This window comes from Pantoea sp. 1.19, from assembly GCF_001922585.1.
Lineage (GTDB): Bacteria > Pseudomonadota > Gammaproteobacteria > Enterobacterales > Enterobacteriaceae > 1-19.
In genome coordinates, this window is sequence record NZ_MRBS01000004.1 from 1 (window position 1) to 57671 (window position 57671).

Below are 57671 nucleotides of genomic sequence, written 5' to 3' on the forward strand. Positions count from 1 at the left end.
TGAATTACGTGTTCACTCTTGAGACTTGATATTTTTGAGCCCGGAGGCTTTTGATATCTGTCCTGTGAGTGCCCACACAGATTGTCTGATAAATTGTTAAAGAGCAGTGAGTTAGGCGCTTTCGCTTGCTAACTCGAGGTGGCGTATATTACGCTTTCCTCCTTCAGAGTCAACCTCTTTTTCAGAAGTTTTTCTCCGGCGGCGCCGGTGAATCCCGGGCCTCTGCACCGCACCCGCCGCGAGGCCGTTGTGCCGTGTCAGTGGAGGCGCATTATAGGGATCCGATTTCAGAGCGCAAGGGCTAATTCGCACTTTTTATTTGAGTGCGGAAAAATCACGCAATACGGTGATGTTTAGCCCTGTTTTAACCGCGCGGGCAGATCGGCGAGGCTGTTTAGTACCCAGTCGGCGGCGCTTTCCGCCTCGGCGGTGACCGGTTTACCGCTGCGTACCAGCACCTTATGGCCGACGCCGGCCGCCGCCGCTGCCTGCATATCCTCAATTTTGTCACCGACCATCCAGGAGGCAGCCAGATCGATATTCAGCTGCTGCGCCGCCTCAAGTAGCATCCCCGGCTGCGGCTTACGGCAATCGCAGGACTGGCGCAGGGCCGCGACGCTGCCTTGCGGATGGTGCGGACAGAAATAGATGCCGTCGAGATCGACATCGCGATCGGCCAGCGACCAGTCCATCCACTCGGTGAGGGTCATGAACTGCTCTTCAGTAAAAAGCCCGCGAGCGATCCCGGACTGATTGGTGACCAGCACCAGCGCATAGCCCATGGCTTTCAGCTCACGCATCGCATCGATGACGCCATCGATAAACTGAAAGTCATCAATTTGATGAACATACCCGTGATCGACATTGAGGGTGCCATCACGATCGAGAAAAATTGCCGGTACACGCTGTGCCACTGAGAAACTCCTGCTACTGAATAAGCTGCACAGTATCGCATGATTGCTGACTCTGAGAGAATGGCAGATTGAATCACTGTCATTGATTTAGACGTCTGGATGCCTTAACATCCATTTTCAGTCACCCCCTGATGGGTGAGATGTGTTTTTCACGGATAACTCCCATCACTTAAACGACGCTATAAATGATAAAACTGTCGAATATTAACAAAGTGTTCCAGCAGGGCTCACGCCACATTACCGCATTGTCGGATGTGTCGCTGCACGTGCCTGCCGGCCAGATTTACGGCGTCATCGGTGCGTCCGGTGCAGGGAAGAGTACCCTGATCCGCTGCGTTAACCTGCTTGAGCGCCCCACCAGCGGCACCGTCCTCGTCGACGGTCAGGATTTAACGGCGATGTCCGAGGGCCAGCTGACTCAGGCCCGCCGTCAGATCGGTATGATTTTTCAGCACTTTAACCTGATGAACTCGCGGACCGTGTTCGGCAACGTGGCCCTGCCACTCGAGCTGAGCACGCTGTCGAAAGCCGAGATCGAGCGGCGCGTGAGCGAACTGCTGGATCTGGTTGGGCTGGCGGAGAAGCGCGATGCCTGGCCGGCCAACCTGTCCGGCGGGCAGAAGCAGCGCGTGGCCATCGCCCGCGCGCTGGCCAGTAATCCCAAAGTGCTGCTGTGCGACGAGGCCACCAGCGCGCTGGATCCGGCTACTACCCGCGCCATTCTGGAGCTGTTGAAAGATATCAATCGCCGGCTGGGCCTGACAATTTTGCTCATCACCCACGAAATGGATGTTGTGAAGCGTATCTGTGACCAGGTCGCGGTGATCAGTAACGGCCAGCTGATTGAGCAGGACACGGTCAGCGAGGTATTTTCCCATCCGAAGACCCCGCTGGCGCAGCAGTTTATTCAGTCGACGCTGCACCTCGACATTCCGGATGATTACGCCACGCGCCTGCGGACACAGCCTGACGCTGACAGCGTCCCGCTGCTGCGCATGGAGTTTACCGGTCAGTCGGTTGATGCCCCGCTGTTGTCGGAGGCGGCTCGCCGTTTTAACGTCAATAACAATATTATCAGTGCGCAAATGGATTATGCCGGCGGCGTGAAGTTCGGCATTATGCTGGCCGAGATGCACGGTAGCGATACGGATGCGACGGCGGCTATTGCGTTTTTACAAGAACACCATGTGAAAGTTGAGGTACTGGGTTATGTCTGAAGCCATGATGTGGTTGTTGGCGCGCGGCGTGTGGGAGACGCTGGTCATGACCTTTGTTTCCGGGCTGCTGGGGTTTGTGATCGGTCTGCCATTTGGCGTGCTGCTCTACGTCACCCGCCCGGGGCAGATACTGGAGAGCGCCAACCTGTACCGGTTTGCCTCCGCGCTGGTGAACATCTTCCGATCGATTCCGTTTATCATTCTGCTGGTCTGGATGATTCCCTTTACCCGCATTCTGGTGGGCACGTCCATTGGCCTGCAGGCCGCGATTGTCCCGCTGACCATTGGCGCCGCGCCGTTTATCGCGAGGATGGTGGAGAACACGCTGCTGGAGCTGCCGTCGGGACTGATCGAGGCTTCCCGCGCGCTGGGCGCCACGCCGATGCAGATTATCCGTAAGGTGCTGCTGCCGGAGGCGCTGCCAGGGCTGATTAATGCGGCCACCATCACGCTGATCACCCTGGTCGGCTACTCCGCGATGGGCGGCGCGGTTGGCGCCGGCGGTCTGGGGCAGATCGGCATCCAGTATGGCTACGTGGGCTATAATGCGCTGGTGATGAACACCGTGCTGGTCCTGCTAGTGATTCTGGTTTACCTGATTCAGTTCTGCGGCGATCGCATCGTGCGTGCGGTCACGCATAAATAAGCAAGTAACTTCACATCAGCTCTGCGCTGCACGCCACGGGGTGGCGCATAATTTAAGGAAGGGATATGACATTTACACTGAAAAAAATGGCCGCCGTTGGGGCGCTGATCGGTTCCCTGGCGCTGGCAGGCTGCGGACAGGAAGAAAAAGATCCTAACCACATTAAAGTGGGCGTGATCGTCGGTGCCGAACAGCAGGTCGCGGAAGTGGCGCAGAAAGTGGCCAAAGATAAATACGGCCTCGACGTGGAGCTGGTGACCTTTAACGATTACGTGTTGCCAAATGAAGCGCTGAGCAAAGGCGACATTGATGCAAACGCCTTTCAGCACAAACCCTATCTGGATCAGCAGATCAAAGATCGCGGCTATAAGCTGACGCCGGTCGGCAACACGTTCGTCTTCCCGATTGCCGGTTACTCGAAAAAAATCACCTCGCTGGACGAGCTGCAGAACGGCGCCCAAATCGCCATTCCTAACGATCCCACCAACCTGGGCCGCACCCTGCTGCTGCTGCAGAAAGTGGGCTTGATTAAGCTGAAAGATGACGTTGGTCTGCTGCCGACCGTGCTGGACGTGACCGAGAACCCGAAAAACCTGAAGCTGGTTGAGCTGGAAGCCCCACAGCTGCCGCGCTCGCTGGACGATCAGCAAATCGCCCTGGCAGTGATTAACACCACCTATGCCAGCCAGATTGGCCTGACCCCGACCAAAGACGGCATCTTTGTGGAAGATAAAGAGTCACCGTACGTGAACCTGATTGTCGCCCGCGAAGACAATAAAGACGCTGAAAACGTGAAGAAATTCGTTGAGGCCTACCACTCTGACGAAGTCAGCCAGGCCGCCGAGAAGATTTTCAACGGCGGTGCCATCAAAGGCTGGTAAGCCTGGATCCGGCATACCTGAGATAATTAAGCGGGCTACGGCCCGCTTTGTTATTTTTATCACGCCTTGTCATTTTCCACAGAGCTTGCTTCAATAACGCCACTTTTTTTAAACGAGGATTGATCATGCGTGTTTTATCGCTGTGTGCACTGGCTCTGCTGCTGTCCGGATGCTCGGCGTTTCACGATACCCCGTCATCAGACGCGGGCCGCGTCGCCCGGCCACAGCCGAAGCCGACCGCGCCGCAAAAAACCGCGCCGCGCCCGGCACCGGTCAAAATTTATACCGACGCAGCCGAGCTGGTAAGCAAACCGTTTCGCGACTTAGGCGAAGTGGCCGGCGAAGATTGCCAAACCAACACCCAGGACTCCCCGCCGAATCTGGCCACCGCGCGCAAGCGCCTGCAAATTCGCGCCTCCGGCATGAAAGCGAACGCCGTCCTGCTGCACAAATGCGAAATTATCACCAGCGCACCAGGCTGCTACCGTCAGGCGGTCTGCCAGGGCTCAGCGCTGAAAGTCTCCGGCCAGTGAGCACGTTTACCTTTTCCTCTATTGGCGTGATTCGATCGCCGTGGAAAGAGAAGTTTGCCGTCCCCCGCCAGCCGGGACTGATTGAAGACGGGGGGGGTGAACTCCATCTGCTCCCGCCCTACAATCAGCCGGATGCGGTGCGCGGCCTGACCGACTTCAGCCACGTCTGGCTGCTGTTCGTTTTTCATCAGACTCAGGACGGCGGCTGGCGCCCGACCGTACGCCCGCCGCGGCTCGGCGGTAACGTGCGCACCGGCGTGTTTGCTACCCGCTCGACGTTCCGCCCAAACCCTATCGGCATGTCGCTGGTTGAACTGCTCAGCGTAGAGACCCGCGGAGGTCAGGTAGTGCTGAAGCTCGGCAGCCTGGATTTGGTAGACGGCACGCCTATCGTGGACATCAAACCCTATCTGCCGTTTGCCGAAGCGCTTCCCGAGGCGCGCGCCGGCTTTGCCCAGCAGGCGCCAGCGGCGGCGATGCCGGTCAGCTTCTCCGCGCACGCCCGTCGTCAGCTGGAACAGCAGACGGCGCGCTATCCGTATATCGCCCGCTTTGTGCAACAGCTGCTGGCGCAGGATCCGCGTCCCGCCTACCGCAAAGGCGAGGAGCCCGACCGCGAGTATGCCGCCTGGGTGCTGGATTTTAATCTGCGCTGGCGGGTGACGGAACAGGGCACCGAAGTGATTGCACTCGACGAACGTTAATTTGCTTTTCCGCCGCCTTGGGCCGCTGGTAGACTAGTCCGCCTGAACGCCTTTACTGATAATAAGCGCTCCGCTTAACTGGAATCATAATTACATGCGTACTTCTCACTATCTTCTCTCCACGCTGAAGGAGACCCCTGCCGACGCCGAAGTGATCAGCCACCAGCTGATGCTGCGCGCCGGGATGATCCGTAAACTCGCTTCTGGCCTCTATACCTGGCTGCCGACCGGTTTACGCGTGCTGAAAAAAGTCGAAAATATCGTGCGTGAAGAGATGGATAACGCCGGTGCGATCGAAATCTCTATGCCGGTCGTCCAGCCTGCGGATCTGTGGCAGGAGAGCGGCCGCTGGGAGCAGTATGGTCCGGAGCTGCTGCGTCTGGTCGATCGCGGCGAACGTCCGTTCGTACTGGGGCCAACGCATGAAGAGGTGATAACCGATCTGATTCGCAACGAACTGAGCTCCTATAAGCAGCTGCCGCTGAACCTGTATCAGATTCAGACCAAATTCCGTGATGAAGTCCGCCCGCGTTTTGGCGTGATGCGCTCGCGCGAATTTATCATGAAAGATGCCTACTCGTTCCACGTTAGTCAGGCCTCGCTGCAGGAGACTTACGACGCGATGTACCGCGCTTACAGCAACAGCTTCAGCCGCATGGGCCTCGACTTCCGCGCGGTGCAGGCGGATACCGGCTCCATTGGCGGCAGCGCGTCACATGAATTCCAGGTGCTGGCGAAGAGCGGCGAAGATGACATTGTCTTCTCCACGGCGTCAGATTTCGCCGCCAACATTGAGCTGGCCGAAGCGGTCGCCCTCGGCGAGCGCGGCGCGCCGACCGAGGAACTGCGTCAAATCGACACCCCGCAGGCCAAAACCATCGCTGAACTGGTCGCGCAGTTTGATCTGCCGGTGGAGAAAACCGTCAAGACGCTGATTGTTAAAGGCTCGGAAGAGAGCGGCCACCCGCTGGTCGCGCTGCTGGTACGCGGCGATCACGAGCTGAACGAGATCAAAGCGGAAAAAGTCGCCATCGTGGCGACGCCGCTGACCTTTGCCAGCGAAGCCGAGATTCGCGCGGTGGTCAACGCCGGCCCCGGCTCGCTGGGTCCGGTCGGCCTGCCGATGCCTGTCGTTGCCGACCGCAGCGTGGCGACCCTGAGCGATTTCAGCGCCGGCGCCAACATTGACGGTAAGCACTTCGTCGGTATCAACTGGCTGCGCGATCTGCCGGAAGCCCCGGTGGCCGACCTGCGTAACGTGGTCGAGGGCGATCCGAGCCCGGACGGTAACGGCACGCTGCAAATTAAGCGCGGTATCGAAGTGGGCCACATCTTCCAGCTCGGCACCAAATACTCCGAGGCGATGAAAGCCGCCGTGCAGGGTGAAGATGGCCGTAACCAGACGCTGACCATGGGCTGCTACGGCATCGGCATCACCCGCATCGTCGCTGCCGCCATTGAGCAGAACCATGACGACCGCGGTATCATCTGGCCCGCCGCGCTGGCGCCGTTCCAGGTGGCCATTCTGCCGATGAACATGCAGAAATCTTTCCGCGTCAAAGAGCTGGCCGAGAGCCTGTACGACACGCTGCGAGCCAAAGGCATTGAGGTGCTGCTGGACGATCGCAAAGAGCGCCCCGGCGTGATGTTTGCCGATATGGAACTGATAGGTATCCCGCACACCATTGTGATTGGCGACCGCAACCTCGACAGCGAAGAGATCGAGTACAAATCTCGCCGCGACGGAGAAAAGCGGATGATCAAGACCGGCGATATCGTCGATTTCCTGCTGGCTGAACTGGGCAAATAAGCCCCGGAGTCCTGCCCGAAGCCACCCTTGCGGTGGCTTTTTTTTTATCCCGATAGCGCCAGACTTACTCGCTGCGTACTTTTCCGCGCAGCGATTTGGTGGCCGCCTGCCGCGACTTACGCTCGAGGCGACGTTTTTTCGAGGCCAGCGTTGGCCGGGTCGGCCGGCGTTGCTTCGGTTCGACGCTGAATTCCCGCAGCAGGTTTTCCAGCCGCGCCAGGGCGCTGGCGCGATTCATCTCCTGGCTGCGGTGCTCCTGCGCCTTGATGATTACCACGCCATCGGCGGTAATCAGGTGATGGCTGGCGCTGAGCAGCCGGGCTTTGATCGCCTCCGGCAGGCCGGAGGCGACAATATCAAAGCGCAAGTGCACCGCCGTCGCGCTTTTGTTGACGTGCTGCCCACCGGCCCCCTGCGCACGGATGGCGGTCAGCTCAATGTCGCTCTCGGGGATGATCACGCGGCGGGAGAGCACAATCATTGCGCATCACCGGCGATCAGCCAGTGCTCAAAGCGCACTTCCAGATGCCTATCCGGCGCCGACAGCCACACCAGCCCGTCCTGTAGCGTCGCCTGCAGCGCCAGATTGCGCCCGGCCATATCGGCTAATGCTGCCAGCTGCGGATCATCAAGAAACACGATGGTCAGATTCTTCAGCTGGCGCAGTTTTTCCTGATTTTGCTGCCACCAAATCTGCCCGGCCCGGCCATTGTAGGCATACAGAAAGACCTGGCCGGCGCGATGGCTGGCTTTGCGCAGCCGCTTCTCATCGGGCAGTCCCAGCTCAATCCACAGCTCGATACCCTGATGATCGTTACGCCGCCAAATCTCCGGCTCATCATCGGCGCACAGGCCGCGGGTAAACTGCAGGCGCGTATCCGCGTGGCAGATCCAGGCCAGCAGCCGCAGCATCAACCGCGATGTGGTTTCCGATGGGTGCTGGGCCAGAGTGAGCGTCTCCTCAAGAAAGACCTGCCGGTCCAAATCCGCCACGTTGACGCTGGCTTTACAGATGGTTGCTTTTAATGCCATTCGTTACCTCATTGGTTAATCATCCCATTGTACCCTGGTGAGGCCCGCATCACGCTGCCGCTGGCTGATTTCCGCTGAAAGGCTGTGCTATAGTCGCAGAGATGCCAGAAAATAGGCGGCAAGGAGGGAGAGATGCAACAGGGTAGTAAAGTGAATCGTCCGGCGCGGATCATCGGGGCAATAACGCAGGCGGAGTGCGGTAATGCCCGTACGGGCGCCTCCCCCGCTTCGTCCGGCGTGACCGGGTTGTCGGTGCCGGCCATCTCCTTCAGGCAACAGGCAGCCGCGGCTGCCGCAACTAACGGGTGAGCGATTATGTCGATCAATGAACTGTATGAACCCATCAATTGTGATGCTTACGACAATCTCGAACTCGCCTGCCAGAAACAGTGGACCCTCGTTCTGGTATTAAAAAGTGGCGAGCGGCTGGACGCGAAAGCCAGCGACATCCTTTCGCGGAAAAACGTCGAGTATCTGGAAATTACCGCCGCGGGAGAGACGCGTCTGCTGCGTCTCGACCATATCGCGCAGTTTACCCACCCAGAACTCGGCACGGTTGACGTGACCGAAGAGTAATCCTGCCGCGGCGGGCAGTCAGTTGCCCGCCTACGCCCCGCCGCACCAGCTTATGCCAATGGCTTCATCGCCTCCGTTCACCAGCGCATCGCGGGTGATGAACAGCCCCGGTACCAGCATTGCCACCTCGTTGTAGAACAGCACCGGCATGCGCGGACGCCGCCACGGGGGAACGCCGTACTCCTGCCACAGTTTCTTTAACGCGCGTCCACCGCAGCGTCCAACCACGTGCAGATGGCCGCTTACGCCAAAGCGCACCTGCACCCGCTCGCCGACGCGCGGCGCGCGCAGCCGCTGACCTGCCGGATCCAGCATCAGCTGCCCGATCCCGGCCGGCAGGCGCAGCGGGTGTTGCAGATCCGGCCAGTCAAGCTGCTGCACGTGCAATGGCGGCCGCGTTGGCTGCCAGTAGAGCGCCCCCTGATAGCGGCGTACATCGCCTCCAGCCAGGGTCAGCCGCGGTGATGCGTCTTCGCGGCTGCAGGCCACTTCCTGCCACAGCCTGATCAGCGCATCGCGCGACGGCATCGGCAATCCCTGCCCGGCCAGCCAGCGCCGCAGCAGAGCGTGACGCTTTTCCACGCTGGCGCCAGTCAGCGGGGCGATCAGCAGGCTGCCGTCAGGCCGCTGCGCCGCCGCCAGCGCCGGAGCCAACAGTTCGTCCAGCAGCGCTTCCTGCTCGGCACAGAGCGCTGCGGTGCGGGCGCACGCCGCTGCAAAATGGGGCCAGCGCGCGGTCAGCGGCGGCAGCGCCCGGTGACGCAAAAAGTTGCGGTCAAAGCGCGTGTCGGCATTGCTTTCGTCTTCAATCCAGCGCAGTCCCAGCTGCCGCGCGCGAGCCTCAATGTCCGTCCGCGATACCGCCAGCAGCGGCCGCCAGTGCTGCCCTTCCCCCAGCGCCTTCAGCTCCGGCATCGCCGCCAGCCCGGCCGGTCCGCTGCCGCGCCGCAGCGCCAGCAGCAGGGTTTCGCACTGATCGTCCAGATGCTGGGCGGTAACCAACCGCTCGCCCGGTTGCAGATGCGCAGCAAAGGCGGCATAGCGCGCGGCGCGGGCGGCACCTTCAATACCCTGCTCGCGGCCGTCAACGGTCACCGCTACCACCTTCAGCGCGACGCCCAGCGTTTCACACTGCTGCTGGCAGTGGGTCACCCACGCCGCCGCGTGCGGGCTGAGTCCGTGATGGATATGGATCGCCCGCAGGCGCAGGCGGGGAGCCCGGGCGCGCGCGGCGGCCAGCTCATGCAGCAGCAAAGCCGAGTCCAGTCCGCCGCTATAGGCCACCAGCAGCGACGCCGCCCCCTCATGCAACCAGCGCTGCTGCGCCGGCGTCAGCAGGCTACTGCCGCGCTCTGCCTTAGTTTTCATACAGCTCCAGCGGCAGGCCATCGGGATCGCTGAAGAAAGTGAAACGCTTGCCGGTCAGCGCATCGACGCGCACCGGCTCACAGTGGACGCCGGCGTCCTGCAGGGCGCTGACCGCGGCCGCCACGTCATCGACGCTGAATGCCAGATGCCGCAGACCACAGGCCTCCGGCTGGCTCACCCGCGCCGGCGGCGTCGGGAAGGAGAACAGCTCAATACAATACTGCCCGCGAAGGGCCAAATCCCCTTTCCACGACTGTCGCGCCTCGCGGAAGGTTTCTGCCACCAGCGTGAAGCCGAGGAGGTCGCAGTAAAACGCCTTACTGCGCGCGTAGTCGCGGGCGATGATCGCAATATGGTGGACGGCATTAAGGTGTAACATGGCGGTCTCCCTGATGATTGCGCTCATCCTACCCGCGCCGGCCTGCCGCGTGAAGAGGCAATCACGCTTATTCCCGGGGCCGCTGGCGTAAGACCCGCACCCGGTACTGACCGTCATCCGTGCGCTGCACGCCGTGAATATCAGTGGCAAAGCCGGGATAGCGTTCACCGATGCGGCACAGCATCAGCAGGAAATCGAGCACCGGCCGGCTCGCCTCGGTGATCATTTCGCCGGGCATCACCAGCGGCACCCCTGGCGGCAGTGGCAGCAGCATCGCCGCGGCGACGCGCCCCGGCAGGTCGCCAATCGCCACCGTATCAACGCCGTCGGTCAGCTGCTGCTGAAACGCCTGGTAGGGCGTCATCACCGCCGTAGGCAGTACATCAAAGGCCTGCTGCATCAGCCGCGGCAGTTCATGCTGTTGAATCAGCCGGTGGATCCCCTGCGCCAGCGCCGGCAGGGTCATCTGCTGATAGTCATCCGGGCTCTGCGCATACAGGGTCGGTAGCGTGCTTTTGACCATCTGCTGGTTGTCGTAGGCACGCTTAAAGTCGCAAAGCGCGCGCACCAGGCCCATGGCTTTGGTGTTATCGATGCCGATGCTGAACAGGAACAGCAAATGATAGGGGCCGGTTTTTTCTACCACGATCCCGCGCGCATCGAGAAATTTGGCCACCAGCGCTGCCGGTATACCTTCATCACTCATTTCGCCCGTTGCCCGCATTCCGGGGGTCAGCAGGGTCACTTTCACCGGATCGAGAAAGAGGTGGTCCGCATCGGCCTCGCGAAAGCCGTGCCACCCCTCCTCCCCCGGCAGCAGCGGCCAGCACCTCGGCTCAGCGATCTCTTCCGGCTGCCAGATATCGAAGAACCAGCCGTCGCTCTCTTCGCGCAGCCGCTTTATTTCGCGACGAAACTGCATCGCCCGTTCGATGGCGCGCGCAATCAGCCGCTTCCCGGGGTTGCCGCGCAGCATCGCGGCCGCCGTTTCAGTTGAGGCAACAATCGCATAATTTGGCGAGGTGGAGGCATGCATTTTATAGGTATCATTAAACGCCTGCCGATCGTAGTCACCCTTAATGTGAATCATCGACGCCTGCGAGAACGCCGCCAGCAGTTTGTGCGTCGACTGGGTTTCATAAATGACTTTGCCCGGTATGCGTTCGATGCGCATCGCGCTCAGTTGCGCATAGATCGGGTGGAAGTAAGTGTATGGCACCCAGGCCGCATCAAAGTGGATGGATGAAACCGGCAGGTCGCGCGCGATGTGTTGCACGTTATACAACAGGCCGTCGTAGGTCGAGTGGGTGATCACCGCATGCACCGGCCAGCTGGCCCGCGGCGTCTGCGCGACCTGCTGCGCGATGCGCTCCTCGCTCAGCGAGGCCCGGGAAATGCCGCCCAGCATGCCCAGCGGATTGCGGGTCGGTTTCAGCCACAGGGGGACGATGTCGGTCATCATCAGCAGGTGGGTCAGGGATTTATGGCAGTTGCGGTCAATCAATACCGTACTGCCCGCTGGCGCGGCATACATGCCTACAATCTTGTTTGACGTGGAGGTACCGTTCGTCACGATGTAGCTTTGCTCGGCGCCAAAAGTGCGGGCAATATACTGTTCGGCATCGCGATGGGGTCCGCTGTGGTCAAGCAGCGACCCCAGCTCGGTCACCGAAACCGATATGTCCGCTTTCATCGTATTGGCGCCAAAAAAGTCGTAGAACAGACTGCCCACCGGGCTTTTCTGAAAGGCGGTGCCGGCCATGTGTCCCGGCGTACAGAAGGTGTATTTGCCCTCACGCACGTAGGTAAACAGCGCCCGGGTCAGCGGTGGCAGCATGTCATCGATATATTCGCGCGTATACTGTTGGATGCGTTGCGCAATGTCGGCGGCGGTGCCGGGGGCATATTCGAAAAACCATACCGCCATCGGCAGCTGGCTGAGGTTCAGATCGGGCGTCGCGTGACCGTTGAGGAAAGCATATACCGGCAACTTTTCATTAATTTCATTTATCTTAATGCAGAGTGCTTCACCGTGTGCCTCCCAGTCAACGATCACGCCGCACACGCGGGGATCATGATCAATGAGCTGAAGTAAATCACGAGCGTCCTGCGGGCAGACAATCTGAAAACCCTGTTCTGACAGTCTGTTTTTCAGTTCTCTGATCGGCTGGTTTTGGTGGAAAACATCCTGCGTATCCATGATGGCGAGAGTGTTCACAGCTAACCTCCGGTGTTATTGAAGGATAAGCATAGCTGATACTGTGAGCGCTGCCGCAAAAATTCGACGCGGGGAGAGCAACTGAACGCAGGCATAAAAAAAGGGCCCGAAGGCCCTGTCTCTTTGGCGGGGTAACGCCCGCCTTACGCGTAGCCGTAGCTCATCAGACGCTGATAGCGACGATCGAGCAGCTCTTCCTGGCTCAGGCCATCAAGCTCCGCCAGATCGGCCAGCAGCTGCGCTTTCAGCGAGGCGGCCATGGTCACCGGATCGCGATGGGCGCCGCCCAGCGGCTCCGCGACGATGCCGTCGATCAGCTTCAGCTCCTTCAGGCGCGGGGCGATGATGCCCATCGCTTCCGCCGCCAGCGGCGCTTTGTCCGCACTTTTCCACAGGATAGAGGCGCAGCCTTCCGGTGAAATGACGGAATAGGTGCTGTACTGCAGCATGTTGACTTTGTCGCCAACGCCAATCGCCAGCGCGCCGCCGGAGCCGCCCTCACCAATCACCGTACAGATCACCGGCACGGTCAGCCCTGACATTTCGCGCAGGTTACGGGCAATGGCCTCAGACTGGCCACGCTCTTCGGCGCCCACGCCCGGATAGGCTCCCGGCGTGTCGATAAAGGTAATGATCGGCATCTTAAAGCGTTCGGCCATCTCCATCAGGCGCAGCGCTTTACGATACCCTTCGGGAGCCGGCATGCCGAAGTTACGACGAATTTTCTCTTTGGTTTCCCGGCCTTTCTGGTGGCCGATGATCATCACCGGACGCCCTTCCAGACGAGCAATACCGCCCACAATCGCTTTGTCGTCGGCGTAGGCACGATCGCCCGCCAGCTCATCGAACTCGGTGAACGCATGGCGGACGTAGTCCAGCGTATACGGACGCAAAGGATGGCGAGCCAGCTGGGCTACCTGCCAGGCGCCTAAATCAGCGAAGATTTTTCGCGTCAGCTCCACGCTCTTGTCGCGCAGCCGCTGAATCTCTTCGTCCAGATTCACGTCGTGTTTATCATCCTGACGCCCCAGTGACTTCAGCGAGTCAATTTTCGCTTCCAGTTCTGCGATGGGCTGTTCAAAATCCAGGTAGTTAAGACTCATAATGTTCCTGTTTTAGTCAAACTCCAGTTCCACCTGCTCCGATCCTATCAGCGACCGCAGATCGTTCAACAGTCGATCGCTGGGGGATACGCGCCACGCCGCGCCGAAACGCAGCTTTGCCCGCGCGTCGTCTCTCTGATAGTAGAGATGAACCGGAATGGTCCCGGAACGGTGCGGTTCCAGGGACTGACGGAGACGGTTTAAAAGCTGGTCATCAATTTGCCTGTCCGTCAGCGAGATAGCAAGTCCGCGCGCGTATTTTTCGCGAGCTTCGTCGATGTCCATCAGTTCACGGGCGGTCATTTTAAGCCCGCCGCTGAAGTCATCAAAGCTGACCTGTCCGCTGACGATCAGAATACGGTCTTTTTCCAGTAAATGCTGGTACTTGTCGAGTGCGTCCGTAAACAACATCACTTCCAGACGCCCCGAGCGGTCATCCAGCGTGCAGATCCCGATGCGGTTACCCCGCTTGGTCACCATCACGCGGGAGGCCACCACCAGACCGGCCGCGGTGGTGATTTTACCACGTTCCGTCGGATGCATGTCTTTTAACCGCAGCCCTCCCACGTAACGTTCAATCTCTTTCAGGTACTGATTGATCGGATGCCCGGTCAGGTAGAGCCCCAGCGTTTCACGTTCGCCATCCAGCTGCACCTGCTCCGGCCAGCGGGTAACATTGCCATACGACTGCTCAACCTTCTCCGGCGCGTCGGTCAGCACGCCGAACATATCCGACTGGCCAATTGCTTCGGCTTTGGCGTGCTGGTCGGCGGCTTTCAGCGCATCAGTCAGTGCGCTCATCAGCGCCGCGCGGTGCGGACCGAGTCGGTCAAACGCTCCGGACATGATCAGTTTTTCCATCACCCGCTTATTGATCTTTTTCACGTCGGTACGCGCGCAGAGATCGAACAGCTCGAGGAAGTGGCCGCCTTCGTTACGCGCCTCGAGGATAGCCTCGATTGGCCCCTCACCGACGCCCTTGATCGCGCCAATGCCGTAGACAATTTCGCCGTCATCATTGACGTGGAACTGATACTGACCGGCATTGATGTCCGGCGGCAGCACCTTCAGGCCCATTCGCCAGCACTCATCCACCAGCCCGACCACCTTCTCGGTGTTGTCCATATCGGCGGTCATCACCGCCGCCATAAACTCGGCGGGATAGTGCGCCTTTAGCCACAGCGTCTGATAGGAAACCAGCGCATAGGCAGCGGAGTGCGATTTGTTAAATCCGTAGCCGGCGAACTTTTCCACCAGATCGAAGATTTTTATCGCCAGTTCGCCATCGATACCGCGCGCTTTTGCCCCGTCTTCAAAGCCACCGCGCTGCTTAGCCATTTCGACCGGGTTCTTTTTCCCCATCGCGCGACGCAGCATGTCAGCACCGCCGAGGCTATAGCCCGCCAGTACCTGGGCAATCTGCATCACCTGTTCCTGATAGAGAATGATGCCGTAGGTCGGCTCCAGCACCGGCTTCAGCGAGTCATGCTGCCACTGAATGTCGGGATAGGAGATCGCCTCGCGCCCGTGCTTACGGTCGATAAAGTTATCCACCATTCCCGACTGCAGCGGACCGGGGCGAAACAGCGCCACCAGTGCGATCATGTCCTCAAAGCAGTCCGGCTTCAGACGTTTGATCAAATCCTTCATGCCGCGCGATTCAAGCTGGAATACCGCCGTGGTTTCGGCACGCTGCAGCATGTCGAAGCTTTTTTTATCGTCCAGCGGAATGGCATCGATGTTGATCGGGGGTTCACCCTGCTTGCTGCGCCGGGTGTTGATCATGTCCAGCGCCCATTTGATGATGGTCAGGGTGCGCAGGCCAAGGAAGTCAAACTTGACCAGTCCGGCGTACTCCACGTCGTTTTTATCAAACTGGGTAACCGGATGCTGACCATGTTCATCGCAATACAGCGGAGCAAAATCGGTGATTTTCGTCGGTGCGATCACCACGCCGCCGGCGTGCTTACCGGCGTTGCGCGTCACCCCTTCCAGCTTGCGCGCCATATCAATCAGCGCCCGCACCTCTTCATCGGCCTCATAAATTTCCGGCAGCTGCGGCTCGGCAGCAAAGGCCTTTTCCAGCGTCATGCCCGGATCGGGTGGCACCAGCTTAGAGATGCGGTCTACAAAACCGTAGGGATGGCCCAGTACGCGGCCCACGTCGCGGATCACCGCCTTGGCCGCCATGGTCCCGAACGTAATGATTTGCGACACCGCATCGCGGCCATACATGTCGGCCACGTGTTCAATCACCAGATCGCGTTTTTCCATGCAGAAATCGACGTCAAAGTCGGGCATTGACACGCGCTCAGGGTTGAGGAAGCGTTCGAACAGCAGATCGAACTCCAGCGGATCGAGATCGGTGATTTTTAGCGCATAGGCCACCAGCGAGCCGGCGCCTGACCCGCGTCCCGGGCCAACCGGTACGCCGTTATCCTTCGACCACTGGATAAATTCCATGACGATCAGAAAGTAGCCCGGAAACCCCATCTGGTTAATCACATTCAGCTCAATGTCCAGCCGCTGATCGTAAGCGGGGCGCTTTTCCGCGCGCAGTGCGTCATCAGGAAACAGAAACGCCAGCCGCTCTTCCAGCCCCTCGCGGGATTTCATCACCAGAAAATCTTCAGTGGTCATCTCGCCGGTAGGAAACTTCGGCAGGAAGTACTCGCCGAGGCGGACGGTGACGTTACAACGCTTAGCAATTTCCACGCTGTTCTGCAGCGCTTCGGGGATATCGGCAAACAGCTCGCACATCTCCTCTTCGCTGCGCAGATATTGCTGAGGGCTGTAGTGACGCGGACGCTTCGGATCGTCGAGGGTATAGCCGTCGTGGATCGCCACGCGAATCTCGTGGGCATCGAAATCCGCTTCCGCCAGAAAACACACCTCGTTGGTGGCCACCACCGGTACACCCTGCTCCATTGCCAGCGCCACCGCGGCGTGCAGATAGCTCTCTTCGTCCGGCCGCCCGGTACGCACCAGCTCCAGGTAGTAGCGATCGGGAAAATGGGTCTGCCAGAAATCCAGCGCCTGCTCCACCAGCGCCGCGTTGCCGCGCAGCAGGCAGCGCCCAACGTCGCCGCGGCGCCCGCCGGAGAGCAGAATCAGGCCGGCGTTCAGCTCTGTAAGCCAGTCGCGGTCAATCAGCGGCCCGTGAATGCCGTATCCGCGCTGGTAGGCGCGCGAAATCAGCAGGGTCAGATTCTGATATCCCTCATTATCCGCCGCCAGCACCGTGATGTGACTCAGCTCGTCGCCCATCATTTCGCTGGTCATCAGGAAATCGGCACCGATGATCGGTTTGACTCCGGCACCGTGCGCACTGCCGTAAAACTTCACCAACCCGCACAGGTTCGTGAAATCGGTGATCGCGATCGCCGGCATGCCCATCGCGGCCGCCTGTTTTACCAGCGGCCCGGTTTTCGCCAGGCCATCCATCATGGAGTAGTCACTGTGCACGCGCAGGTGAATAAAACGGGGTTCTGCCATGGTTGCTTCCGGTTATCGCTAAAACAGTTACAGAGAGGAGACGCTGGCCGCCACGTCCGCATCCAGCAGCGCGTGCCGGACCGGCGCAAAGCTGCGGCGATGCTCAGGCGTCGCCCCATACTGGCGCAGCCGCTCAAGGTGCAGCGCCGTAGGGTAGCCTTTGTGTTGGGCAAAGCCGTACTGCGGCCAGGCCGCATCCAGCGCGTTCATTTCGGCATCGCGGGTCACTTTAGCGAGGATCGACGCGGCGCTGATTTCGGCCACCAGGCTGTCGCCTTTTATCACCGCCTGCGACGGCATCGGCAGCGTCGGGCAGCGGTTGCCATCGACCAGCACGTACTCCGGGGTAATCGCCAGCCCGGCTACCGCGCGCTGCATTGCCAGCATCGTGGCGTGCAGGATGTTCAGCCGGTCAATCTCTTCCGGCTCGGCGCGACCAAGACTCCAGGCCAGCGCCTGCTCGCGAATCTGCGTATACAGCGCCAGGCGCTTTTTCTCACTGAGCTTCTTTGAGTCGGCCAGACCGGCAATTGGCCGGGCCGGATCGAGGATCACCGCGGCGGTGACCACCGCGCCGACCAGCGGTCCGCGCCCCACCTCATCCACGCCCGCCACCAGACGCGCGTGGGGATAGATAAACTCAGCCATGGGCTAACTCCAGCACGGCGTCCGCCGCCTGCTCATCGGCATTCCAGCGGATCTGTTCATGTAACTGATTGAACGTGTTCAGCAGCGCCTGTCGCTCAGGACTGTCGCTGAGCAGCGGCGCCAGCGCCGCGGCCAGCGCCGCCGGCTCGCACGCCTCCTGCAGCAGCTCCGGTACCAGCTCGCGACCGGCCAGCAGGTTAGGCAGGGAGACGTAGTCGGTTTTCACCAGCCGTTTTGCCAACCAGAAGGTCAGCGGCTTCATGCGGTATCCTACCACCATCGGGCACTTCGCCAGCATACACTCCAGCGCGGCGGTACCAGACGCCAACAGTGCGGCGTCACTGGCGATCATCGCCTCGCGCGCGTGGCCGTCCAGCAGGTGCATCGGCAGCTCCGGGGCTACCTCCGCTTTAATCTGTTCGAACTCGGCACGCCGTTTCGCGTTGACCAGCGGTACCACAATCTCCAGATCCGGCCACTGCTGCCGCAGCCGCTGCGCGGTGCGCAGGAAATCACCGCTGAGCATGGTTACTTCGGCGTGGCGGCTGCCGGGCAGCAGCGCCAGGCAACGTACCGCTTCGTCGATCCCCAGCGCCGCTCTTGCCGCGCGCTTATCCGGTTGCATTGGCATCGCGTCGGCCAGAGTATGGCCGATAAAGCGGCAGGGCACGTTAAACCGATCGTAGAAGGCTTTTTCAAACGGCAGGAATGCCAGCACCAAATCGGTGGCTTTGCCAATTTTGAATACGCGCTTCTGCCGCCACGCCCACACCGAAGGGCTGACGTAGTGAACCGTGCGAATACCGCGCGCTTTGAGCCGCCCTTCAAGGGTGATATTGAAGTCTGGTGCGTCAATGCCGACGAACACATCCGGACGCAGCGCGCTGAAGCGTGCGGTCAGATCGCGGCGGATTGCCAGCAGGCGACGCAGGCGGCCGAGCACTTCGACAATGCCCATCACCGCCAGCTCTTCCATGTCATACCAGCTTTCGCAGCCTTCAGCCTGCATGCGCGGTCCGGCTACGCCGACAAAGCGCGCGTCGGGGTGGCGTGCCTTGAGCGCGCGAATCAATCCGGCACCCAGAATATCGCCGGAAGTTTCTCCGGCGACCAGGGCAATAGTGAGAGGACGCGCCGACATTGCTTAGCGAATCAGGCCGCGCGTGGAGCGCGCGAAGAAGTCGTAGAAAGGCTGCACTTCCGGATGCCGGGCTGCCAGATCGGCAATCTCCGGCTTCACCTCGTCCAGCTGACGACCGCTGCGGTACAGCAGTTTGTAAGCGTGGCGAATCGCATGGATGGCCTCTTTGCTGAAGCCGCGGCGCTGCAGCCCCACGATGTTGACGCCGTACGGCGTTGCGTGGTTGCCCTGCGCAATGATAAATGGCGGCACGTCTTGCGCGACACCGGAACAGCCGCCGACCATCACGTGCGCGCCGATGGTGCAGAACTGGTGAACGGCGGTCATGCCGCCGATGATCGCATGATCGTCGATCGTGACGTGCCCCGCCAGCGTGGCGTTGTTGGCGAGGATGCAGCGATCGCCCACCACGCAGTCATGCGCCACGTGGGCATTGACCATCAACAGGTTGTCGCTGCCCACTTTGGTCACACCGCCGGACTGCGCAGTGCCGCGGTGGATGGTGACGCTTTCGCGGATGCTGTTGCGATCGCCAATCTCGACGCGGGTGGGTTCACCCGCGTACTTGAGATCCTGGTTCGCCTCACCGATCGTGGCAAACTGGTAGATCGTGTTGTCTTTACCAATGCGCGTGTGTCCGTTCACCACCACATGTGATTTCAAGACGGTTCCTTCACCGATCGCCACATCCGCCCCGATGACGCAAAACGGACCAATGTGAACGCGGGCGCCGATCCGGGCACCCTCTTCAATGACAGAACTGGGATGAATGACGGCGGTTTGATCAATCACAAATCAGGACTCCCGGCTGCGGGCACACATCATGGTCGCTTCGCAGACCACTTTTCCGTCGACGGTCGCGACGCCTTTAAAGCGGGTCAGGCCACGACGGGTTTTTTCAAAGGTGACTTCCATGATCATCTGGTCGCCCGGCACCACCGGACGCTTAAAGCGCGCTTCGTCGATTCCGGCGAAGTAGTACAGCTCGCCCGGCTCCAGTTTACCGACGCTTTTGAACGCCAGAATACCGGTGGCCTGCGCCATGGCTTCCAGGATCAACACGCCGGGGAAAATCGGCTTACCAGGGAAATGGCCCTGGAAAAACGGTTCGTTGACGGAGACGTTTTTCACCGCGCGCAGGTATTTGTGCTCTTCGAATTCCAGTACGCGATCGACCAGCAGAAACGGGTAACGGTGCGGCAGCAGTTCAATGATCTCTTCAATTTTCAGAGTATGAGTTTCAGTAGTCAAAATACTCTTCCTGTCCTAAAAAATTCTGATGGCAACAAGAACACGGCCTGCATCTTCCGCAGGCCGCAAATCAGTTTATCCGTGCCTGGCATCCTTGCGCATATGTGCAAGCCGGCAGCGCGTTAGCAAAGTCAGTCTTGATTCACTTTGCGCTCAAGGGTTTTCAAGCGCTTGCTCATCTCATCGATATTCATCACCAACGCGGCGGTTTTGCGCCAGGTTTTGTTGGGTTGTAACGGGATCCCGGAAGAATAAACCCCAGGTTCGGTAATCGGGCGCATCACCATGCCCATACCAGTCACCGTCACTTTGTCACAGATTTCCATGTGTCCGTTAATGACGCTGGCTCCGCCAATCATACAGTAACGGCCAATTTTCAAACTGCCCGCCATGATGACGCCACCCGCAACCGCGGTATTGTCGCCAATCACAACGTTATGCGCAATCTGACACTGGTTATCAATGATAACACCATTACCGATTTGAGTGTTATCCAGCGCACCACGATCGATGGTGGTACAGGCACCAATTTCGACGCGATCGCCAATAATGACGCTGCCAAGCTGGGGGATTTTCACCCAGTTGCCGCGATCGTTGGCGTATCCGAAGCCGTCCGCGCCGATCACCGTACCGGACTGAATCAGACAGTTCGCGCCAATCTGCACTTCATGATAGACGGTGACGTTGGCCCACAGGCGGCTGCCCTGACCAATGCGCGTATGCTTACCGACGAAGCAGCCGGGCCCGATCACCACGTTATCGCCCAGTACCACACCGGACTCAATGATGGCGTTCGCACCGATTGAAACGTGATTGCCGAGCGTCGCGCTGGCATCAATCACTGCGCTGGGTGCGATGTCCTGCGCCGGCTGCGGCGTGGTGTCTAACAGCTGCGCCATTTTGGCATACGTCAGATAGGGATTTTTTACTACCAGTGCAGCGCTGTGGCTAAACGCTAAGTCCGCTTCGGTCAGCACCACGGCAGAGGCCTGACACTGCGCGAGCTGCTCACGGTAGCGACTGTTGGCTAAAAAAGTAATCTGACCAGCCTGGGCGGAGTGCATAGAAGCAATGCCGGAGATGGCGATATCGCCATCTCCGTGCAAGTCTGCATCCAACTGCTGGGCTAAATCAGCCAGTCGAATTGAAAACATCAATTATTTAACCTGTTTCAGAACGTCGGCAGTGATGTCTTTGCCGCTGGCACTGTAGGCCACCGCGTTGGCATCGATCACCACATCATAACCGTCATCCGCTGCCACTTTCTTCACGGCATCCTGGATACGGCTCAGAATTTTGTTGCGCTCTTCCGTCTGACGACGACGGTTGTCCTGCTCAAACGCCTGCGCTTTGGTTGAGAACGTCTGACGCTGCGTCATCACGTCTTTTTCCAGACGGCTGCGCTCGCTGGCCTTCATGGTTGAACCATCGCGCTGCAGACGCTGCATTTTAGCCTGCAGGTCGCTTTCCATTTTCTGCAGTTCGCTGGCGCGGCCTTTGAACTCATTTTCCAGCTGTTTAGCCACGGTGGCGCGCTGCGGCAGCTGTTGGAAGATGCTGGAGACGTTAACTACGGCAATTTTGTCAGCGGCTTGAGCACCTGCGGAAGCAGCTAAAGCTAAACCCAGACCTGCGGCACATAACAACTTTTTCACTATTAACTCCTTACCATCACAGATTGTGTCAATGACACACGTTTTGCGTCTGACCGGCTATCCGACAATTCCGGATAGCCGCGTCGAAGCGCGATACTTTTTTTTACAGGCTTCCCTGCCCGGGGTATTACCAGGTTTTACCGATGTTAAACTGGAACTGCTCCGATTTATCACCGTCGTATTTTTTCACCGGCTGCGCGTAAGAGAACACCAGCGGGCCAAGCGGAGACATCCACTGCAGCGCCAGACCGGCCGACACGCGGATATTGCCAGGATCGCTGTAGTCCGGAATATCCAGCGCGCGGGTCTGGTCGGTATTCTCCCAGTTGGTATCCCACACGGTACCCGCATCGACGAACAGCGAAGTGCGCACCGAATTAGCATACTTCTCGCTCAGGAACGGCGTCGGCGTAATCAGCTCCGCGCTGGCCACTGCCATCGCGTTACCGCCAACCGCGTCGTTTGAGTTACAGATGGCGGTGTCGTTAGCACACCGGTAGCTGTTGGAGTTGTAATAGACCGCCTTCGGACCGATGTTGTTCGAACGGAAGCCACGCACGGTGCTGGAACCGCCGGCGTAGAAGTTCTCATAGAACGGCATCTCTTTATTGCCAAGGCCGTCACCGTAGCCGAGACGACCGCGACCTAACAGCACCCACGTCCGATCGTCGTTCAGCGGCACGTACTGCACCGAATCCAGCGTCATTTTATAGAACGCGTTATCCGAGCCCGGGATGGTCACTTTACCGTTCAGGTTGGTCCGGTTACCCGAGGTCGGGAAGAAGCCGCGATCCAGGTTATTGAAGGTCCACCCGTAGTTAAAGGTAAAGTCATCTGCGCTGTAGTCCTGACGTTCGGTCAGCGACGGATCCTGACCTACGGAGCGCAGGTAGCGCCACATGGCGATCTGCGGCTGCATGTCCGACAGCGAGTTATGCACGTAGCCCAGGCCGACGCGCAGCGAGTTATTTTCGTTCACCGGGAAGCCCAGCGTACCGTCCACACCGTAGCTCTTGTTGGTGTAGTCGGACAGATCGGCGTCGTCGGCTTTAAAGTCGTTGTAGAACACCCGACCGCCGAGGCTGACGCCATCCACGGTAAAGTAGGGATCGGTTAACGAGAATTCCGCGTAGGTCTGGTAGTCGTTTTTGGTACCGCTGATGCCCACGGTATTCCCGGTGCCCAGCCAGTTCTCCTGCTGCACGCCCACCTGGAAGCTCACGCCGCTTTCGGTACCGTAGCCCACGCCGAAGTTAAAGGTACCGGTATTGCGCTCCTTCACCTTGTAGACCACATCCACCTGATCGGGTGAGCCCGGTACGCGCTGCGTTTCCACATCCACGGTCTCGAAGTAGCCGAGGCGGTTCAGACGCTCTTTGCCCTGCTCAACCAGATCGCTGCCCAGCCAGGCGCCTTCCATCTGACGCATCTCGCGACGCAGTACCGCATCTTTACTGGTGTCGTTACCTTCGTAGCGAATCTTACGCACGTAGTAGCGGTTACCCGCGTCTACGCTAATGCGCAGCTTCACCGTTTTATCCGCGTCGTTGATTTCAGGCTGCGTTACCACGCGCGGGTAAGCGTAACCATAGCGGCCAAGCAGTTTCTTGATGTCATCTTCCATGCGGGTCACTTTGGCGCCGTTATACAGCTCGCCCGGCTCAATTTTGCTCAGGCTTTCGATTTCGGCAGAGTGACCCGCCAGGTTGCCGTTTACCACCACGCCGGAAAGCTTGTACTGGTCGCCTTCGGTAATATTAATGGTGATATAGATGCCTTTTTTATCCGGCGTCAGGCTGACCTGGGTAGAGTCGATATTAAAGCGGGCATAGCCGCGATCGAGGTAGAAGCTGCGCAGGGTTTCTAAATCCCCGGCCAGTTTTTGCTTCTGGTATTTGCGATCGCCGACCAGGTTCCACCACGGCACCTCATCGCGCAGCTGAAAGCGGGAGATCAGCTCTTCCGAGCTGAACGCTTTGTTGCCGACCACGTTGATCTGCTGAATCTTGGCGGAGACACCTTCGGTAAAGACCAGCTTTAAGTCGACGCGATTACGCGGCAGCGGCGTTACCACCGCTTTCACGCTGGCGCTGTATTTACCGACGCTGTAGTAGAAATCTTCCAGTCCCTTCTCAATGGAGGAGAGGGTCGTGCGGTCAAGGGCTTCACCCACGCGGACGCCAGAGGCTTCGAGGTTCTGCTTCAGCTGCTCCTCTTTCACCGCCTTGTTGCCGGAGAAAGTGATGCTGGCAATGGTCGGACGCTCTTTGACCTGAACAATCAGGGTCGAGCCATCGCGCAGTACCTGGACATCTTCGAAGTTACCGGTCGCAAAGAGAGCACGAATGGTGTTTCCGATGTCATCATCTGAAACCGTATCCCCGACGCGAACCGGCATGCTGAGCAGTGCCGCACCGACAGCGACCCGCTGCAGGCCTTCGAAATGAATGTCTTTCACTACGAAATCGTCTGCACCGTATACGGTGGCGCTGCTGAACAGCAGCGACGCTATAAGCAACTTTTTCATCGCCATCGTTTTTATGCGTTCTTCCTAACCAACTCTCGGCGCCCTGACGGATCAGAGACGGGAGAAATCATTGAAAAGTGCAAGCCCCATTAACAACACCAGCAGAATTGAGCCGATGCGGTAGCTGAAGTCCTGAACTCGTTCGGACACCGGCCCCCCCTTGATCTTTTCGATCGCGAGGAACAGAAGGTGACCACCATCTAAAACAGGCAGCGGGAACAGATTGATAATGCCGAGATTCACACTGATCAGAGCGAGAAACATCAGGTAATAAATCAAACCGTAATCCGCTGACATCCCTGCGCCTTGGGCAATCGAAATTGGCCCGCTCAGGTTGTTCAGCTTTACATCGCCGGTGATCAGTTTGCCCAGCATACTGACCGTCAGCTTCATCAATTGCCAGGTCTTCTCACTGGCTTCGCCAACCGCGGCGAATGGCCCGTACTGACGAACAGTTTTGTACGCGTCCGGCAGCGGGATCACGCGCGGTACGACCCCGGCAAAGCCCTCCGACCGGTGGCCGGGTCTGGCTTCGGGCACCAGAGTGATGGCCAGGGTATCGCCACCGCGCTCAATGGTCAGGGGAATCCCCTGTCCCGGATTCTCGCGTACCCGCGTAACAAAATGCTGCCACTGGCTAAGCGGTTGACCCCCGACTTTAACGATCCTGTCGCCGGCTTGCAAACCGGCTTTACTGGCCGCCGAGTTTGGCTGCACTTCTGCCAGCACCGGTTCAATCTGCGGCCCGCGCGGCTGGATACCCAGCGCGGTCACCGGATCCTGCTTGTCGGGCTCAAACTGCCACTGACGCAGGTCAATCTGTTTTTCCACTGCGGTCATGCTGTCCGGCGGGGTCACGCTGACGCTGACCGACTTGTCGCCAATTTTCCCCACCAGGGCCATTCTCACAGCATCCCAGTCAGGCGTTTCGATACCGTCAACGGACTTAAGTTCCATGCCTGGCGTAATTTCCGCCTGCGCCGCCACCGAACCGTTCACTATTTCACCAACCACCGGCTTTACGCCGGGAACGCCGATGATAAACACCAGCCAGTAGGCAAATACGGCAAAGATAAAGTTAGCAAGGGGACCGGCGGCGATGATCGCGGCGCGTTGGGCCACGGTTTTGTTGTTGAATGCCAGATGGCGCTGTTCTGGCGTGACGCTCTCCACGCGCTCGTCCAGCATTTTGACGTAGCCGCCAAGGGGGATCAGCGCCAGGACGTACTCGGTGCCGCGCGCGTCGCGGCGGCGCCACAGCGCCTTGCCGAAGCCCACCGAGAAGCGTTCCACGTGGACGCCGCAGCGGCGGGCCACCCAAAAGTGGCCAAACTCGTGGACGGTGATTAATACGCCGAGCGCAACGATAAAGGCGGCAAGACTCCAGAGTACGTTCAGCATGGGCGTCCTTACACTATTCCAAACACCAGCAGCAGCAGACAGGCAAATACCGGCACCGCTGCGGTCAGGCTATCGATGCGGTCAAGAATCCCACCGTGTCCCGGGATAAGATGACCGCTGTCCTTGATGCCCGCTTCGCGCTTAAACATGCTTTCGGTCAGATCACCGAGCACCGACGCCAGCGCAGCGGCAACCGAACAAAGCAGCAGGGTCGCGGGCGCGACGTTCAGCGGGGCCCAGGTACCAAACAGCCAGGCTATCAGCGCCGAGGTCAGCAGGCCGCCAAAAAAACCTTCCCAGGTTTTTCCCGGCGAGACGCGCGGAGCGAGCTTGTGCTTACCGAACAGTTTACCAAACAGATAGGCGCCGGAGTCCGCCCCCCACACCAGAATCATCACGTACAGCAGCCACCAGGCGCCAAGGGTATGATCGTCCTGGTAGTGGTACTGTCGCAGCGCCAGCATGCCCCAAAAGAACGGCACGATGGTGAGCAGGCCAAACAGCAGTTTCAGCAGCGAAGAGCCGCGCCAGAAGGCGGCCGAGCGTGGATAAGACAGCACCAGCGCCAGCGCCATCAGCCACCAGCCCAGCGCTGCCCACAGCGCGCCGCCGATGCGCGGTGTATGCACATCATTCTGATAGGCAGGCAGCGTAAACAGCATCAGCGACAGCAGCAGGCCACACAGCACCGCCACCCACACGCGCTGGGTGCGAGTCACGAATCCCGCCAGCTGGCCCCACTCCCAGGCGGCCAGCATACAGATCACCAGCGTGGTAATGGCGAACCCCGCCGGCGGCAACAGAAACAGGGCCGCGATGACGACGGGAATTAAAATTAATGCGGTGATCAGACGAGACTTTAGCAAAAGTACCCTCCCGAATGCTCAGGCGCTTTCAGGTACTGTACCGCCGAACCGACGCTCTCTCGTTGCAAATGCATGTAGTGCACCTTCAAAAACTTGTTCATCAAAATCAGGCCAGAGCACATCGGTGAAGTACAGCTCCGCATAGGCAATCTGCCAGATGAGGAAGTTGCTGATCCGATGCTCTCCGCTGGTCCTTATCAGCAGATCCACGGGCGCCAGTTCCTGCAGGCTAAGATAGCGGGAAAAAAGGGTTTCATCGATCTGCTCCGGCATTAACCGGCCCTCTTTAACCTGTTCTGCTACCTGCCTGACGCCATGAATAATATCCCAACGGCCGCCATAATTCGCGGCAATGTTGAGGGTGAGTCCATTATTTTGTTGCGTCAGTTCTTCAGCGTGACGAATACGCTCCTGAAGGCGCGAATTGAAGCGGCTAATATCACCGATAATTTTCAGGCGAACATTATGTTTGTGCAGGCTTTTTACTTCGCTATCGAGCGCCCAGACAAACAGTTCCATCAGCGCGGAGACCTCCTGCTGAGGACGGCTCCAGTTTTCACTGCTAAAGGCATACAGCGTCAGCGCTTCCAGCTTTTGGCTGACGGCAAAGCTGACCGCGCGGCGGACGGACTTCACGCCGGCTTTATGCCCGGAAATACGCAATTTCCCACGTTGTTTCGCCCAGCGCCCATTGCCGTCCATGATGATAGCAACGTGACGCGGTTTCAGGCCGATTTCATCGGTTTGTAATAGTTTCTCGGACGACATAACGCGTATTTATTTCCTTTTGCAGAAATATGACGGTTCTGAAATAACAGCCAGCCAGCGCGTAACCCCTGAAGCCCCTGCTCCGCGCCGCCGGCCGGATCCGGCCCGCACAGCCTGGATGAGCAACACGACTGCGGCTCGGTGACCCGTCTCTCACTCCGCAAAACGGAGCGGATGACTATACCACCTCTCAGGATACCCCACAAATCACAGCCGCTAAGTCATTGAGCCTGCGGTTAATGATTTCAGCGCGTCAGCTGCGAGGTGGCCACGCGCCGCGCCTGGCGATCGATGGCCAGCACCTGCTCAACGCTGTCGGGTTCGGCCAGCGCCAGCGTATCCAGCACCGACTGATTCACCCGCGCAATATCGGTGAAGCCGATCTGCCCGGCGAGAAAGGCCGCGACCGCCACTTCGTTAGCGGCATTGAGCGCGGTGGTCGCCGCCTGACCTTGATTGCAGGCATCAATGGCCAGCTTCAGACAGGGGTAGCGCTGATAATCGGGTTCAGCAAAGGTGAGCGTCCCCATTTTGACAAAATCGAGCGGGGCGACACCGGCGGCAACGCGTTCCGGCCAGGCCATCGCGTGGGCGATTGGCGTCCGCATATCAGGCGATCCCAGCTGCGCCAGTACGCTACCGTCCCGATAGCGCACCATCGAGTGGATGACCGATTGTGGATGCAGGATCACTTCCATCTGGCTGTCTGTGGCATTGAACAGCCAGCGGGCTTCAATGTACTCCAGACCTTTATTCATCATGGTGGCCGAATCAACGGAGATCTTCTGCCCCATTGACCAGTTCGGATGCGCGCACGCCTGCTGCGGCGTGACGCCCGGCAGCGCGGTGAGCGGCGTGTCACGAAACGGGCCACCCGATCCCGTGAGGATGATGTTACTGACACCAAATGCCTCCAGGTCAGCGTACCCTAACTGCTCCTGGATACCAGACGGTAAACTCTGAAAAATGGCGTTGTGCTCGCTGTCTATCGGCAGCAGGCGCGCGCCGTGCGCACGCACCGCCTCCATAAACAGGCGGCCACAGGTGACCAGTGACTCTTTATTGGCCAGCAATACGGTTTTGCCCGCCCTGACCGCCGACAGCGTGGGCAGCAGGCCGGCAGCGCCCACGATCGCCGCCATCACCATATCCACGTCCGGCAGCGCCGCCAGTTCGCAGGCGGCCTGCTCGCCCGACAGTACGTCGGTCCGCGATCCGGCCGCGCGCAGCTTCAGGCGCAGCGCCTGCGCCGCGTCATCATCCGCCATGGCCGCATACTGCGGGCTAAACGCCAGACACTGGGCCAGCATCAGGTCGACGTTGCGACCGGCAACGAGGGCTTTTACCGCAAACAGGTGGGGATTATCCCGCACCACGCTGAGGGTGCTGGTACCGATCGATCCGGTCGAACCGAGGAGGGTCAATTGCTTCATGGGGCTGGGTATCCGGTAGTCTTTTCAACCGACACGGGCGAGGCGTTGCTCCCCCGCGCGCAAATGAAAAAACGCCGCCGGTGAACGCGACGAGGCGTCCGCCAGGCGGCGTCAAACCGCGGGCTTACTTAGAAGTCCATCAGTTCCTTTTCTTTGTCCGCCAGCGCGGCGTCCACTTTTTTGATGTAGCCGTCGGTCAGCTTTTGAATGTCTTCCTGCGCGCGACGCTCGTCGTCTTCGCTGACCTCTTTATCTTTCAGCAGCGCTTTCAGTTTGTCATTCGCATCGCGGCGCACGTTACGCACGGCCACGCGGCCCTGTTCGGCTTCACCGCGCACCACTTTGATCAGGTCTTTACGGCGCTCTTCGGTCAGCGCAGGCAGCGGTACGCGAATGTCGGTACCGGCCGAGCTGGGGTTCAGGCCCAGGTCAGACGCCATGATCGCTTTCTCGACGGCCGGGCCCATGGAGCGGTCGAACACGTTGATTTTCAGCGTGCGGGTATCTTCTACCGTGACGCTGGCCAGCTGGCGCAGCGGCGTCGGGGTACCGTAGTACTCAACCACGATACCGTCGAGCAGTGAAGGAGAAGCACGGCCAGTGCGCACTTTGCTGATCTGGTTTTTGAATGCTTCCACGCTTTTTTCCATGCGCGTGTCAGCATCTTTTTTGATGTCGTTAATCACGTTGGAACCCTTGATTTCTGGTTACCAGGCAGGCGCCGTTCTTAGCGACCGCGCCCGTTCTGTCTTACACATTGCCGTGTAGCGTATGCCACACCCACAGAATATACCTTATTTTCGCCGCGGACGGGGAGAAGCTGTTCTGCCCGAGATGACTGCGCCACTCAGTGGGTGATCAGCGTCCCCTCTTTTTCACCCATCACCACGCGACGCAGCGCGCCGGGTTTATTCATGTTGAACACGCGGATCGGTAACTGGTGGTCACGTGCCAGCGTGAAGGCCGCGAGGTCCATCACTTTCAGCTCGCGCTCGAGCACATCCTGATAAGTCAGCTGCTCGTGCAGGGTGGCGTCCGGGTTCTTCACCGGGTCCGCAGAGTAGACGCCGTCCACTTTGGTGGCTTTCAGCACCACATCGGCTTCGATCTCAATGCCGCGCAGACAGGCTGCGGAGTCGGTAGTGAAGAACGGGTTTCCGGTGCCGGCGGAGAAGATAACCACGCGGTTATTGCGTAGCAGGCTGATGGCCTCGGCCCAGCTGTAGTTGTCACAGACGCCGTTCAGCGGGATGGCGGACATCAGGCGGGCGTTGACATAAGCGCGGTGCAGCGCATCACGCATCGCCAGGCCATTCATCACGGTTGCCAGCATCCCCATGTGGTCGCCGACAACGCGGTTCATGCCGGCCTGGGCCAGACCCGCACCGCGAAACAGGTTACCGCCACCAATGACGACGCCTACCTGAATGCCGAGTTCTACCAGCTCTTTAATCTCCTGAGCCATGCGGTCAAGCACGCTGGCATCGATGCCGAAGCCTTCTGCTCCCTGCAGTGCTTCACCGCTCAGTTTCAGCAGAATACGTTGATATACCGGTTTTGCGTTGGTCGCCATGGGTTAATTCCTGCAAGCAATGGTCGAATATGAAGGTGTTATCATTGTAGCCATCATCCCGTACGCGCGGCAAAAAAGCGATTGGGATGAGACTGAAAACGGCATGCCCGAATCCCGGGCAAAAAAGAGCCGCCTGGCGGCGGCTCTGTCAGTCATTAAGACTGTTTGGACATGGCCGCAACTTCTGCAGCGAAGTCGCTTTCCACTTTTTCGATACCTTCGCCCACTTCGAAACGGATGAAGTTAACGACGTCAGCACCGTGCTCTTTCAGCGCCTGGCCAACGGTTTTGCTCGGATCGATAACGAACGCCTGACCGGTCAGAGAGACTTCACCGGTGAATTTCTTCATACGGCCTTCTACCATCTTCTCAGCGATCTCTTTCGGCTTGCCAGACTGCATCGCGATGTCCAGCTGAACCTGGTACTCTTTCTCTACCACTTCGGCAGACACGTCTTCCGGCTTCACGAATTCCGGCTTGCTGGCCGCCACGTGCATAGCGATCTGCTTCACCAGTTCATCGTCAGCGTTTTTCGCGGAGACCAGAACGCCAATGCGCGCGCCGTGCAGGTAGCTGCCCAGCACGTCGCCTTCCAGGATAGCCAGACGGCGAACGTTGATGTTCTCACCGATTTTCGCTACCAGCGCCACGCGCTCGTCTTCGAATTTGGCTTTCAGCACCTCGATGTCGGTGATTTTGTCCGCGACGGCCGCGTCCAGTACTTTGTCAGCAAACGCCTGGAAACCGGCGTCTTTTGCCACAAAGTCGGTCTGGCAGTTAACTTCCAGAATCACGCCGTAGTTGCCGTCGATTTTGGTTTTGATCACGCCGTCAGCAGCCACGTTGCCTGCTTTTTTCGCCGCTTTGATCGCGCCGGATTTACGCATGTTTTCAATGGCCAGCTCGATATCGCCATGTGCTTCTACCAGTGCTTTTTTGCACTCCATCATGCCAGCAGCGGTACGCTCGCGCAGTTCTTTAACCAGTGCAGCGGTAATTTCAGCCATTCCAGAATCCTCGGTTATTCCGTACCCGGGTTATACCCTCAGGCACCTGTTGCGGAAAATATACTCTGCCCCGTTCACCCTTCGGCGTGCGGCACAGACTGAGATAAATAAAGGGGGCCAGCAGGCCCCCTTAACAGATTACATCTGATGTCTAAGGGCTCCGTGAAGAGCAATCCTTATTAAGCGTTTTCTAAAGACGCTTCTTCAGCCTGCTCAACCAGGTCCTGAGAACGGCCTTCGCGCACGGTGGCAGCAACGGCATTCAGGTACAGGCTGATGGCACGGATGGCGTCATCGTTACCCGGGATAACGAAATCAACACCGTCCGGATCAGAGTTGGTATCAACGATAGCGAAAACCGGGATGCCCAGGTTGTTTGCTTCTTTGATAGCGATGTGCTCGTGATCGGCATCGATAACGAACAGTGCGTCCGGCAGGCCGCCCATGTCTTTGATACCGCCCAGGCTGTTTTCCAGCTTGGCCAGCTCACGGGTGCGCATCAGCGCTTCTTTTTTGGTCAGCTTGTCGAAAGTACCGTCCTGAGACTGCGTCTCCAGGTCTTTCAGGCGTTTGATGGACTGGCGAACGGTTTTCCAGTTCGTCAGCATACCACCCAGCCAGCGGTGGTTAACGAAGAACTGGTCACAGCTGTTCGCTGCCTCTTTAACGGCTTCGCTTGCTGCGCGCTTAGTACCGACAATCAGGATCTTACCTTTACGGGAAGCGATTTTGTTCAGCTCGGCCAGTGCGTCGTTGAACAGCGGTACAGTTTTCTCAAGGTTGATGATGTGAACTTTGTTACGCGCACCGAAGATGAAGGGCTTCATTTTCGGGTTCCAGTAACGGGTCTGGTGACCGAAGTGTACACCGGCCTTGAGCATGTCGCGCATGGAAACAGTTGCCATGATTACCTCTGAAGTAAAAGTTGGGGTTGAGCCTCCACGTATCCCATACAACCGACCTCCTGAGAGGCACCCCGGCGTATGTGCCGATACGTGTGTGTTATTTACACATAGTGAGATTGAGTGTCGAACCGCCGCGGCGTTCAATCCGCAGACAGATTCGTCGGCGCGCTTTATACCACACTCCTCCCGACAGCGCCACTAAATGTTCAGCGCGCCGCGCGCCGCGAATCTCGATTTGGCAGCCTGCTGGCGGGCTGATAACATGTCAGCACTTGCACAATTATTGTCGATTTTTTCGACAGACGTGGACAATTTAAATGGCAATTTCAATTAAAACCCCAGAAGAAATCGCAAAGATGCGCGTCGCGGGCCGCCTTGCTGCCGAGGTGCTGGAGATGATCGCTCCGCACGTGAAGCCGGGCATCACCACCGCTGAATTAGACCGCCTTTGCCATGATCACATCGTCAATCAGCAGCACGCCATATCGGCCTGCCTGGGTTACCACGGTTTTCCCAAATCGGTCTGTATCTCGATCAATGAGGTGGTTTGCCACGGCATCCCGAGCGACGATCGCACGCTGAAAGACGGTGATATCGTCAACATCGACGTCACGGTCATTAAAGACGAGTATCACGGTGACACCTCCAAAATGTTTCTCGTCGGTAAACCCACCATCCTGGGCGAGCGCCTGTGCCGGGTGACTCAGGAGAGCCTCTACCTGGCGCTGAAGATGGTGAAGCCGGGTATACGCCTGCGCGAGCTGGGTCGGGCGATCCAGACCTACGTTGAAGCACAGGATTTCTCTGTGGTGCGCGAATACTGCGGACACGGTATCGGCAAAGGTTTCCACGAGGAGCCGCAGGTGCTGCACTACGATGCCGATGACGGCGGCGTGGTGCTGCAGGCCGGTATGGCCTTTACCATCGAGCCGATGGTGAACGCCGGCGATTACCGTATCCGCACCATGAAAGATGGCTGGACGGTAAAAACCAAAGATCGCAGCTTGTCCGCACAGTATGAGCATACTATTGTGGTGACCGAAAACGGCTGCGAGATTATGACGCTGCGCGAAGAGGAGACCCTTCCCGCGCGCCTGACGGCGGAGTAATTGCGCGTCCCCCTAAGCCGGCATACGCCGGCTTTTTTATGCCCGTCATCCTGTACCGAGCCAACCCGGAGTGACCCGCGATGAGTAGCGCCGATACCGCCTCTGTCTATGAAACGTTAAGCCTGAACGATCTCGCCAACCTCCCCGCCAGCTGGCGCGATGAGCACCTGAACTGCCACGGCCTCAGGCAGGCGCTGGAGAGCTTTCAGCAGCGGCTGGCCCTCGCTTTTGACCAGGGCGAGGCGGTAGAGAAGCTGATTAAAACCCGCACCCGGTTTATCGACCGCCTGCTGCGCCGGCTGTGGCGCTTTTACGGTTTTAAGCACGTGCGGGATATCGCACTGGTGGCGGTGGGTGGCTTTGGCCGCGGCGAGCTGCATCCGCTCTCCGATATCGATGTGCTGATCCTCAGCCGCAAGCCGCTGGATGAGCAGGCCGCCGGGCGCATCAGCCAGTTGCTCACCCTGATGTGGGATCTGAAGCTGGAAGTGGGCCACAGCGTGCGTACGCTGGAGGAGTGCCTGCTGGAAGGGCTGGCCGATCTCACCGTCGCCACCAACCTGATAGAGTCGCGGATGCTGTCCGGCGATGTGGCGCTGTTTCTCGAGCTGCAAAAGCACGTCTTTAGCGATGGGTTCTGGCACTCCGATCGCTTCTTCGCCGCCAAAATCGAAGAGCAGAACGAACGGCACACCCGCTATCACGGCACCAGCTACAATCTTGAACCGGATATCAAAAGCAGCCCGGGCGGCCTGCGCGATATCCATACGCTGCTGTGGGTCGCACGTCGCCACTTTGGCGCCACCTCGCTGGATGAAATGGTCGGGTTTGGCTACCTGACCGAAGCCGAGCGCCACGAACTCAACGAGTGTCAAAATCTGCTGTGGCGTATCCGCTTTGCGCTCCACCTGACCCTCAGCCGATCCGATAATCGCCTGCTGTTTGACCGTCAGCTGAACGTAGCCCAGCGTCTCAACTACCAGGGCGAAGGCAATGAGCCGGTCGAACGAATGATGAAAGATTTTTATCGCGTAACCCGGCGGGTGAGCGAGCTGAATCAGATGCTGCTGCAGCTGTTTGCCGAGGCCATTCTGGCCATCGATGCGACCGAAAAGCCACGCCCGCTGGATGAGGCCTTCCAGGTGCGAGGCAAGCTTATCGATCTGCGCGACGAGACGCTGTTTATCCGCGAGCCGGCCTCGATCATCCGCCTGTTCTACGTGATGGTTCGCCATCCGGAGATCACCGGCATATACTCCGCCACCCTGCGCCACCTGCGCCACGCCCGTCGCAACCTCAGCGGCCCGCTGTGCGAAATCCCGGAGGCGCGTCGGCTGTTTATGGCTATCCTGCGCCACCCGGGCGCGGTCAGCCGCGCGCTGCTGCCGATGCATCGCCACAGCGTACTCTGGGCCTACATTCCGGAGTGGGGCAATATTGTCGGCCAGATGCAGTTTGATCTGTTCCACGCCTACACCGTGGATGAACACACCATCCGCGTACTGCAAAAGCTGGAGAGCTTTGCCAATGAAGCCACCCGCCCGCGTCACCCGCTGTGCGTCGAGCTCTGGCCGCGTCTGCCACAGACCGAGCTGCTGCTGATCGCTGCGCTGTTTCACGACATCGCCAAGGGCCGTGGCGGCGATCACTCCATCCTTGGGGCGCAGGACGTGTTGGCCTTTGCCGAGCTGCACGGCCTTAACTCGCGCGAATCCCAGCTGGTCGCCTGGCTGGTGCGCCATCACCTGCTGATGTCGGTGACCGCCCAGCGGCGCGATATCCAGGATCCTACCGTCATTCAGCAGTTCAGCGAGGTGATGCAAAACGAAAATCGCCTGCGCTACCTCGCCTGCCTGACCGTCGCCGACATTTGCGCGACCAACGAGACGCTGTGGAACAGCTGGAAGCAGAGCCTGCTGCGCGAACTGTTTTTCGCCACCGAGAAACAGCTGCGCCGCGGAATGGAAAACAGCCCGGATCTGCGCGAGCGCGTGCGGCATCACCGCCTGCAGGCGCTGGCGCTGCTGCGCATGGACAATATTAATGAAGAGGCGCTGCACAACATCTGGGGCCGCTGCCGCGCCGACTATTTTCTGCGCCACACGCCAAACCAGCTGGCATGGCACGCCAGACACCTGATGGAGCACGACCTTAGCCAGCCGCTGGTGCTGGTCAGCCCGCAGGCCACGCGCGGCGGCACCGAAATTTTCATCTGGAGCCCGGATCGCCCTTACCTGTTTGCCACCGTCGCCGGCGAGCTGGATCGCCGCAACCTCAGCGTGCATGACGCGCAGATCTTTACCAGCCGCGATGGCATGGCCATGGATACCTTTATTGTGCTCGAACCGGATGGCAGCCCGCTGGCGCCCGATCGCCATGAGCAGACCCGTCACGCGCTGCTGCAGACCATCACCCAGACCCACTGGCAGCCGCCGCGCACCCGCCGCCAGTCCGCGCGACTGAAACACTTTACCGTCGACACCGAGGTGCGCTTTTTGCCTTCGCACAACAACCGCCGCACCTGGCTGGAGCTGGTGGCGCTGGACCAGCCCGGGCTGCTGGCGCGGGTCGGCGAGGTGTTTGCCGATTTGGGGATCTCGCTGCACGGCGCCCGCATCAGCACCATCGGCGAGCGCGTCGAAGATCTGTTTATCCTCGCTAACAGCGAACGCCGGGCGCTCGACGCCAATTTACGCCAGCAGCTGCAACAACGGTTGACAGAGGCCCTTAATCCAAACGATAAAGTGTGACCGAGATTTTATTTTCAGACCGTAGAACCCGAAAGAGAGAGTGTAATGCAACAACTTCAGAGCGTCATTGAGCGCGCCTTCGAACGCCGCGCCGACATCACCCCCACCAGCGTGGACACCGTTACCCGCGAAGCGATAACCCAGGTCATGGGCCTGCTCGACAGCGGCGCCCTGCGCGTGGCCGAGAAAATCGACGGCCAGTGGGTCACCCATCAGTGGCTGAAGAAAGCGGTACTGCTCTCTTTCCGTATTCATGACAATCAGGTGATGGAAGGCGCCGAAAGCCGTTTCTACGATAAAGTGCCGATGAAATTCGCGGATTACGACGAAGCGCGCTTTAAGCAGGAAGGGTTCCGCGTCGTGCCACCGGCGGCGGTGCGTCAGGGCGCGTTTATCGCCCGCAACACGGTACTGATGCCCTCCTATGTCAACATCGGCGCCTATGTCGATGAAGGCTCGATGGTCGATACCTGGGCCACCGTGGGATCCTGCGCCCAGATTGGTAAAAACGTGCACCTCTCCGGCGGCGTCGGCATTGGCGGCGTCCTGGAGCCGCTGCAGGCCAACCCGACGATTATTGAAGACAACTGCTTTATCGGCGCGCGCTCCGAAGTGGTTGAAGGGGTAATCGTGGAAGAGGGCTCGGTGATCTCGATGGGCGTTTACATCGGCCAGAGCACCAAAATCTACGATCGCGAAACTGGCGAAGTGCACTACGGCCGCGTCCCGGCGGGCTCGGTGGTGGTCTCCGGCAACCTGCCGTCAACAGATGGCCGCTACAGCCTCTACTGCGCGGTAATCGTGAAAAAGGTCGACGCAAAAACCCGCGGCAAAGTGGGCATCAACGAACTGCTGCGTACCATCGATTAATATCCACCGGGTCGCCCGTCGGCCCGGCATTTTTTCTTTACACTTCCCGCCCCCGCAAGCTGATTTGTGACACAGGTCAACTATCGCGTTTACTTTTTATCCAGGTCATAATCCGCGCCAGACTATTCCGGCCGACGCGCGCGTCCCGCTTTCCTCGGGCTATGACGCTGCTTTTCATGACTGCGCGCGCACGCTAACCTCTGTTACAGGACGCTAAGTTATGTATGACAATCTGAAAAGCCTGGGGATTCATCACCCCGACGATATCGATCGTTACAGCCTCCGCCAGGAAGCCAGTAATGACATTCTGAAGATCTACTTCCGTAAAGATAAGGGCGAGTTCTTCGCCAAAAGCGTGAAGTTCAAGTTCCCGCGGCAGCGCAAAACCATCGCCGCCGAAGGCAGCGGTTTTAGAGAGGTGCAGGAGATCAGCCCGAATCTGCGCTACATCGTCGACGAGCTGGACAGCCTCTGCCAGCGCGACCGCGCCGATGTCGATCTGAAGCGCAAAATCCTCGCCGATCTGCGCCATCTGGAAGGAGTAGTGACCAATAAAATCAGTGAAATCGAAGCCGATCTGGAAAAACTGACCCACGGGGGTCGCTAACCGGCTCGCGGTTTCCTTTGGCTTCAGGCCGGCATTCGCCGGCCTTTTTTATTGCTGCCGGGCAGGGTCGGCCCCCGCCGGCAGAACGCCAACGCGCGGCCCGGGACGCCGCCGCGGATCAGGCGGCGGCGCTCTGCGCAACATCGCGTCAGATTAGGCTGACGATTACTGCATCACCAGATACAGCGTATTGTCGCCACGCTGAATATTCAGCGCCAGCACTGACGGTTTACTGTCGAGGATCTTACGCAGTTCACCGAGATTCTGCACCGGCTGCTGGTTGACGCCAAGGATCACGTCATCTTTCTTCAGACCAATACGCGCCGCGGCGGTCCCCGGCTTCACGCTGTCCACCTTCACGCCCTTCTGCCCCTTCAGCTGGGTATTGCTCAGCTCGGCGCCCTCGATGCCGGTGTAAATATTGCCGGAGTCCACTTTATCCTGAGTACTCTGCTGCAGCTCCACGGTCACGTTGACCGGTTTGCCGTCACGCAGCATACCGAGGTTCATTTTGGTTCCCACCGGCAGCGATCCAATTTCGGCGCGCAGGGCGGCGAAGCTGGAAATGGCCTTACCGTTGAGCGAGACGATGACATCACCGGCCTTAATGCCGGCTTTTGCCGCCGACGAGTTCGCCAACACCTGGCTGACAAAGGCGCCGCGCTGGGCGTCCACGTTCATCGCTTTCGCCAGCTCAGAGTTCAGCTCGGTGCCCATGATCCCCAGCTCACCGCGTTTCACCTGGCCGTACTCCACCATCTGCGCGGTAAGGTTTTTCACCATATTGCTCGGGATAGCGAAGCCGATACCGATGTTGCCGCCGTCCGGCGCGAGGATCGCGGTATTGATCCCAATCAGTTCACCGTTCAGGTTCACCAGCGCCCCACCCGAGTTACCACGGTTAATGGCAGCGTCGGTCTGAATAAAGTTTTCGTAGTTTTCTACGTTCAGGCCGCTGCGGCCCAGCGCCGATACGATACCGGAGGTCACGGTTTCGCCAAGTCCGTACGGGTTTCCGATCGCCACGGTGTAGTCACCTACCCGCAGACTATCGGAATCGGCCAGCTTGACCGCGGACAGGTTCTTCGCATCTTTCAGCTGAATCAGTGCAATGTCGGAGCGCGGATCTTTACCGATCACTTTCGCGTCGTATTTGCGGCCATCGCTCAACTGAACCTGAATCTTGGTGGCGTTATCCACCACGTGGTTATTGGTGACCACGTAGCCTTTCTCAGCATTGATAACCACGCCGGAACCCAGCGCGCGGAAGGTCTCCTGCTGGCCGCCCGGAGCCCCCGGTGCGCCCGGTCCACCGCCCTGACACATTGGCGATCCCTGGAACGGCGAACCGTCCTGACAGAACGGCGAATTATCGCCAAAGAACTGCTGGAACTGCTGCGGCATACGCGGCGTGCGCACGGTAGTGCTGCCTTCAACGTTAATGCTCACCACGGAAGGCATCACCTTTTCCAGCATCGGCGCCAGGCTTGGCAGCGGTTGCGCCGCGGTCGTGGTCGAAGAAGAGGCGGTTTCCGCCGCGATGGCGGACGCGGGCCCGAGAGCCATTCCCAGGCTTAACGCTAATGCACTTAAGGCTAACGTGGTTTTTTTCATCTGTTTCATTCTCTGTAAGTAAGACGGAAGTCTGACCGGCTAGCGGGAATACGCGCGCAACGAGCGGGAGGTGAAATACCCGATAACCTTTGCTGAGGTCGCGCTATTCAGAGTCACTTTTTAACGCGAAGTTCAGCGCGTTTTTTTAGCGAAAAGTAAAAAATTATTGTCCCTCTTTACAAAACTCCGGCCGCTAGCACAGGGTTATTCAACCGCCATTAAACGACGATATTCATCCCAGGCAAACAGGTCGGTCATCCCACTAATATAGTCCTGAATTAAGCGGCAGCGATAATAGAACTCCCACAAGACAAAATGCTCGTCGTCGCGCGCGTATTGCGCGACCGCATCCATATAGGCCGTACGAAATGACGATGACAGCTTATGGTACAGGCGGGTTTCAATCGGATGACTGCGCAGGCTGTCCTCCCTCACCAGGCGACTAAAGGTCGGCTGATCCAGGGCCAGCAGGCAGCGATAAATATCCAGCAGACCGCTCATCACCCGATAGCCCTGCAGCTCCAGCTGCTCCACTTCCGGATGGTTAAACACGTGTCGCGCCGCCACATTTTTAAAAATAGCCAGCAGCTGACTGGCGCTGGAGCCATCCTCCAGCAGCGCCTGGTCAAAATGCCCTTCGTAGACGGCAGCGATATTATCAATAAAGCGACCGGCGGCGTGCGGCACCAACTGCGCCACAGTATTGACGCGTAAATACATAAAAAACTGATCGTCATTAATCCCGGCGGAACGACTATTTCGGGCTTTCTCCAGCGCGTTGGTCACCACGTTATCAAACAGATCGCCGGGCAGCGAGGTTCCCCACTGCTGGCATAAATGCGTATACAGCTGCGGCACGCTAAAAATACGCTTCTCTACCGCATCTTCCAGATCGGCCACGCAATAAGAAATATCGTCCGCCGCTTCCATTATCCAGGTCAGCGGAAAGCGATTGTATTCCGCCAGCTGCAGTGCATCACGCAGGCGGGCAACGTAGTCGGCCTCCGCCAGATAATAGCCGGGCTTTTTCATCAGATAGCGGTGGCTGTCGGCCAGCGGCCCCGGCACCCAGGCGGGGCGGGTATATTTCAGGATACAGCCCACCTGCGCCCACGTCAGGTTTAAGCCCAGCAGCGTATGCACCAGCCGAATCGCCTGCGCGTTACCCTCAAAGTGGCTGAGATCGCAGTCGATCTTTTGCCACAGGCTGGCCTGTGCGGGGGTCATCGCCGCCGGCGCTATCGGCACCAGCGTCGGCAGCTGCTGCCGGAACCAGTCATTGATCGCCGCTTCGCCAAAGTGGCCAAACGGCGGATTGCCAATATCATGCATCAGGCAAGCCATCTCGACGATGCTTTCAAACGGGCCGCCGAGATCGCTCAGCCCGTAGCGGGCGATCATCCCCATCTCAGACAGCCGGGTCAGGATCTCTTTGGCGATATAGCGCCCTACCTGCTGGACTTCCAGCGAGTGGGTCAGCCGCGATCGCACCGCGGCGTTACGCTCAAGGGGGAACACCTGGGTTTTTTGCTGCAGGCGACGGATCGCCGCGGAGTTAATTATCCTGCCGCGATCGCTTTCAAAAATGCGCAGAATCTCGTGGGGATCCCTGACCGCTTCCGGCGAGCGGTAACAACGGCGATAGTTAATTTTGCGGCTGAAATCGATATGGCTCATCCCTTCTCCTTGATGCTGGCCGCACGCCCGCCGCGGCAACAGTAGCGCCGGACGGCTGCCATGATAGACTAGGCGCCGGCAACAATGCACATACTGACACTATAGGGGAGAGGCCCGATGAAAGCAGGTATTATTGGCGCGATGGAGCAGGAAGTGACCCTGCTGCGCGACAAAATGGAGAATCGTCAAACGCTGACGCTGGCGGGCTGTGAAATCTATACCGGTACCCTGAACGGCGTAGACGTGGCGCTGTTAAAATCCGGCATCGGCAAAGTTTCGGCGGCGCTGGGCACCACCCTGCTGCTGCAGCTGTGCCAGCCCGATCTGATAATCAATACCGGCTCCGCCGGTGGCCTGGATGCCAGCCTGAAGGTGGGCGACATCGTTGTCTCCGATGAAGTGCGCTACCACGACGCCGACGTCACCGCCTTTGGCTATCAGCCGGGACAAATGGCCGGCTGCCCGGAGGCCTTTGTTGCCGACAGCAACCTGATTGGCGCCGCCGAGCGCTGCATCGCCCAGCTCGGCCTGCACGCGGTGCGCGGGCTGGTGGTCAGCGGCGATGCCTTCATCAACGGCGCTGAGCCGCTGAACCGCATTCGGCACGCCTTCCCCAAAGCGATCGCCGTCGAGATGGAAGCCACCGCCATTGGCCACGTCTGCCATAACTTTGGCGTGCCCTTTGTGGTGATCCGCGCCATCTCCGATGTGGCCGACAGCGAGTCTCACCTGAGCTTCGATGCATTCCTCAGCGTGGCGGCCACGCAGTCCTCGCGGATGGTAGAAGCGCTGCTGGCCGGGCTGCGTGCCTAAGCTGCGGTGGGCGATCGCCCTGCTGCTGCTGCTGCCACTGCTGGCACCGGCGGCCGCGCTGCGGGTGGTTACCCTCGCCCCGCACCTGACCGAGCTGGCGTTTGCCGCCGGGATCGTGCCGGTTGGGGTCAGCGACTACGCCGATTACCCCGCGGCCGCGCGCGCCCTGCCGCGAGTCGCCAGCTGGCAGGGGGTGAACATTGAGCGGGTACTGGCTCTGCGACCGGACGTGGTGCTGGCCTGGCGCGGCGGTAATCCGCAGCGTCAGGTGGAGCAACTGGCGGCGCTCGGCGTCCGCATCATGTGGATCGACAGCGACAGCCTGAGCGGGATCAGCGCGGCCCTTGACCGGCTGGCGACAATCAGTCCGCAGCCGCAGCAGGCACATCAGCAGGCGCAGGCGCTGCGCGACGGCTTTGCCGCCCTGCGCCGGCAATATCATCGCGACCGGCCGCTGCCGGTCTTTTTACAGTTTGGCGATCGTCCGCTGTTCACCGCCGCCGGTCAGACGGTGCAAAATGAAGTGCTGACGCTGTGCGGCGGCCGCAATCTGTTTGCCGACAGCCGCGTGCCCTGGCCGCAGGTGAGCCGTGAGCAGGTGCTGGCGCGGCAGCCGCAGGCCATCGTCATCCCCGGCGATGCCGCCCACGCTACGGCGGTCAGCGCCTTCTGGCAGCCGCAGCTCAGCGTCCGGGTGATTGCCGTCGCGGATGACTGGTTCAGCCGCCCCGGCCCGCGCCTGCTGCTGGCCGCGCGGTCGCTCTGTCAGGCGCTCGCCGCGCGCTAAAGTTTCTTGCCGTCCTGCCGTTAATCATCACAACCGGCGGTATCCCGCCACCGCCTTTGGGCTCTGCCCGCTTACACCAGGATAACACCATGAGAACGCTGATTATCGCCGGCGGGCTGATGATGACGGCTTCCCTGTGCGCCGGCACGCTGGGTGGCAGCATCACCGCCAGGCTGGAGATCACCGCCCGCTGTCACATTGACGGCCTACACGCCTCGGCGGAGCACCTGCCGGTGGTGCGGTGCTCACATCCCGGCGTCTTACCGCCCAAAATAACGGCATCGCTGGCGGTCGATCCCCTGACGCAGCAGGCGCAGCGCTGGATAACCGTCGAGTGGTGAGTGACAGCGAACCGGTAGCATGAAGGCAGAAGGCAGGGAAAAAACAGAACGCGGGCGCGAGCGCGCCCGCGGAGTCCTCAGATACTGAATGAGGAGCCGCACCCGCAGGTGCTTTTTGCATTGGGGTTGGTGACCACAAAGCGGGATCCTTCCAGCCCTTCGGTATAATCCACGGAGCCGCCCACCAGATATTGCAGGCTCATCGGATCGACCACCAGCGAGACGCCAGATTTTTCGATGGTCATGTCGCCATCGTTAACCTTATCGTCAAAGGTAAAACCGTACTGGAAACCGCTACATCCCCCGCCGGTGATATACACGCGCAGCTTCAGCGCCGGATTCTCCTCGTCGGCAATCAGGTTTTTCACCTTGCTGGCCGCCGCGTCGGTAAACTGCAAAGGCAGGGCTACATCGTCACTCATTTTATACTCCAGTCATCTGCCGGACGACCAACCGCCCGGCAGCTTAAAATTCAACCACGCTGTTTGACATTATCACCTGGCACGACAGCGCATTCAAGCTGCGCGGCGGTCCCGGCCGGCAGCGGCTCACTCTGCGTCCGGGCCAGCGTCCGCGCCAGCAGCGCCGAATAGAGCGGCTTTCCGCCAAGAAACTGCGCCATCAGGGTCGCTCCGAGGCACGTAATGATCATCGCCAGAATCAGCTGATAGTTATCGGTCATCTCCAGCACCAGCACAATGCCGGTCAGCGGTGCGCGCACCGAGGCGGCAAACAGCGCCCCCATACCGGCGATCGCAAAAGTGGCGGTCTGCAGCTCATACTGCGGGAACCAGGCCGCACAGAGCGTGCCATAAGCGGTCCCGAGCAGGGTACCCAGCGCCAGCATTGGAGCAAAAATGCCCCCCGGCGCGCCGGAGCCAAAACATAAAATGGTCATCACCATCCGCAGCAGAAAAATCAGCAGCAGCGCGCTGATACCGTAGTGGCCTTCGGCAGCCAGCGGGATCAGCGCGTAACCGCCGCCGACCAGTGCCGGTTTAACAACCGCCAGCACCCCGCATATCCCGCCGAGCAGCGCCGCCGTCAGCATCACCCGCGATAACCGATCGCCATGGTGACGGGCAAACCAGTCTTGGGTCCGAAAAATTAGCTGGTTAAACAACACGCCCACCAAACCAAAAATCATCCCCAGCAGCAGATACAACCACAGCGTGTTAACCGGCGCGGTGGTGAACTGTCCCATGGTGATCACCGCCTGCTCGCCATTAAACAGGCGCCAGACCACGCTGGACATGATCACCCCGATAAACACGGCTTTTATTGAGATCAAATTGTAACGAAACTGCGGCCGCATCTCTTCGATGATAAACAGGATGCCGGCCAGCGGCGCATTGAAAGCCGCAGAGAGTCCGGCCGCCGCACCGGTCGCCAGCAGCGAGTGGCGAGCTTCACCGCTGCGCAGCCGACAGATATCCAGCACCATCCGCCCCAGATTGCCGCCAAGCTGCACGGTCGGCCCCTCGCGTCCCAGTACCATGCCGGCCCCGAGTGTGCCCAGCCCGCCAAAAAATTTCACCGGGATCACCCGCCACCAGCGCACCGGACGCAGCTCCTCCAGCGCCCCCTCGATCTCGGGAATCCCGGATCCCCCCGCTTCGGGCGCGAAGCGTCGCACCAGATAATAACCGAGCATCGCCAGCAGCGCCGACAGGACAAAGGCCGCCGGCCAGAGCAGCCAGTCGTGCTGCGTCAGGTCGCTCAGCGTGTTCAGCCGAGCCTGCCCCACCGCCTGCACGGCTTTATCAAACAGAACGCCAACGAGGCCCGCCAGCGTTCCGACGACCGCCGCCATCAGCAAAATGATCAGCGGCGTTTTGTCGCGATGAATCCGTTGCCGCAGTATCGCGCCGCGGCTGACGGGAGGAAACGTCTCAGTAGTGTTCATCGGTATAATCAAATTAGTAAGCGTATTAACTATCATACGCGGTTTGTCGCAGGATGCCTTAACCGCGCATCATTCCCTGCGCCCGTTTCCCCGGCGCGCCACTTCCCTTACAATAATGGCGTCATATATTAACCGTCAGGAGTCTCCATGAGTAAGTCAGAAAACCTGTATGCCCGGGCGCAGCAGTTGATCCCAGGTGGCGTCAACTCGCCCGTGCGCGCCTTTACCGGCGTCGGCGGCGTACCGCTGTTTATCGAACGCGCTGAAGGAGCCTGTCTGTACGACGCGGATGGCAAAGCTTATATCGATTACGTCGGTTCCTGGGGACCCATGGTGCTGGGCCATAACCACCCGGCAATCCGCGATGCGGTGATTGAAGCCGCCACCCGTGGCCTCAGCTTCGGCGCGCCGACCGAGATGGAAGTGAACATGGCGCAGCTGGTCACCGAGCTGGTCCCCACCATGGACATGGTGCGCATGGTCAACTCCGGCACCGAAGCCACCATGAGCGCCATTCGCCTGGCGCGGGGATTTACCGGCCGCGATAAGATTATCAAGTTTGAAGGCTGTTATCACGGTCATGCTGATTGTCTGCTGGTGAAAGCCGGCAGCGGTGCACTGACGCTGGGTCAGCCGAACTCCCCTGGCGTCCCGGCCGATTTTGCCCGCCATACCCTGACCTGCACCTTCAACGATCTCAGCACGGTGCGCGCGGCATTTGAGCAGTACCCGGAGGACGTTGCCTGCATTATCGTTGAGCCGGTGGCCGGCAACATGAACTGCATTCCGCCGCTGCCTGACTTTCTGCCCGGCCTGCGGGCACTCTGCGATGAGTTCGGCGCACTGCTGATCATCGACGAAGTCATGACCGGTTTTCGCGTGGCGCTGGCCGGTGCCCAGGCCCACTACGGCGTAGTGCCGGACCTGACCTGCCTCGGTAAAATCATCGGCGGCGGGATGCCGGTAGGCGCTTTTGGCGGCCGTCGGGAAGTGATGAACGCGCTGGCGCCCACCGGTCCGGTCTATCAGGCCGGTACGCTTTCCGGTAATCCGGTCGCGATGGCGGCGGGCTTCGCCTGCCTGAGCGAAGTGGCGAAGCCGGGCGTGCACGAGACCCTGACCCGTCTGACCACCCAGCTGGTCGATGGCCTGCGGGCGGCGGCCAGCGCCGAAGGTATTCCGCTGGTGACTAACCACGTTGGCGGCATGTTTGGCCTGTTCTTTACCGATGCCGACAGCGTCACCTGCTATGCGGACGTGACCCGCTGCGATATCGATCGCTTCCGTCGCTTCTTCCATCTGATGCTGGAAGAGGGAGTCTATCTGGCCCCGTCGGCGTATGAAGCTGGCTTTATGTCGGTGGCCCATACCGCAGCGGATATTCAGCAGACCGTTGACGCGGCCCGCCGCTGCTTTGCCAAACTGAAATAATCCTGCCGGCCCTCCCCCCCGGGGAGGGCCCTTAGCCACGCCGCAGCAGCCACACAAACCACGGCGCGCCGATAAAGGTCGCCAGCAGTCCGGCCGGAATCTGGTCCGGAAACGCCAGCATTCTGCCGCACCAGTCCGCCACCAGCATGATGCCACCGCCCAGGCAGGCCGCGATAAACAGCTGCGGCAGCGCGCGGCGAAAGCCCAGCATCCGCGCCATATGCGGCGCCATCAGGCCGATAAAACTCAGCGGCCCCACCGTCAGCGTAGCCCCGGCGGTGAGCAGTGCCGCCAGCCCAAACAGCAGCAGACGCGTTGGGGTCAGCGCCACGCCCAGCGAGCGGGCCGTCACGTCACCCAGCGGCAGCAGCGTCAGCCAGCGGCGGCACAGCGGAGCCAGCAGCAGCCCCGCCAGCGCCAACAGCAGCGCATGGCGCGCGCCGGCGTCAGTCATGTGCCAGGTCGAGCCGGAGAGCCAGGTCAGCAGCCCGGCCATCCGCGGATCGCCACTGGCAAGCAGCAGCATCAGCAGCGCGGTAAAGGCCGTAGTCAGACCGGTACCGGCCAGCAGCATACGCTGCGGCGAAAAGCCTCCGCGGCTGGCGACGGTCACAATCACCAGCAGGGTGATCAGCCCGCCGAGGGTGCCGGCCGGCAGCTGCCAGGCGGAAACATCGCCGGGCAGGAGCAGCATCAGTACCACCACGCCAAACGCCGCGCCGCTGCTGATCCCCAGCACTTCCGGGCTGGCCATTGGGTTTGCGGTTAATCGCTGAATCAGGCAGCCGGCCAGCGCCAGCATAACGCCGGCGGCCAGCGCGGCCATCACCCGCGGCGCACGCCACGGCAGCAGCTGCTGCCACAGCTCACCGCTGGCCCATACCCAGCCCGTCGGGCCGCGCCCGAAGGTGAGTGCTACGGCGATTGCCGCCGTCAGCGTCAGCGCGCCAAGCGTCAGCCACAGCAGCGGCCGCCGGCGCTCCACCGGCACGCGATCGCCCGCCGCCAGCGCCGGCGGCACCGAACCGGTGCGCAGACGCGGCAGCAGGCCCAGCAGCAGCGGCGCGCCGATCAGCGCGGTCAGCGTGCCGGTCGACAGGGTGATACCGCGCGCTGCCAGCCACCACACCACCTGATCGGCCAGCCACAGCAGCGTCGCGCCAAACAGTGGGGTCAGCAGCAGCCGCGCCGGCAGCCGGCGGGCGCCCAGCATCCGGGTCATCAGCGGCGCAAACAGGCCAATAAAGCCGATGATGCCGACCGCGCTGACCAGCTGCGCGCTCAGCGCAATCGCCAGCAGCAGCGTCAGCAGCCGCATCAGGCTCAGCGACAGACCGAGATTTTTCGCTACGCCATCATCCAGCCCCATCAGGGTCAGCGGCCGCAGCAGCGCCAGCGCCACCAGCCCGGCCAGTGCCAGACGCGGTGCCAGCAGGCGGACGTTTTGCCAGTCAATTTGATTCAGCGATCCGGTGCTCCACAAAAACAGCGACTGCAGCTGATCATGATGAAACAGCGCCAGAATCTGGTTCACCGCGCTGCAGTAGAGGCTCAGCACCAGCCCGGCGAGGATCAGGGTAACCGGCGACAACCGGCGCCCCCAGGCAATACCGAAGACGCAGGCGCCTACCAGCAGCGCGCCGGCCATCGCCGCCAGCGGCGCGCTGGCGGCTCCCCCGGGCAGCGCCCACAGCGCCGCCGCGGTCATCCCCAGCTGGGCACCGCTGGCCACGCCAAGCGTGGCCGGCTCCGCCAGCGGATTACGCAACACCTGCTGAAACAGCAGGCCGGCCAGCCCCAATCCGGCCCCGACCAGCAGCGACAGCGTCAGGCGCGGCAGCAGGCTGTAGTGAAACACCATCTCAGCAATCTGCTGACCGTCAGGGGCCACGACCGCCGGCCACCACTCCGCCACCGGCAGCGCGGCGCGCAGGTTAACCAGGGAAAGCAGCGCCGCGGCCAGCATCGGCAGTAGCCAACCGCCGGCAAGGCGCAGGGTAGCGACCTTCATGACGCCTCCAGTGCGTGTTCCAGCACGCGACAAAAGCGCAGCGCTGACAGGGTCGCGCCATACAGCCACACCCCCGGCGCGCTGACAAACTGGCGCTGACGAATAAACGGCAGCGACTGCCAGAGCGGACTTTGCGCCAGTTGTTGCAGCACCGCGGCGTTATCGTGATCAAAGCAGATTGCGCGCGCCGTGCGGACGCCGGCCAGCTGTTCGATCCCCACCTGCGCGCTGCCCCAGAAGTTGGTGTCGCCCCGCCAGGCATTTTGCAGCCCCAGCGCCTGCAGCACCTGGGCAAACAGGCTGTTCTCGCCGAGCACCAGCGCGTGGCGGGTATCCATCAGCGTCATCAGCAACAGCGGGCGATCGGCGAAGCGGGCGAGCCGCTGACGCGTCGCTGCCAGGGTGCGATCAACATCGGCAAGGTGGGCCTCGGCCCGATCCGCCATACCGAGACGCTCACCCAGCGCCAGTAGCGAACGCCGCGCCACCGCCAGCGGCTGACCGCTGCCGTCGTTAAAATCAAACGCCATCCCGGGCGCGATGCGCGCCAGCGCCTGCGGCGACGGGCCGTAGCCGCGGGAGTAAAGCAGCAGCGAGGGGTGCATTTGGGTTAACAGCTCCATGTTCGGCTCGGTGCGCAGCCCGACGTCCATCACTGTCGCCGGCAGCGCCGGTTCCTGCACCCACTGTCGCCAGGTCGGAATATCCGCCACGCCCATCGGCGTGACGCCGAGCGCCAGCAGCAGTTCGGCCGGTAGCCACTCCAGCGCCACCACGCGGGTCGGATCCGGCGGCGCGGCCGCGCGCAGCGGCGCGGAGAGCAGCAGCGGCGACAGCGCCATTGCCGTTAGCAGCCGGCGGCGAGATAACGCATTCATGGCCTCTCCTTACCAGACAAAACTGACCGGCGCCCCGCCGCCGGGGTGCGGCAGGATCCCCATCGGAATGCCGTAAATCTGCTCCAGCACCGCCGGCTGCATGATCGCCTGCGGCGTCCCGGCGGCGACCTGCTCGCCGCCGCGCAGCGCCAGCAGGTAATCACAGTAGCGCGCCGCCATATTGATGTCGTGCAGCACCGCAATCACCGTCAGCCCGCGCTGGTGACTCAGCGTGCGAATCAGCGCCAGTACTTCGACCTGATGGGCAATGTCCAGCGCCGACGTCGGCTCGTCGAGCAGCAGGCAGCGGCTATTTTGCGCCACCAGCATCGCGATCCACGCCCGCTGCCGTTCGCCCCCCGACAGGCTGTCCACCAGCCGGCCGGCAAAAGGCTTCAGGCCAACCAGTGCGATCGCCTCCTCTACCCGCTGGCGATCGTCCGCGCCAAAGCGCCCCAGCGCACCGTGCCACGGATAGCGCCCCATCGCCACCAGCTCGCGCACCGTCATGCCCTCGGCCGGCGGCAGCTGCTGCGGCAGATAGGCCACTTCCCGCGCCCAGGCGCCGTTTTTCCAGTCGCCGATCGGGCGCTGGTTAAGCAGCACCTCGCCGCTGCTGGCCGCATGATGGCGGCCGAGCATTTTCAGCAGGGTCGATTTGCCGGATCCGTTGTGACCGATCAGACCGCACACCTGACCGGCGGGAAAGGTCAGCGACAGCGGCTGAAGCAAGGTACGTCCCGGCACGCCAAAGCTGGCCTGGCGCAGGGTGAAAGTGGCTGCAGATTGCGGGTTGGATAACGACATAACACTCATTTAGCGGCGGGCGCATCAGCGCCCGGCGCGGGATGTTCAGAATCAGAAACGGAAGCTCGCGGTCCCAATGACCTGACGCTCGGCGCCCCAATAGCAGGCATAATCACGGTAGCAGCTGGAGACATAATCGCGGTCAAACAGATTCTTGACGTTGATCCCCACGCTGGATCCCGGCAGGCCAAAGCGTGCTAAATCATACTTCACGCCGGCATCCACCAGGGTGTACGGCGCCACGGCAAAGTTTTGGTTCACCTTATCACCGCCGCTATAGAGCCCCTGGCTCTGACCAACATAGCGCACGCCGGCCCCCAGCGTCAGGCCGGACAAGGCCGTCTCATGGAAGGTGTAGTCACTCCACAGCGAGGCAGTGTGCTTCGGCACCTGCACCGGCGTTTTGCCCTGCAGCAGGGTATCTTTGGTGTATTCAGCGTCGGTATAGGCGTACGCCGCGGTGAGGTTGACGTGATCGGTCAGCGCTGCCTTCGCTTCCAGCTCAACGCCGCGGGCGCGGATTTCCCCGTTCTGTACGCTAAACGTCGCGAGCGTGGGATCGGGGTTTGCCGTCAGGTTTTTGGTTTTGGTCAGCTGATACAGCGCCGCGGTGAGCACCAGCGGGCGATCTTTCGGCACATATTTTACTCCGGCCTCATACTGCTTCGCCCGCGAGGGATCAAAGGGCGTACCGCTGGCGCTGGTACCGCTATTGGGAATAAACGCCTCGCTGTAGCTGAAATAGGGCGCCACGCCGTTATCGAACACGTAGTTCAGCCCGCCGCGCCAGGTAAATGCCTGATCGTGCTGGGTCGAGCGTACCGCGCTGTCCCGGTTCAGCGCCGAGGTCATCAGATAATCGTAGCGGCCGCCGAGGGTCAGCACCCAGCGATCCCACGCCAGCTGATCCTGGGCGTAGAGACCGGTCTGCTCTTCACGGTTCAGGTAGCGATAAGGGAAGCCGGCCCCAACCATCTGATTGTTGCCATACTGCGGATTCAGTGCGCTGAGCGGCGCCGCACTGCCAAAGACGGCGTCGATATCATTGCGGGTGCGCTGGTAGTCCACCCCCATCAGCAGCGTGTGATCCAGCGGTCCGGTGGCAAACATCGCCTGCGCCTGAGTATCCACCGCAAACTGATTCAGCGTCTCCTGCGAGTCCGCATAGCTGCGCAGAATGCGGTTATTCGTGGCGTCATAGCCGCTGCCGTAGATGCTGTGGTAGTCGGTGCGCAGATCGGCGTAGCGCAGGTTCTGGCGCACGGTCCAGGTGTCGTTAAACGTATGCTCGGCGCTGTAGCCGATAAGCTTGGTGGTGCGGGCAATTTTGTTGCCTTTATCGCCCTCGTCAAAGTCTGTCGGCAGCTTGTGCTGCTGCCCGCTGGCGTCGACGATCGGCACCACGGTGCCCTCGCGCGGCAGCCAGCCATAATAGCCGGTCTGCGGCTCATTCTGGAAATAGCTCAGCAGCGTGACGCTGGTGTTCTCATCCGGGCGCCAGCTAAACGATGGCGCAATTGCATAGCGCTTCTCTTTGTTCATCGCCTGCTGGGCGTCCTGGTCTTTCGCCAGACCGGTCAGGCGATAGCTGTAGACGCCGTTATCGTCCAGCGAGCCGCCGAAGTCAAAGCCGGTCGCAAACAGGTTATCGCTGCCCATCTGGAACTGCACCTCGCGCTGGGTGGCAAAAGTCGGGCGCTTGCTGATCATCGCCACCACGCCGCCCGGGTTGCTTTTGCCGTACAGCACCGACGCCGGGCCGCGCAGCAGCTCGGCGCGCTCGAGGAACCAGGGGTCAATGGCAAACTCGGAGAAGTTATTGCCCTGCAGCTTCAGTCCGTCAAGGTACTGATTGGTATTGGTCTCGCTGAAGCCGCGAATGGATAACGCATCGAAGACCGATGAGCTGCCGCGGTTGCTGAAGACCCCCGGCGAGTAGCTAAACGCTTCTTTCACGCTGCTCACCGCCCGGGTGGCCATCTCTTCGCGGGTGACTACCGACACCGACTGCGGATTTTTTTCAATGGCGGTATCGGTTTTGGTCGCGGTAGCGGATCGCTTCGCGGCGATGGTTGGCGCCGGCCCCCACGCGCTCTCCTGCACGGCGGCAGCGCCGTCGCCGGACACGGTCAGGGTCTCTTCTGCCCAGCCGGTGACCGGTGCGGCCAGCGTCAGGGCGATCAACATCGCCAGGGGTTTTCTGGTGGTAGACAGCGGAAAAAACGCGCGCGCGTTCGGCATGGTAGCAATCTCTGATGAATGTAAATAATAAGGATTAACGAACGTAAACGAGAATTATTATTATGCGGCTCAGATAATATGCGAAGCCCGGTCTGCTCCGCAAGTATTATGCGGCGCGCAAGCGCGGATGCAACCGGATGTGCTGTCTGTGGGGGGCTATCGTCCCGGCACTGTCGAGAAAAAAGGCCGGTCTGATGACCGGCCTGATGGGCGATTATTTGCCGAACATGTCCTTGATCCAGCCGGCAACGCCATCGCTCTCCTGTTGTCCGCCCGCCGCGGCGGGCTGCTGTTGCTGTTGCTGTTGCTGTTGCTGTTGCATCAGCTGCTGTTGCTGCTGTTGGCAGAGCGCGCTGGCATCGGTGGTCCACACCGGCAGCGTACGCCAGGTGCTGCTGGCGCCGTCGCAGACAAAGTTACCGGCGGAGTCAACGTTCATCGGCGCAATATCCTCCGGCGGCGTCAGGTTCAGCGGCAGCGGCGACTGATTAGCCAGGTAGCGGCTGTACAGCTGCATCGCGCCGCTTGAGCCGTACAGCTTGCTCGGCTGGTTGTTATCGCGCCCCATCCAGGTGATCGCCACCTCTTTGCCGTCAATGCCGGCGAACCAGCTGTCGACCAGGTTATTGGTGGTCCCGGTCTTGCCAGCAAGGTGAATGCTTGGGTATTTCGCCCCCAGCGCGCGCGCGGTGCCGCGCTCGGCCACCTGCTGCATGGTGTACAGCGTCAGATACGCGGCCTGCGCCGGCACCGCCCGCTCCGCCTGCGGGAAGCTCTGATACAGCACCGTTCCGTCTTCGGCAATCACCGAACGCAGCGCCGACAGCGTCGCGCGGTTACCGCCGCTGGCGATGGTCTGGAACGCCTGCGCCACTTCAATCGGCGTCAGGTTCAACGCTCCGAGCAGCATTGCCGGCACCGGATGCAGCTGATCTTTCGGCAGACCCAGTTTTACCCAGGTCTCCACCACCTGCGGCAGACCGAGCGTCATCCCAAGGTTCACCGTTGGCACGTTCATGGAGTTGGTCAGCGCATCCACCAGCATCACTTTACCGCTGAAGCGGCGGTCATCGTTCTGCGGACGCCAGACCTGACCGTTAGGCTGTTTCAGCGCGATCGGCTCATCGGCGATCCAGCTGTTCAGCCGGTAAGTATCCGGCTGGCTGAGCGCGGTCAGGTAGGTGGCCGGTTTGGCCAGCGATCCGATCGAGCGTCGGGCCTGCAGCGCGCGGTTGTAGCCGGCGAACTGCGGATCGGCGCCGCCAACCATCGCCCGCACTTCACCACTAAAGCGATCGACGATAACCATTGCACTCTCGAGATCGTTAACACCGCGCGCCTTACGCAGCGCCGGCACGCCCTCTTCCACCGCTTTTTCCGCGGCGTCCTGCGAAATCGGATCGAGGGTAGTAAAGATCTTCACGCCGGAGAGATCTTTCACTTTGTCGCCCAGTTTGCCCTGCAGCTCATTGCGCACCATCTGCATGAACGCCGGCTGCGGGGTGATCACGCCTCCCTTCGGCTGCACGCCCAGCGGGCGTGCTGACAGCATGTCATACAGCTCCTGGTCAATTACCTTCTGCTGCTGCAGCAGGCGCAGCACCAGATTACGCCGCTCCAGCGCCAGCTTCGGATTGCGCCACGGGTTATACAGCGAGGCGCCTTTCACCATGCCCACCAGCAGTGCCTGCTGATCGAGGCTCAGCTCATCCACCGGGCGGCCAAAATAGTAGAGGCTGGCCAGCGGAAAGCCGCGGATCTGATCGTTACCCGCCTGACCGAGATACACCTCATTCAGGTACAGCTCAAGGATGCGGTCTTTGCCGTAGCGCGCATCCATGATCAGCGCCATGTAGGCCTCGTTGGCTTTACGCCACAGCGAACGCTCATTGGTCAGGAACAGGTTTTTCACCAGCTGCTGCGTCAGGGTACTGCCACCCTGCACCGCCCGCCCGGCGGTGATGTTGGCCAGAAACGCGCGGCCAATCGAATACAGGCTGATCCCGTCATGCTGATAGAAATGGCGGTCCTCAGTGGCAATCAGCGTGTCCACCAGTAAATCCGGGAAGCCGGCGCGGGGCACAAACAGCCGCTGCTCGCCGTTAGGCGACTGCAGCATGGTGATCAGCCGCGGGTCAAGGCGGAAGAAGCCAAAGTCACGGCCGCTGTCGAGGTTGCGGATTGCCGTCAGCCGGTTACCGCTAAAGCTCAGCCGCGCGCGGATCTGTCCCTCTTTACTGTCCGGGAAGTCGAACGGTCGGCGGATAAGCTCAATGCTGTTGCCCTGAACGGTAAACTCACCCGGGCGCGTCATGCGCGTGACCTGGCGATACTGTGTGCCTTCAAGCAGCTTAATCATTTCGGCCTTGTCATAGGCCATGCCGGGTTCGAGGTTGACCATCCGCCCATACACCGCCGCGGGCAGCTGCCACACTTTGCCGTCGATGCGGCTGCGAATCTGCGAATCAAGATAAACGCCGTACGCCGCCATCAGCACGATAACGATCAGCAGCAGCTTAATAATCAGCCCCAGCCAGCGGCGCTTTTTGCGCGGCGGTGCGCCCTTTTTACCTTTACGGGGCATCGCTACCTCCTCCTCATCGTCATAGTCATCCTGATACTCCTCGTCATACTCGTCTTCCCTGCGGCGTCCGCGCTTACGCGGTGGGGCAGGCGTTTTGCCCTTACGCCCAATCGGTTCACGATCGTTCCCAGACATCGTTATGCTTCTCCAGGGGGGAGCCATCGGCGGGGCCGATTACTCTGTGCTTGTGGCCAGCGGGATGAAAGAGGAACCGTCTGAAAGACGCTGCCGCTCATCCGGCCGAAAGCCCTTCGCCGCTCAGGCGGAAGGGGTAAATTTTTTGCTGCGGCGGGTCGGCAGCGTGGTGGCCGGATCGTCCGGCCAGAGGTGTTTAGGGTAGCGCCCCTTCATCTCTTTTTGCACCTCCGACCACGCACCGCGCCAGAATCCGGCCAGATCGCTGGTCACCTGCAGCGGCCGCTGCGCCGGCGACAGCAGCTCCAGCACCACCGGCACCCGTCCTTCCGCCACCCGCGGCGTATCGGCCTCGCCGTACATCTCCTGCACGCGCACCGCCAGCGCCGGCGGATTATCGGGGTCATAGCGCAGCGCCAGCCGGCTGCCGGTCGGCACAGTGTAATGAGTTGGTAGCGCACTATCCAGCCGTTGACGCTGGGACCATGTGAGTAATTGTAAGAGCGCCTGGCTGAGGTCGATTTGCTGCAGCTGGCGCACGTCCTGTACGCCCGCCAGCTGCGGCAACAGCCAGCGATCCAGCGATGCCAGCAAGGCCTCATCGTCCACCGCCGGCCACGCCTCCTCCGGCAGCCAGCGTGCGGCACAGCGCAGCCGCAGACGCAGCTGGCTGGCAGCGGGCGTCCAGTTCAGCACCGCCAGCCCTTTGCGCGCGATCCAGCGCAGCATCGCCTGCTGCAGCACTGCCGCGTCGGGACGCGCCAGCGGCTGCTCGCGCAGTACCAGCTGACCAATCTGTTCGCGCCGCAGCGCACGCAGCGTGCCGCGCGCCTCGTCCCACTCCACTTCGGTACGGGTTTGCACCAGTTCCGGCAGCGCGGCCAGCAGGGCGTCCAGCACCACCGGCAGCGCCTGTATGATCCGCGCATCGGCCTGGGCTTGCCCCTGCAACAGCAGCGGCACCAGCAGCCATTCATAGCGGGTAAGCGCATCGTCTTCCGCCAGCATCGCGCCGACGCCGTTGGCCAGCTGATAGCGTCCCTGCGCACCGCGCCGTCGCGCCAGCCGGTCAGGCCAGGCCTGCGCCAGCAGCGCCGCTGCCAGCGCCACGTCGGGCGATCCGCCGCGGATCCCCAGGCGCTGCTGAAGCTGGCGCGCCCGCTGCTGCCAGTGATGCTGCGGTCGCCAGAAGGCTTCGCGCAGATCGCCGCTGCCGCCGCGCGGCGGCTCTTCGACGATCGCCGCCAGCAGCGCGGCGGTGGCTACCGCATCGGGCTTGTCACCCGCGGCCACCAGCATCGCGCTAAGGCGCGGATCGCTGCCCAACGCCGCCATCCGTCGCCCGCGCGCGCTCAGTTGCCCATCGGCCGCGAGTGCGCCCAGCTGCTGCAGTAGCCGATCGGCCGCCTGCAGGGCGCCGGCCGGCGGCGTATCCAGCCAGTTTAACGTCTCCACTTGCTGGCAGCCCCACTGCAGCAGCTCCAGCCGCAGGCCGCTGAGATCGCTTTGCAGGATCTCCGGCTCTGCGTGAGCCGGGGCGCGTTCGGCCTGCTCCTTGCCCAACAGGTGGAGACAGAGGCCCGGGGCCAGACGGCCGGCGCGGCCGGCGCGCTGGGTCATCGATGCCTGACTGATCCGCTGGGTCACCAGCCGGGTCAGGCCGCTTTTGCTCTCAAACAGTGCCGCCCGCTCCAGCGCACTATCCACTACCAGGCGAATGCCCTCGATGGTCAGGCTGGTCTCAGCAATATTGGTGGCCAGCACCACTTTGCGCCGTCCCGGCGGGGCCGGCAGAATCGCTTTCTGCTGCGCCGCCAGCGGCAGGGCGCCGTACAGCGGCGCCAGATCGGTATCCTCCGCCACGTTGCCAGCCAGCAGGCTCTGCACCCGCTGGATCTCACCCACGCCGGGTAAAAACAGCAGCAGCGATCCGGACGCCTCGCGCAGCAGTCCCAACACCGCTTTCGCTACCGCCTCATCCGCGCGCAGGTGGCCCGGCAGCGCCTGATAGCGGCGCTCCACCGGATAGCTGCGCCCCTCAGAGACGATGAGCGGTGCGTCAGGCAGCGCCTCGCGCAGACGGCTATTGTCCAGCGTCGCCGACATCAGCAGCAGTCGCAGATCGTCGCGCACGCTCCCCTGCACGTCGCGCAGCAGCGCCAGCGCCAAATCCGCCTGTAAGCTGCGCTCGTGAAACTCGTCGAGGATCACCAGGGAAACGCCCTCCAGTAGCGGATCCTGCTGCAGCTGACGGGTGAGGATCCCTTCGGTCACCACCTCCAGCCGGGTGCGGGCACTGACGCAGCTCTCCGCGCGCATGCGGTAGCCGACCGTCTCGCCGGGCGACTCGCCGAGCTGTTCCGCCAGCCGCTGGGCGACATTGCGCGCCGCCAGCCGCCGCGGTTCCAGCAGGATAATACGACCGGGCAGGCCGGCCTGCTGCAGCAGTTGCAGCGGGAGCCACGTTGATTTGCCCGCGCCGGTTGGGGCAACCAGCAGCACCTGGGGGGATGTGCGCAGCGCCGCGAGCAGGTCGGGCAGGACGGCACTAACGGGAAGTTGTTCCACGCGGGATTCCTGAGTCCTGGTTTTCTGATGAGCGGCATTGTAGCATTTGCCCGCTCACCCGGAGGATGCAATGACACAACCGACGCGCCTGTTTTTTGGCATCGCCCTGCCAACGTCCGTTCAGCGGGCGCTGATCGCCTGGCGGTCCACCGCCTTCCCGGCCGAAACCGGTCGCCCGGTGGCGGCCGCGAATCTGCACCTGACGCTGGCTTTTCTCGGCGATGTCACCCCCGGCCAGCAGGCGCGGCTAAGCGCGCAGGCCGGGCGCATTCGCCAGCGCCCCTTTCGCCTGGCGCTGGATGACGCCGGCCACTGGCCCGCCTCCGGCGCGGTGTGGATCGGACCGCACCGCGCCCCGCGCGGTCTGCACCAGCTGGCGACGCTGCTGCGCTCGCAGGCGGCACGCGGCGGCTGTTATCAGAGCCCGCTGCCGTTTCACCCGCACGTCACGCTGCTGCGCGGCGCCACCCGCCCGGTCGCTCTGCCACCGC

49 protein-coding genes (1 of these 49 running past the window's edge) are annotated in these 57671 nt (G+C 60.7%); 16 read left to right on the top strand and 33 right to left on the bottom strand.

All coding sequences use genetic code 11. The annotated features are described in order from the left end of the window. Positions 1 to 353: 353 nt before the first annotated feature. Positions 354 to 914: a D-glycero-beta-D-manno-heptose 1,7-bisphosphate 7-phosphatase gene (gene gmhB, locus BS626_RS09220; RefSeq protein ID WP_075182108.1), complete on the bottom strand. Its 561-nt coding sequence runs from the start codon at positions 912 to 914 to the stop codon at positions 354 to 356. A 185-nt stretch (positions 915 to 1099) separates the two neighbouring features. On the opposite strand from gmhB, the gene metN reads away from it, so the two are divergent. From metN to proS, 6 genes are all read left to right on the top strand, one after another. After that, a complete protein-coding gene (metN, locus tag BS626_RS09225; protein WP_075182109.1) occupies positions 1100 to 2131 on the top strand; it encodes a methionine ABC transporter ATP-binding protein MetN in 1032 nt (343 codons plus the stop codon). Beyond that, a complete protein-coding gene (locus BS626_RS09230; RefSeq protein WP_075182110.1) occupies positions 2124 to 2777 on the top strand; it encodes a methionine ABC transporter permease MetI in 654 nt (217 codons plus the stop codon). The genes metN and BS626_RS09230 overlap by 8 nt, the downstream gene beginning before the upstream one ends. 65 nt (positions 2778 to 2842) lie before the next feature. Continuing rightward, a complete protein-coding gene (locus BS626_RS09235) occupies positions 2843 to 3658 on the top strand; it encodes a MetQ/NlpA family lipoprotein (protein WP_075182111.1) in 816 nt (271 codons plus the stop codon). Between the two features lie 125 nt (positions 3659 to 3783). Next, positions 3784 to 4191, top strand: coding sequence for an Rcs stress response system protein RcsF (rcsF, locus tag BS626_RS09240; RefSeq protein WP_075182112.1), 408 nt, complete (start codon positions 3784 to 3786; stop codon positions 4189 to 4191). Further along, positions 4188 to 4895 carry a tRNA (N6-threonylcarbamoyladenosine(37)-N6)-methyltransferase TrmO gene (gene tsaA, locus BS626_RS09245; protein ID WP_075182113.1) on the top strand — a complete coding sequence of 236 codons (708 nt, stop codon included), beginning with the start codon at positions 4188 to 4190 and terminating at the stop codon, positions 4893 to 4895. The genes rcsF and tsaA overlap by 4 nt, the downstream gene beginning before the upstream one ends. Positions 4896 to 4989: 94 nt before the next feature. Beyond that, entirely contained in the window at positions 4990 to 6705 is a 1716-nt protein-coding gene (gene proS, locus BS626_RS09250; RefSeq protein ID WP_075182114.1) for a proline--tRNA ligase, read from the top strand. Positions 6706 to 6769: 64 nt separating this feature from the next. Here proS and arfB read toward each other — a convergent pair whose 3' ends face one another. Next, entirely contained in the window at positions 6770 to 7186 is a 417-nt protein-coding gene (gene arfB, locus BS626_RS09255) for an alternative ribosome rescue aminoacyl-tRNA hydrolase ArfB (protein ID WP_075182115.1), read from the bottom strand. Then, positions 7183 to 7737 carry a YaeQ family protein gene (locus tag BS626_RS09260; RefSeq protein ID WP_075182116.1) on the bottom strand — a complete coding sequence of 185 codons (555 nt, stop codon included), beginning with the start codon at positions 7735 to 7737 and terminating at the stop codon, positions 7183 to 7185. Before BS626_RS09260 ends, arfB begins: the two co-directional genes overlap by 4 nt. A gap of 315 nt (positions 7738 to 8052) precedes the next feature. On the opposite strand from BS626_RS09260, the gene rof reads away from it, so the two are divergent. Then, positions 8053 to 8313, top strand: coding sequence for a Rho-binding antiterminator (gene rof, locus BS626_RS09265; protein ID WP_075182117.1), 261 nt, complete (start codon positions 8053 to 8055; stop codon positions 8311 to 8313). Between the two features lie 30 nt (positions 8314 to 8343). On the opposite strand, the gene tilS is transcribed toward rof, so the two are convergent. From tilS to rpsB, 20 genes are all read right to left on the bottom strand, one after another. Continuing rightward, positions 8344 to 9681: a tRNA lysidine(34) synthetase TilS gene (gene tilS, locus BS626_RS09270; protein WP_139308805.1), complete on the bottom strand. Its 1338-nt coding sequence runs from the start codon at positions 9679 to 9681 to the stop codon at positions 8344 to 8346. Then, on the bottom strand, positions 9671 to 10060 hold the full coding sequence (locus BS626_RS09275) for a VOC family protein (protein ID WP_075182118.1): 390 nt from the start codon (positions 10058 to 10060) through the stop codon (positions 9671 to 9673). Before BS626_RS09275 ends, tilS begins: the two co-directional genes overlap by 11 nt. A gap of 67 nt (positions 10061 to 10127) precedes the next feature. After that, positions 10128 to 12278: a lysine decarboxylase LdcC gene (locus BS626_RS09280; RefSeq protein WP_075182119.1), complete on the bottom strand. Its 2151-nt coding sequence runs from the start codon at positions 12276 to 12278 to the stop codon at positions 10128 to 10130. Between the two features lie 143 nt (positions 12279 to 12421). Continuing rightward, entirely contained in the window at positions 12422 to 13381 is a 960-nt protein-coding gene (gene accA, locus BS626_RS09285) for an acetyl-CoA carboxylase carboxyl transferase subunit alpha (protein ID WP_075182120.1), read from the bottom strand. Between the two features lie 12 nt (positions 13382 to 13393). After that, positions 13394 to 16876, bottom strand: a complete 3483-nt coding sequence (dnaE, locus tag BS626_RS09290; RefSeq protein ID WP_075182121.1) for a DNA polymerase III subunit alpha — start codon at positions 16874 to 16876, stop codon at positions 13394 to 13396. A gap of 27 nt (positions 16877 to 16903) precedes the next feature. Then, entirely contained in the window at positions 16904 to 17524 is a 621-nt protein-coding gene (gene rnhB, locus BS626_RS09295; RefSeq protein WP_075182122.1) for a ribonuclease HII, read from the bottom strand. Next, positions 17517 to 18665 (bottom strand): lipid-A-disaccharide synthase, encoded by a 1149-nt coding sequence (gene lpxB / locus BS626_RS09300; protein WP_075182123.1) that lies wholly within the window; start codon positions 18663 to 18665, stop codon positions 17517 to 17519. Before lpxB ends, rnhB begins: the two co-directional genes overlap by 8 nt. Before the next feature lie 3 nt (positions 18666 to 18668). After that, complete coding sequence (lpxA, locus tag BS626_RS09305) at positions 18669 to 19457, bottom strand: acyl-ACP--UDP-N-acetylglucosamine O-acyltransferase (RefSeq protein WP_075182124.1); 789 nt, start codon at positions 19455 to 19457, stop codon at positions 18669 to 18671. Between the two features lie 3 nt (positions 19458 to 19460). Further along, complete coding sequence (gene fabZ / locus BS626_RS09310) at positions 19461 to 19916, bottom strand: 3-hydroxyacyl-ACP dehydratase FabZ (RefSeq protein WP_075182125.1); 456 nt, start codon at positions 19914 to 19916, stop codon at positions 19461 to 19463. 131 nt (positions 19917 to 20047) lie between these two features. Then, positions 20048 to 21070 (bottom strand): UDP-3-O-(3-hydroxymyristoyl)glucosamine N-acyltransferase, encoded by a 1023-nt coding sequence (lpxD, locus tag BS626_RS09315; protein WP_075182126.1) that lies wholly within the window; start codon positions 21068 to 21070, stop codon positions 20048 to 20050. Positions 21071 to 21073: 3 nt separating this feature from the next. After that, on the bottom strand, positions 21074 to 21571 hold the full coding sequence (gene skp / locus BS626_RS09320) for a molecular chaperone Skp (RefSeq protein ID WP_075182127.1): 498 nt from the start codon (positions 21569 to 21571) through the stop codon (positions 21074 to 21076). 127 nt (positions 21572 to 21698) lie between these two features. Then, positions 21699 to 24104 (bottom strand): outer membrane protein assembly factor BamA, encoded by a 2406-nt coding sequence (bamA, locus tag BS626_RS09325; RefSeq protein ID WP_075182128.1) that lies wholly within the window; start codon positions 24102 to 24104, stop codon positions 21699 to 21701. Positions 24105 to 24149: 45 nt separating this feature from the next. Then, complete coding sequence (rseP, locus tag BS626_RS09330) at positions 24150 to 25499, bottom strand: sigma E protease regulator RseP (protein WP_075182129.1); 1350 nt, start codon at positions 25497 to 25499, stop codon at positions 24150 to 24152. 8 nt (positions 25500 to 25507) lie between these two features. Continuing rightward, positions 25508 to 26365, bottom strand: coding sequence for a phosphatidate cytidylyltransferase (cdsA, locus tag BS626_RS09335; protein ID WP_075182130.1), 858 nt, complete (start codon positions 26363 to 26365; stop codon positions 25508 to 25510). Between the two features lie 18 nt (positions 26366 to 26383). Then, the gene (ispU, locus tag BS626_RS09340) at positions 26384 to 27133 is read right to left on the bottom strand and encodes a (2E,6E)-farnesyl-diphosphate-specific ditrans,polycis-undecaprenyl-diphosphate synthase (protein WP_075182131.1); all 750 of its coding nucleotides are present in this window, start codon (positions 27131 to 27133) and stop codon (positions 26384 to 26386) included. Positions 27134 to 27378: 245 nt separating this feature from the next. Then, entirely contained in the window at positions 27379 to 28566 is a 1188-nt protein-coding gene (gene ispC, locus BS626_RS09345) for a 1-deoxy-D-xylulose-5-phosphate reductoisomerase (protein WP_075182132.1), read from the bottom strand. 128 nt (positions 28567 to 28694) lie between these two features. Next, positions 28695 to 29252 carry a ribosome recycling factor gene (frr, locus tag BS626_RS09350; RefSeq protein WP_075182133.1) on the bottom strand — a complete coding sequence of 186 codons (558 nt, stop codon included), beginning with the start codon at positions 29250 to 29252 and terminating at the stop codon, positions 28695 to 28697. A gap of 161 nt (positions 29253 to 29413) precedes the next feature. Beyond that, positions 29414 to 30139, bottom strand: a complete 726-nt coding sequence (gene pyrH, locus BS626_RS09355) for a UMP kinase (protein WP_075182134.1) — start codon at positions 30137 to 30139, stop codon at positions 29414 to 29416. Between the two features lie 155 nt (positions 30140 to 30294). Then, positions 30295 to 31146 carry a translation elongation factor Ts gene (gene tsf, locus BS626_RS09360; protein WP_075182135.1) on the bottom strand — a complete coding sequence of 284 codons (852 nt, stop codon included), beginning with the start codon at positions 31144 to 31146 and terminating at the stop codon, positions 30295 to 30297. Between the two features lie 179 nt (positions 31147 to 31325). Then, the gene (rpsB, locus tag BS626_RS09365) at positions 31326 to 32051 is read right to left on the bottom strand and encodes a 30S ribosomal protein S2 (protein WP_139308819.1); all 726 of its coding nucleotides are present in this window, start codon (positions 32049 to 32051) and stop codon (positions 31326 to 31328) included. Between the two features lie 317 nt (positions 32052 to 32368). Here rpsB and map point away from each other — a divergent pair, with 317 nt between their 5' ends. The 4 genes from map (at position 32369) to BS626_RS09385 (ending at position 37387) form a co-directional block, all read left to right on the top strand. Then, the gene (gene map, locus BS626_RS09370) at positions 32369 to 33160 is read left to right on the top strand and encodes a type I methionyl aminopeptidase (protein WP_075182136.1); all 792 of its coding nucleotides are present in this window, start codon (positions 32369 to 32371) and stop codon (positions 33158 to 33160) included. A gap of 80 nt (positions 33161 to 33240) precedes the next feature. After that, the gene (gene glnD, locus BS626_RS09375) at positions 33241 to 35910 is read left to right on the top strand and encodes a bifunctional uridylyltransferase/uridylyl-removing protein GlnD (RefSeq protein ID WP_075182137.1); all 2670 of its coding nucleotides are present in this window, start codon (positions 33241 to 33243) and stop codon (positions 35908 to 35910) included. A gap of 45 nt (positions 35911 to 35955) precedes the next feature. After that, entirely contained in the window at positions 35956 to 36780 is an 825-nt protein-coding gene (dapD, locus tag BS626_RS09380; RefSeq protein ID WP_075182138.1) for a 2,3,4,5-tetrahydropyridine-2,6-dicarboxylate N-succinyltransferase, read from the top strand. A gap of 220 nt (positions 36781 to 37000) precedes the next feature. Further along, on the top strand, positions 37001 to 37387 hold the full coding sequence (locus tag BS626_RS09385; RefSeq protein ID WP_075182139.1) for a DUF3461 family protein: 387 nt from the start codon (positions 37001 to 37003) through the stop codon (positions 37385 to 37387). A 165-nt stretch (positions 37388 to 37552) separates the two neighbouring features. Here the strand turns inward: BS626_RS09385 and degP are convergent, their stop codons facing one another. Together degP and dgt are read right to left on the bottom strand one after the other, a co-directional pair. Beyond that, the gene (gene degP / locus BS626_RS09390; protein ID WP_075182140.1) at positions 37553 to 39001 is read right to left on the bottom strand and encodes a serine endoprotease DegP; all 1449 of its coding nucleotides are present in this window, start codon (positions 38999 to 39001) and stop codon (positions 37553 to 37555) included. Between the two features lie 204 nt (positions 39002 to 39205). Next, positions 39206 to 40678 (bottom strand): dGTPase, encoded by a 1473-nt coding sequence (gene dgt / locus BS626_RS09395; RefSeq protein ID WP_075182141.1) that lies wholly within the window; start codon positions 40676 to 40678, stop codon positions 39206 to 39208. Between the two features lie 117 nt (positions 40679 to 40795). On the opposite strand from dgt, the gene mtnN reads away from it, so the two are divergent. The 3 genes from mtnN to BS626_RS09410 all read left to right on the top strand — a co-directional run bounded on the left by mtnN (position 40796) and on the right by BS626_RS09410 (position 42619). Then, complete coding sequence (gene mtnN / locus BS626_RS09400) at positions 40796 to 41491, top strand: 5'-methylthioadenosine/S-adenosylhomocysteine nucleosidase (protein WP_075182142.1); 696 nt, start codon at positions 40796 to 40798, stop codon at positions 41489 to 41491. Then, positions 41484 to 42278 (top strand): vitamin B12 ABC transporter substrate-binding protein BtuF, encoded by a 795-nt coding sequence (btuF, locus tag BS626_RS09405; RefSeq protein WP_240494288.1) that lies wholly within the window; start codon positions 41484 to 41486, stop codon positions 42276 to 42278. The genes mtnN and btuF overlap by 8 nt, the downstream gene beginning before the upstream one ends. 89 nt (positions 42279 to 42367) lie before the next feature. Continuing rightward, positions 42368 to 42619, top strand: coding sequence for a hypothetical protein (locus tag BS626_RS09410; protein WP_075182143.1), 252 nt, complete (start codon positions 42368 to 42370; stop codon positions 42617 to 42619). Positions 42620 to 42696: 77 nt separating this feature from the next. Here BS626_RS09410 and erpA read toward each other — a convergent pair whose 3' ends face one another. Next, entirely contained in the window at positions 42697 to 43041 is a 345-nt protein-coding gene (gene erpA / locus BS626_RS09415) for an iron-sulfur cluster insertion protein ErpA (protein ID WP_075182144.1), read from the bottom strand. A 50-nt stretch (positions 43042 to 43091) separates the two neighbouring features. Beyond that, positions 43092 to 44525: a H(+)/Cl(-) exchange transporter ClcA gene (clcA, locus tag BS626_RS09420; protein WP_075182381.1), complete on the bottom strand. Its 1434-nt coding sequence runs from the start codon at positions 44523 to 44525 to the stop codon at positions 43092 to 43094. Positions 44526 to 44672: 147 nt separating this feature from the next. Between clcA and hemL the strand changes: the two genes are divergently transcribed. After that, a complete protein-coding gene (gene hemL / locus BS626_RS09425) occupies positions 44673 to 45956 on the top strand; it encodes a glutamate-1-semialdehyde 2,1-aminomutase (RefSeq protein WP_075182145.1) in 1284 nt (427 codons plus the stop codon). Positions 45957 to 45987: 31 nt separating this feature from the next. Here the strand turns inward: hemL and fhuB are convergent, their stop codons facing one another. The 6 genes from fhuB to hrpB form a co-directional block, all read right to left on the bottom strand. Beyond that, complete coding sequence (gene fhuB, locus BS626_RS09430) at positions 45988 to 47967, bottom strand: Fe(3+)-hydroxamate ABC transporter permease FhuB (RefSeq protein ID WP_075182146.1); 1980 nt, start codon at positions 47965 to 47967, stop codon at positions 45988 to 45990. Continuing rightward, positions 47964 to 48845: a Fe(3+)-hydroxamate ABC transporter substrate-binding protein FhuD gene (fhuD, locus tag BS626_RS09435; RefSeq protein WP_075182147.1), complete on the bottom strand. Its 882-nt coding sequence runs from the start codon at positions 48843 to 48845 to the stop codon at positions 47964 to 47966. The genes fhuB and fhuD overlap by 4 nt, the downstream gene beginning before the upstream one ends. A gap of 9 nt (positions 48846 to 48854) precedes the next feature. After that, positions 48855 to 49652: a Fe3+-hydroxamate ABC transporter ATP-binding protein FhuC gene (gene fhuC, locus BS626_RS09440; RefSeq protein ID WP_075182148.1), complete on the bottom strand. Its 798-nt coding sequence runs from the start codon at positions 49650 to 49652 to the stop codon at positions 48855 to 48857. A gap of 51 nt (positions 49653 to 49703) precedes the next feature. Beyond that, positions 49704 to 51839: a ferrichrome porin FhuA gene (fhuA, locus tag BS626_RS09445; RefSeq protein WP_240494289.1), complete on the bottom strand. Its 2136-nt coding sequence runs from the start codon at positions 51837 to 51839 to the stop codon at positions 49704 to 49706. Between the two features lie 268 nt (positions 51840 to 52107). After that, positions 52108 to 54612 carry a bifunctional glycosyl transferase/transpeptidase gene (mrcB, locus tag BS626_RS09450; RefSeq protein WP_075182150.1) on the bottom strand — a complete coding sequence of 835 codons (2505 nt, stop codon included), beginning with the start codon at positions 54610 to 54612 and terminating at the stop codon, positions 52108 to 52110. Between the two features lie 123 nt (positions 54613 to 54735). After that, positions 54736 to 57180 (bottom strand): ATP-dependent helicase HrpB, encoded by a 2445-nt coding sequence (hrpB, locus tag BS626_RS09455; protein ID WP_075182151.1) that lies wholly within the window; start codon positions 57178 to 57180, stop codon positions 54736 to 54738. 70 nt (positions 57181 to 57250) lie between these two features. Here hrpB and thpR point away from each other — a divergent pair, with 70 nt between their 5' ends. Continuing rightward, positions 57251 to 57671 carry the 5' portion of an RNA 2',3'-cyclic phosphodiesterase gene (gene thpR, locus BS626_RS09460; protein ID WP_075182152.1) on the top strand. It continues 128 nt past the right edge of the window, so only the first 421 of its 549 coding nucleotides appear in the window; the start codon lies at positions 57251 to 57253; its stop codon lies beyond the right edge, outside the window.

Excerpts from the sequence above, each read along its gene's own strand:
- clcA (WP_075182381.1), bottom strand. The coding sequence starts at position 44,525 with ATGAACACTACTGAGACGTTTCCTCCCGTCAGCCGCGGCGCGATACTG.
- metN (WP_075182109.1), top strand. The coding sequence starts at position 1,100 with ATGATAAAACTGTCGAATATTAACAAAGTGTTCCAGCAGGGCTCACGC.
- erpA (WP_075182144.1), bottom strand. The coding sequence starts at position 43,041 with ATGAGTGACGATGTAGCCCTGCCTTTGCAGTTTACCGACGCGGCGGCC.
- BS626_RS09385 (WP_075182139.1), top strand. The coding sequence starts at position 37,001 with ATGTATGACAATCTGAAAAGCCTGGGGATTCATCACCCCGACGATATC.
- degP (WP_075182140.1), bottom strand. The coding sequence starts at position 39,001 with ATGAAAAAAACCACGTTAGCCTTAAGTGCATTAGCGTTAAGCCTGGGA.
- rof (WP_075182117.1), top strand. The coding sequence starts at position 8,053 with ATGTCGATCAATGAACTGTATGAACCCATCAATTGTGATGCTTACGAC.
- tsf (WP_075182135.1), bottom strand. The coding sequence starts at position 31,146 with ATGGCTGAAATTACCGCTGCACTGGTTAAAGAACTGCGCGAGCGTACC.
- rcsF (WP_075182112.1), top strand. The coding sequence starts at position 3,784 with ATGCGTGTTTTATCGCTGTGTGCACTGGCTCTGCTGCTGTCCGGATGC.
- tilS (WP_139308805.1), bottom strand. The coding sequence starts at position 9,681 with ATGAAAACTAAGGCAGAGCGCGGCAGTAGCCTGCTGACGCCGGCGCAG.
- fhuD (WP_075182147.1), bottom strand. The coding sequence starts at position 48,845 with ATGAATGCGTTATCTCGCCGCCGGCTGCTAACGGCAATGGCGCTGTCG.
- arfB (WP_075182115.1), bottom strand. The coding sequence starts at position 7,186 with ATGATTGTGCTCTCCCGCCGCGTGATCATCCCCGAGAGCGACATTGAG.
- rnhB (WP_075182122.1), bottom strand. The coding sequence starts at position 17,524 with ATGGCTGAGTTTATCTATCCCCACGCGCGTCTGGTGGCGGGCGTGGAT.
- pyrH (WP_075182134.1), bottom strand. The coding sequence starts at position 30,139 with ATGGCGACCAACGCAAAACCGGTATATCAACGTATTCTGCTGAAACTG.
- hemL (WP_075182145.1), top strand. The coding sequence starts at position 44,673 with ATGAGTAAGTCAGAAAACCTGTATGCCCGGGCGCAGCAGTTGATCCCA.
- rseP (WP_075182129.1), bottom strand. The coding sequence starts at position 25,499 with ATGCTGAACGTACTCTGGAGTCTTGCCGCCTTTATCGTTGCGCTCGGC.
- ispU (WP_075182131.1), bottom strand. The coding sequence starts at position 27,133 with ATGTCGTCCGAGAAACTATTACAAACCGATGAAATCGGCCTGAAACCG.
- accA (WP_075182120.1), bottom strand. The coding sequence starts at position 13,381 with ATGAGTCTTAACTACCTGGATTTTGAACAGCCCATCGCAGAACTGGAA.
- BS626_RS09230 (WP_075182110.1), top strand. The coding sequence starts at position 2,124 with ATGTCTGAAGCCATGATGTGGTTGTTGGCGCGCGGCGTGTGGGAGACG.
- mrcB (WP_075182150.1), bottom strand. The coding sequence starts at position 54,612 with ATGTCTGGGAACGATCGTGAACCGATTGGGCGTAAGGGCAAAACGCCT.
- ispC (WP_075182132.1), bottom strand. The coding sequence starts at position 28,566 with ATGAAGCAATTGACCCTCCTCGGTTCGACCGGATCGATCGGTACCAGC.
- fhuB (WP_075182146.1), bottom strand. The coding sequence starts at position 47,967 with ATGAAGGTCGCTACCCTGCGCCTTGCCGGCGGTTGGCTACTGCCGATG.
- lpxD (WP_075182126.1), bottom strand. The coding sequence starts at position 21,070 with ATGTTTTCAATTCGACTGGCTGATTTAGCCCAGCAGTTGGATGCAGAC.
- mtnN (WP_075182142.1), top strand. The coding sequence starts at position 40,796 with ATGAAAGCAGGTATTATTGGCGCGATGGAGCAGGAAGTGACCCTGCTG.
- rpsB (WP_139308819.1), bottom strand. The coding sequence starts at position 32,051 with ATGGCAACTGTTTCCATGCGCGACATGCTCAAGGCCGGTGTACACTTC.
- map (WP_075182136.1), top strand. The coding sequence starts at position 32,369 with ATGGCAATTTCAATTAAAACCCCAGAAGAAATCGCAAAGATGCGCGTC.
- bamA (WP_075182128.1), bottom strand. The coding sequence starts at position 24,104 with ATGGCGATGAAAAAGTTGCTTATAGCGTCGCTGCTGTTCAGCAGCGCC.
- dgt (WP_075182141.1), bottom strand. The coding sequence starts at position 40,678 with ATGAGCCATATCGATTTCAGCCGCAAAATTAACTATCGCCGTTGTTAC.
- BS626_RS09275 (WP_075182118.1), bottom strand. The coding sequence starts at position 10,060 with ATGTTACACCTTAATGCCGTCCACCATATTGCGATCATCGCCCGCGAC.
- lpxB (WP_075182123.1), bottom strand. The coding sequence starts at position 18,665 with ATGTCGGCGCGTCCTCTCACTATTGCCCTGGTCGCCGGAGAAACTTCC.
- dapD (WP_075182138.1), top strand. The coding sequence starts at position 35,956 with ATGCAACAACTTCAGAGCGTCATTGAGCGCGCCTTCGAACGCCGCGCC.
- glnD (WP_075182137.1), top strand. The coding sequence starts at position 33,241 with ATGAGTAGCGCCGATACCGCCTCTGTCTATGAAACGTTAAGCCTGAAC.
- BS626_RS09410 (WP_075182143.1), top strand. The coding sequence starts at position 42,368 with ATGAGAACGCTGATTATCGCCGGCGGGCTGATGATGACGGCTTCCCTG.
- BS626_RS09260 (WP_075182116.1), bottom strand. The coding sequence starts at position 7,737 with ATGGCATTAAAAGCAACCATCTGTAAAGCCAGCGTCAACGTGGCGGAT.
- fhuA (WP_240494289.1), bottom strand. The coding sequence starts at position 51,839 with ATGTTGATCGCCCTGACGCTGGCCGCACCGGTCACCGGCTGGGCAGAA.
- BS626_RS09235 (WP_075182111.1), top strand. The coding sequence starts at position 2,843 with ATGACATTTACACTGAAAAAAATGGCCGCCGTTGGGGCGCTGATCGGT.
- dnaE (WP_075182121.1), bottom strand. The coding sequence starts at position 16,876 with ATGGCAGAACCCCGTTTTATTCACCTGCGCGTGCACAGTGACTACTCC.
- proS (WP_075182114.1), top strand. The coding sequence starts at position 4,990 with ATGCGTACTTCTCACTATCTTCTCTCCACGCTGAAGGAGACCCCTGCC.
- fhuC (WP_075182148.1), bottom strand. The coding sequence starts at position 49,652 with ATGTCGTTATCCAACCCGCAATCTGCAGCCACTTTCACCCTGCGCCAG.